This window comes from Neoluteolibacter marinus, assembly GCF_014904755.1.
Lineage (GTDB): Bacteria > Verrucomicrobiota > Verrucomicrobiia > Verrucomicrobiales > Akkermansiaceae > Haloferula > Haloferula marina.
In genome coordinates this window covers 1-57671 of the sequence record NZ_JACZFQ010000048.1, presented here as the reverse complement: position 1 = coordinate 57671, position 57671 = coordinate 1, and the positions used below count along the sequence as shown (strand labels likewise).

At 65.5% G+C, this 57671-nt stretch carries 27 protein-coding genes (1 of these 27 running past the window's edge); 12 read left to right on the top strand and 15 right to left on the bottom strand.

Going from position 1 to position 57671, the window contains the following annotated elements:
- Both IG178_RS10970 and IG178_RS10965 read right to left on the bottom strand, forming a co-directional pair.
- On the bottom strand, positions 1-3778 hold the 5' portion of the coding sequence (locus IG178_RS10970; protein WP_193212591.1) for a beta strand repeat-containing protein. The gene continues 74 nt to the left of window position 1, outside the view; 3778 of the gene's 3852 nt are visible here — the first part of the coding sequence; its start codon is at positions 3776-3778; the stop codon falls past the left edge of the window.
- 210 nt (positions 3779-3988) lie between these two features.
- Complete coding sequence (locus tag IG178_RS10965) at positions 3989-7771, bottom strand: glycoside hydrolase family 32 protein (RefSeq protein WP_193212590.1); 3783 nt, start codon at positions 7769-7771, stop codon at positions 3989-3991.
- Between the two features lie 170 nt (positions 7772-7941).
- On the opposite strand from IG178_RS10965, the gene IG178_RS10960 reads away from it, so the two are divergent.
- A complete protein-coding gene (locus IG178_RS10960) occupies positions 7942-8445 on the top strand; it encodes a hypothetical protein (RefSeq protein WP_193212589.1) in 504 nt (167 codons plus the stop codon).
- On the opposite strand, the gene IG178_RS10955 is transcribed toward IG178_RS10960, so the two are convergent.
- From IG178_RS10955 to IG178_RS25495, 8 genes are all read right to left on the bottom strand, one after another.
- Entirely contained in the window at positions 8420-11161 is a 2742-nt protein-coding gene (locus IG178_RS10955) for a PQQ-dependent sugar dehydrogenase (RefSeq protein WP_193212588.1), read from the bottom strand. The genes IG178_RS10960 and IG178_RS10955 overlap by 26 nt on opposite strands.
- 4 nt (positions 11162-11165) lie before the next feature.
- Complete coding sequence (locus tag IG178_RS10950) at positions 11166-11741, bottom strand: 3-keto-disaccharide hydrolase (RefSeq protein ID WP_193212587.1); 576 nt, start codon at positions 11739-11741, stop codon at positions 11166-11168.
- A gap of 72 nt (positions 11742-11813) precedes the next feature.
- The gene (locus tag IG178_RS10945) at positions 11814-12599 is read right to left on the bottom strand and encodes a TerC family protein (RefSeq protein WP_193212586.1); all 786 of its coding nucleotides are present in this window, start codon (positions 12597-12599) and stop codon (positions 11814-11816) included.
- A 53-nt stretch (positions 12600-12652) separates the two neighbouring features.
- Positions 12653-13528, bottom strand: coding sequence for an alpha/beta fold hydrolase (locus IG178_RS10940; RefSeq protein WP_193212585.1), 876 nt, complete (start codon positions 13526-13528; stop codon positions 12653-12655).
- Positions 13529-13598: 70 nt separating this feature from the next.
- A complete protein-coding gene (locus IG178_RS10935; protein WP_193212584.1) occupies positions 13599-15215 on the bottom strand; it encodes an ABC transporter permease in 1617 nt (538 codons plus the stop codon).
- An 83-nt stretch (positions 15216-15298) separates the two neighbouring features.
- Positions 15299-18151, bottom strand: a complete 2853-nt coding sequence (locus IG178_RS10930) for a patatin-like phospholipase domain-containing protein (RefSeq protein WP_193212583.1) — start codon at positions 18149-18151, stop codon at positions 15299-15301.
- Complete coding sequence (locus tag IG178_RS10925) at positions 18148-20382, bottom strand: TIR domain-containing protein (RefSeq protein ID WP_193212582.1); 2235 nt, start codon at positions 20380-20382, stop codon at positions 18148-18150. The genes IG178_RS10930 and IG178_RS10925 overlap by 4 nt, the downstream gene beginning before the upstream one ends.
- A 50-nt stretch (positions 20383-20432) precedes the next feature.
- Positions 20433-22217, bottom strand: a complete 1785-nt coding sequence (locus IG178_RS25495) for a peptidoglycan-binding protein (RefSeq protein ID WP_226895312.1) — start codon at positions 22215-22217, stop codon at positions 20433-20435.
- Between the two features lie 242 nt (positions 22218-22459).
- On the opposite strand from IG178_RS25495, the gene IG178_RS10915 reads away from it, so the two are divergent.
- The 4 genes from IG178_RS10915 to IG178_RS10900 all read left to right on the top strand — a co-directional run bounded on the left by IG178_RS10915 (position 22460) and on the right by IG178_RS10900 (position 32089).
- Positions 22460-23425: a hypothetical protein gene (locus IG178_RS10915; RefSeq protein WP_193212581.1), complete on the top strand. Its 966-nt coding sequence runs from the start codon at positions 22460-22462 to the stop codon at positions 23423-23425.
- Positions 23422-25608: an SIR2 family NAD-dependent protein deacylase gene (locus IG178_RS10910; RefSeq protein WP_193212580.1), complete on the top strand. Its 2187-nt coding sequence runs from the start codon at positions 23422-23424 to the stop codon at positions 25606-25608. The genes IG178_RS10915 and IG178_RS10910 overlap by 4 nt, the downstream gene beginning before the upstream one ends.
- Positions 25601-28219, top strand: a complete 2619-nt coding sequence (locus tag IG178_RS10905) for an AAA family ATPase (RefSeq protein WP_193212579.1) — start codon at positions 25601-25603, stop codon at positions 28217-28219. The genes IG178_RS10910 and IG178_RS10905 overlap by 8 nt, the downstream gene beginning before the upstream one ends.
- 234 nt (positions 28220-28453) lie before the next feature.
- Entirely contained in the window at positions 28454-32089 is a 3636-nt protein-coding gene (locus IG178_RS10900) for an ELWxxDGT repeat protein (protein WP_193212578.1), read from the top strand.
- An 83-nt stretch (positions 32090-32172) separates the two neighbouring features.
- Here IG178_RS10900 and IG178_RS10895 read toward each other — a convergent pair whose 3' ends face one another.
- Complete coding sequence (locus IG178_RS10895; protein WP_193212577.1) at positions 32173-33057, bottom strand: hypothetical protein; 885 nt, start codon at positions 33055-33057, stop codon at positions 32173-32175.
- Between the two features lie 18 nt (positions 33058-33075).
- Positions 33076-34083, bottom strand: a complete 1008-nt coding sequence (locus IG178_RS10890) for a formylglycine-generating enzyme family protein (protein WP_193212576.1) — start codon at positions 34081-34083, stop codon at positions 33076-33078.
- Positions 34084-34308: 225 nt separating this feature from the next.
- Between IG178_RS10890 and IG178_RS10885 the strand changes: the two genes are divergently transcribed.
- The 5 genes from IG178_RS10885 to IG178_RS10865 all read left to right on the top strand — a co-directional run bounded on the left by IG178_RS10885 (position 34309) and on the right by IG178_RS10865 (position 44299).
- Positions 34309-35706: an MFS transporter gene (locus IG178_RS10885; RefSeq protein WP_193212575.1), complete on the top strand. Its 1398-nt coding sequence runs from the start codon at positions 34309-34311 to the stop codon at positions 35704-35706.
- Positions 35707-35713: 7 nt separating this feature from the next.
- The gene (locus tag IG178_RS10880; protein ID WP_193212574.1) at positions 35714-36982 is read left to right on the top strand and encodes a Gfo/Idh/MocA family oxidoreductase; all 1269 of its coding nucleotides are present in this window, start codon (positions 35714-35716) and stop codon (positions 36980-36982) included.
- A 127-nt stretch (positions 36983-37109) separates the two neighbouring features.
- Positions 37110-37640, top strand: a complete 531-nt coding sequence (locus tag IG178_RS10875; RefSeq protein WP_226895311.1) for a flavoprotein — start codon at positions 37110-37112, stop codon at positions 37638-37640.
- A 305-nt stretch (positions 37641-37945) separates the two neighbouring features.
- Complete coding sequence (locus IG178_RS10870) at positions 37946-42646, top strand: beta strand repeat-containing protein (protein ID WP_193212572.1); 4701 nt, start codon at positions 37946-37948, stop codon at positions 42644-42646.
- 147 nt (positions 42647-42793) lie between these two features.
- Positions 42794-44299 (top strand): FAD-dependent oxidoreductase, encoded by a 1506-nt coding sequence (locus tag IG178_RS10865; RefSeq protein ID WP_193212571.1) that lies wholly within the window; start codon positions 42794-42796, stop codon positions 44297-44299.
- Between the two features lie 110 nt (positions 44300-44409).
- Here the strand turns inward: IG178_RS10865 and IG178_RS10860 are convergent, their stop codons facing one another.
- Positions 44410-49074 carry a beta strand repeat-containing protein gene (locus IG178_RS10860; protein WP_193212570.1) on the bottom strand — a complete coding sequence of 1555 codons (4665 nt, stop codon included), beginning with the start codon at positions 49072-49074 and terminating at the stop codon, positions 44410-44412.
- Between the two features lie 480 nt (positions 49075-49554).
- A complete protein-coding gene (locus IG178_RS10855; protein WP_193212569.1) occupies positions 49555-51066 on the bottom strand; it encodes a tryptophan halogenase family protein in 1512 nt (503 codons plus the stop codon).
- Between the two features lie 184 nt (positions 51067-51250).
- Here IG178_RS10855 and IG178_RS10850 point away from each other — a divergent pair, with 184 nt between their 5' ends.
- Complete coding sequence (locus IG178_RS10850) at positions 51251-54346, top strand: autotransporter-associated beta strand repeat-containing protein (RefSeq protein ID WP_193212568.1); 3096 nt, start codon at positions 51251-51253, stop codon at positions 54344-54346.
- Positions 54347-54414: 68 nt separating this feature from the next.
- On the opposite strand, the gene IG178_RS10845 is transcribed toward IG178_RS10850, so the two are convergent.
- Entirely contained in the window at positions 54415-54981 is a 567-nt protein-coding gene (locus IG178_RS10845) for a ribonuclease H-like domain-containing protein (RefSeq protein WP_343225964.1), read from the bottom strand.
- A 225-nt stretch (positions 54982-55206) separates the two neighbouring features.
- On the opposite strand from IG178_RS10845, the gene IG178_RS10840 reads away from it, so the two are divergent.
- A partial coding sequence (locus IG178_RS10840; RefSeq protein ID WP_193212567.1) for a PQQ-dependent sugar dehydrogenase occupies positions 55207-57671 on the top strand: 2465 nt, incomplete at its 3' end.

The following is a 57671-nucleotide window of genomic DNA, read 5'->3' as shown; positions in this document are numbered from 1 at the left end:
TCACGTCATCCGGTGCGGCGAAGTCGTCGATGGTGATATCGATGCCGTCGGCGTAGGAACCGCTGAACTGCTCGACCGGAGCCGAACCCCAGTTCTCCAGGTCGCCGCCGTACTCGACGCTCAGGTCCACGCTTCCCAGCGACGCCTCGTCGCGGGTGAAGGTGAGGGTGATGCCGGTGGCGGCGTCGCCCTGTGCCTGCACCAGCGAGGCCCCGTCCTGGCCGAGCGGGTTGCCGCCGAGGATCCACTCGAGGCCGTTGGCCACGCCGTCGTTTTCCGGGTCGGCATCGAAGGCCGGGTCCTTGCCCGGGGAACCGTCGAGGCCGTTGTCGGCGGCCCAGGATTCGTAGGCGGTGGCGACGGTGGTCGAGGTCAGGGTGACGCGCGAGCCCTGGCTGTAGTCCAGCGTGAAGCTGTTGAGCCCGGCATTGACCGTGGCGCCTTGTGGCAGGCCGGCGAAGGTGCCGGTCAGGGTGGTGCCGCTGTAGTCGATCAGGGTCAGCCCGGTGCCGGCGGGAATGATGCCGGCCCCGATTTCGGTGAGCGACAGCGTCGCGCCGGAGATGTCGATCGGCCCGAAGGAGACGAAGCTGTCGGCGATGTCGTTGGTGCTGTCGATCTCGATGTCGAGGATGGCGCCGGCATTGAGCAGCGCCGATCCGCAGAAGAAGTCGCCGATCCCGCCGATGCCCGGGGCGACGGCGGCGCCGGCGGCGACGGTGAGTGCGGAGAAGTCGCTGTTGCCGAGTCCGGCAAGCGTGCCCGCGTTGACCTGGGTCGGGCCGGAGAAGCTGTTGAAGCCTCCGATCACCAGCGTGCCGTCGCCCGTTTTGATCAGCCCGGCGCTGCCGTCGAGCGAACCGTTCAGGGTCACCGTGTGGGTGTCCGTGTCGATGGTGGTGTCGCCGCCGGTTCCGGTCAGCTGCATGTTGACCAACGTGCTCCAGTCGGCCGCCGCGGCGAGGGTGCCGCCGCCGAGGTTGACGGTGTAGAGGAAGTTGGTCGACTGGATGCCGCCGGTCCCGATTGTCATCGTGCCGCCCTCGAGATTGTAGGTGCCGGTACCGAAGGCCAGGATGCTGCCGATGTCCAGCTGGCGCACGCTGATCGATCCGCCGGTTTGGTTGAGGCTGGCGGTGACCCCCGCAAGCTCGCCGCCGAGCGCGATGCCGAGCCGCATGTTGCTCATGTCGAGGATGCCGCCGGCCATGTTGTAGCTGGCGGTGGTGCCGGCGACGTTGCCGCTGGCCCCGAGGTAGGCGCTGTCGCGGTTCGACGGGTTGTAGGTCACGGTGCCGCCGTTCTGGGTGATCGTTCCCGACCCGCCGTCGCGGCCGAGCACCAGGGCGTCGGCGTAGTCGCCGGTGATGTTGATGACCGCTCCCGGCTCGATGGTCACGTCGGTGGTGCCGGCGGTGTTGCCGAGCCAGATGACCGATCCGTCGCCGGTGAAGCTGGTGGTTCCGGTGAAGCTGAAGACCCCGTCGGTGCTCGTCAGGCCGGCGAGGGTGCTGTCACCGCTGAAGGTGCGGTTGCCGAAGCCGGTGTCGAGCAGGCTGCCGTTGATCGTGTTGGTGCCGCCCAGCGCGAGGTCGCCCGATGCGCCGCCCAGCACGAGATTGCCCGATGTGGTGGAGGTCCCGTTCAGCGACAGGCTGCCGCCATTCACGGTGATCGTGCTCCCGAACGAGGCGGGGGCGGTGAAGGTGAGGGAGCCGGCTTCGTTTTTGGTCAAGCCGCCGGAAGAGGTCACCGTGCCGGTGCCGCCGATGGTGTAGTCGATCGATCCGTTGATGACCGTCATCGACGCGGTGGCCACGTCGGTGGTCACGTTGACGGCCGGGCTGTCGGAGCCGAAGTCGTCGAAGGTCACCGGGTCGCCGTCGGCGAACTGGGTGGCTGAGGCGCCGTCGTCCCAGTTGGACGCGGCGAGATCCCAGACGTTGGAGACGCTATCACCGTTCCAGGTCAGCTCGCGGCGGCTGGTGCCGAAGACCACGTCCGACCAGGACTCGCCGAGGCGGATCTCGTCGTGCTTCACGGTGCGCGTTCCGACGAAGGCGGCGACCGAAAGGCCGTTGAAGGACATGTCCGACGCGGCCAGCTTGGCGAGGGTCGGGACGCCGGGTTCCGTCGCGGAAACGGGGTTCTGATAGACATAGACATCGTCGTCGCCGGCCTTGAAGTCGATGCGCACGACGTAGAAGTTCACGCCGGTGCTGCCGGGGCCGATGTAGGTGGTCGCGCCGCCGGTCCGCAGGCCGACGGTCGGGTTGTTGGTGTCGTTGCCGATGCCGCCGATGCGGCCCGGGTCGCCGAGGCTGCCGCGGTGGAACTCGAACTCGTAGAACAGGCTGGTGCCGTCGGGCTGCTGCAGGAAGCTGATGTAAATCGTCTTGCCGTCGGCGCCGATGTTGCCGTTGCCGTCGATGTAGCCCGCCGTCCCGAAGCGTCCGCCGGGGCTGGTGTCGAGCAGCCGGCCGTCGCGCTTGGCGTTGGGGATGAAAGAGCTGTTGGCCATCGACTCGGTGTCATAGCCATTCGGGGCATTGGTCCCGGCGGTCAGGTTGCCGGCCTGGACGTTGCCGCCGCCGTTGTCGACGGCGGTCCATGCGGCACCCCAACCGAGCCCTCCGGACTTCCCGTTCATGTTGGAAGTCCCGGCGTCGTAGTCGAAGCCCTCGTAAGCCAGCAGTCCGGCGGGCGTGGCCGCGACGACCACGGTGGCGTCCGCGCTCTGGTCGCTGCCCTGCGAGTTGGTGGCCACCAGGTGGTAGGCCCCGGCGTCACCGGCCTGCAGGCCGGTGAGGGTGAGCGTGGAAGAGGTTTGTCCGGGGAGCGGATCACTGCCCTTGTACCACTGGTAGCTGGGCTCCGGGTAGCCGTTGGCGACTGCGGTCAGGCCGATGGTGCCGCCGGTGAAACCGGTGACGGCGGCCTGCGGCTGGCTGGCGAAGACGGGAGCCGCGAGGACCGGCAGCGTGACATCGGACCAGGACTGGCCGAAGCGCACCTCGTCGTGGGCGACCGTGCGGCCGTTGTTGAAGGCCCCGAAGGAGATGCCGTTGAACGACATGTCCGCGGCTCCGGGCTTGGCCAGGGTGGCCGCGCCGAGACCCGGGTCGGTGGCGGAGGTGGGGTTGCGGTAGACGTAGACGTCGTCGTTGCCCGGTTTGAAATCGATCCGCACCACGTAGAAGTTCACCGTGGTGTTGCCCGCCCCGATGAAGGTGTGGGTGCCGTTGGGGGCGCGGAGGTTGACATTGTCGCCGCCCTGGTCGTTGCCGATGCCGCCGATGCGGCCGCCGTCACCGAGGTTGTTGCGGTGGAACTCGAACTCATAGTAGGCGCTGGTGCCGTTCGCCTGCTGCATGAAGCTGAGATAGAGCGTGGTCCCGTCCGCGCCGATGTGGCCGTTGCCGTTGCGGTAGCCGCGGGCGCCGAAGGGGCCGTTGCTGGAGGTGTCGAGGAAGCGCCCGACCCGCCGTTGGTTGGGAAGCAGGCAGCTGTTGCCGGTGGAGAGCGCGCCGTATCCGGCCGGCGAGGCGGCACCGGCCGCCAGGCTCGAGAGGATGACGTCGGCGCTGCCGTTGTTGACGGTCTGCCAGCCGCCGCTCCAGCCCGACCCGCCGTCCATGGAGGTCAGGTTCGAGGCGCCGTCGGGGTAGTCGAAACCCTCGTAGGCAAGTTGTGCGGCATGGGAGCCGAGAGGGACCAGGACCAGTCCTGCGAAAAGGGCGGCCCGGTTCGCGACGGGGATCCAAGATGGATATCTCATGGGTTTGCGTGGTGGGGTTGGGTCGTGATTTCGCGGCAAGGGGCGAAACTCCAAGGCGGACGGAAACGACGCCGCTCTCTGGATGATCCCGAGGATTGTCAGACCTTTCGCCGCAACAACGGCAAAGCCGGCAGGCCGGAAGGATCCTGTCATGGCAGGTTCGCCACCCGGCCTTACAGGTTGTCACCGCGCCCGGCGCGGGCCGGCGGCTCAGGGCACGACCGCCCGCAGGCGGGCGAACAGGCGGCCGTTGGCCGAATTCGCGGCCGGAATGCGGACGCTGACCCGGTCGGGGGAGGCTGCTTCGTCGACGCTGACCACGACGCCGCCCGGATGGCTGCCACCGTTGCGGTCGACCGGCACGTCGTGCCAGTCGCCGTCGAGGCCGTCATTCCATTGGGCAAACAAGGATGCGGCGGCGAGCGACGCCTCGTCGCGGTTGAAGGTCAGCGTCAGGCCATCGCTTTCATCGATGGCGATGAGCGCCGGGGCGTCCTGGGCCAGCGGGTTGCCGCCGAGGATCCACTCCAGTCCATTGGAGATCGAGTCGCCATCGGCGTCAGCCTCGAAGGCGGGTTCCTTGCCGGGTGATCCGTCGAGGCCCGCCGAGGTCGCCCAGGCGGTGAAGGGGTCGATGCCCAGTGCCTCGGCCCAGGTCCTGCCGAAGCGGACCTCGTCGTGGGCCACCGTGCGGCCGTTGACGAAGGCTCCGAAGGAGATGCCATTGAAGGCCATGTCCCCGGCCGCCGGCTTGAAGAGCGAAGGCGCGGCGGGTTCGGTCGACGAGGCCGGGTTGCGGTAAACGGTGATGTCGTCGGCGCCCGGCTTGAAGTCGATACGAATGACGTAGTAGTTCACCGCGGTGCTGCCGGGGCCGATCGGCGTCTGGCTGCCGTCGGGCGACCGCAGGTTCACGTTGTCGCCGGCCTGGTCGTTGCCGATGCCGGCAATGCGTCCCGCGTCGCCGAGGTTGTCGCGGTGGAACTCGAACTCGTAGAACAAGCTCGTCCCGTCCGGCTGCTGCATGAAGCTGACATAGAGCGTGGTCCCGTCGGCGCCGATGCGGCCGTTGCCGTCGAGGTAGCCGTGGGTTCCGAAATTTCCGGCGGGCGAGGTGTCCAGCAGACGCCCGACGCGGCGGCCGTTCGGAAGATGGACGCGGTTGCCCGCGGCGCGGTCATCGACCCCGGCGGGAGCGTTGGCACCTGCGACCAGCGAGCCGGCGGGCACGTCGGCGCTGCCGTTGTTGATCGTCTGCCAGGCGCCGGCCCAGCCGGTTCCGCCATCCCTGCCGCTGAGGTTGGCGGATCCGCCGGGGTAGTCGAAGGACTCGCGGGCCAGCGGTCCGGCCGGGAGCGGGACGAGATCGGATTCGAGCGTGAGCTGGTCGGCGAGGAAGTGCTGCTCGCTGCCGGGATCCACCGCATCGGCGGAGAGGAGCTGGAGGTGGATCACGGCGAAGACTTCGCTGCCGACGTCCTCGATCGAAGGGGTGAAGGTGGCCGTCACGCGTTGGGGCGCGACATTGGAGAGGGACGGCAGGTCGTCGCCGCTGGCACTCACGATCCGGGATCCCGCGGTGCCGAGCAGCGTGCCCCGGTCTCCCCGGACGCCGCCGGTGAGGCCTTTCCGGAAGGACACGCTGACCTCGCCCGAGTAACTCGCCCCGGCGATGACCCGCGCGCCAAGGTCGGCGCCGAGGGTGAAGGTCTTGCCGAGGTCGTCGAGCGCGACGTGGCCGAGCGACTGGAACAGCCCGGCCCGGTCCTCGCCGGAACCGTGGCGGGTCTTCATCGCCGCCGCGCCGTTGCCGGTGAATCCGGGGAACCCGTCGCCTACACCAAGGGCGTCGCCGCTGTCGTCCCAGGCGCCCGCGGCGTCGCTCCAGTCGCCGAAGGTCGTCCAGCCGGGAACGCCGGTCCGGAACGTGGTGCCGGACGGAAGGCCGTCCTCGAAGCCGGGATTGGCGAGGCTGGTCGAGAGCGGGATTTCGGGCAGCCACGCGGAGGCCAGCGATTTGACCTCGAGCGAATGCACCCACGCCTCGCCGCCGACCGCGTGCAGCGACGGCACCGCCGCCCCGTTCGCCGGATTGAGGTAGTGGGAGCCGAAGCGCTCGCCGTCGAAGGCGTAGGCCTCGAGGCTGAGCCGGTCCAGCAGCAGCCGCAGCTTCACCCGGCCGTCGCGCGGCATCAGCGGGCCGTCGACTGCGGTCGCGGGATTGCCGTCGGTGCCGGTGAAGGTGAGCGCGCCGGTCGCGGTCTCGTAGTTCACGGTGGTGCGCGGGAGCTCGATGACCACCCGGGTGGCGGTGCCGGGATCGAACTCGAGCGACAGGTCGACCAGATCGAGCGCGCCGATGCCGTCGAGGAGGTTGCCGCCCGGTGCGAGGGCCTGTTCCGTCACCGTGTGGGTCGCGGTGACCAGCGACGAGATTTCGGGAACCGGCCAGGCGCAGAGGCGGACGCCGTCGGGAGTGGTGCGCAGCGACAGGTCGCAGGGGAACGACATCTGCTGGTTGAAGGGCAGGCCGTAGGCGTCCGCGGAGTTGGGGCCGCCGTTCATCCAGCCGACCTGCACGGTGCGGCCGTCCGGTGCCTGGTTGAACGACTGGGCCGCATAGAAGTTCCCGCGGCTGGCGTCGAAGGGTCCCGCCTCGGTGGTGAAGGTGGTGCCGTCGAAACTACCGATCTCGTAGTCGAAGCTCGCGTCGTAGATGACCCACTTGGTCTGCGCCGGGTCGCCGTCGACCGCGGCCGGGAACAGGTCCATGCACTCGAAGGCCCAGTCGCGCAGCAGGTCGGAGGCGAAGGTCCAGTCGGTCAGGTTGGTGGAGGTGAAGAAGCGGATGCGGCCGGGGTTACTCTGCACCCAGAGCAGCATCACCCACTTCTGCGACGGCTCGTGCCAGAAGACCTTGGGGTCGCGCTCGCCGCTGTCGAAGCCCTGGTTGGGCACCACCGCGCGGCCCTGGTTGTGATATTGCCAGGTCACCCCGCCGTCGGTGCTGTAGGCCATCGCCTGGTAGAAGGGTTCGCTGGCGTAGGTGAAGAAGGCGACCAGCGTCTTGCGGGAGCTCACCTGCACCCCGAGGCTGTTGTTGTGGTCGACGACGGCGGTGCCGGAGAAGATCGTGCCGTTGCGGCCGTCGACCTGGTAGGGCAGCAGCGCGTGGTCGAGCTGGCGCCAGTGGAGCATGTCGGGGCTCACGGCGTGGCCCCAGGTCATGTTGCCCCAGCCGGTGCCCAGCGGGTTGTGCTGGAAGAAGAGATGGTAGTTCTCGCCGTCGAAGACCATGCCGTTCGGGTCGTTGAGCCAGTTGCGGCGCGAGCTGAAGTGGAACTGCGGGCGCAGCGGCTGGTCGTAGCCGGTGGCGGGAAGGGCGGCGGCCGGGATCCCCGGGGTGAGGCGGAAGCCGCCGTCGCCGGCCAGGGCGGGTTCGTCGCTGGCTTCGAAATCGTCGGCGTTGATGTGGCCCCAGCCGCCGCTGGCCTGGTCGAAGATGACGACCTGCGCGGTCTTTCCGACCAGCGCTTCGGCGTCGAAGGTTGCGGGAATCATCGACTCGGTGTTGAAACCGGTGCCCATCGGGTACTCGGTGCCCTCGCAGAGCAGCTTCACCCCGGTCTGGCCGGGCAGGCTGCCGCCGCCGATCCGGAAGGTGATGTAGCGCCGGGTGATGGTGAATTCCTGCGAGGTCAGGGTCCCGGTGGGTCCGTCGCCGCGGGTGTCGCCGGGACTCCCCGAGGTGCCGTCGTAGTTCTCGAAAGTGCCGATCCAGTAGTCGCCGTCATGGCGGCTGGCGACGTTGCCGCGGGCGGTGGTGTTGTCGCCGAAGGTCGGCTGGCGGGGGCTGAAGGCGCTGCCGGAGGCGGTCCAGTTTGCAAGGGTGCCCGCTTCGAATCCGGAGTTCGGGAACAAGGGCTCCGCGGCGCCGGCCGGGAGGGCGGCCAGCGCGGCGAGCAGGAAAACGAGGTGCAACCGGTCCTTCATCCGTTGAGAAAGGTGTCCCATCCTGCCATGAAGCAAACCGCAATTCGAGGCCGGGGCACTCACCTGTCATGACAGCTTGCGCGGATCGGTCGCGGCTTCTCCACCGATCCTTCGCGCCTTCTTCACGGTTGAAACCTCGACGCTGCATGGCGGAGCGGGAGAATCAACCGATGACTCCCTTGAAGCAAATCCGCCTGGCGGTTGGCATCGTGATCGCCGGCCTGGTGATTAGCGGGGTGACAGCCTTCCCGCTGCTGCATGAGATCCGTTGGCTTTCACTCCTGCTCGTGGGTGAAAGCAGGTATCAGCCTGAACTGCACACCGGCTTGGCCCATTGGATCCTCACCGTCCGCGAGGGACTGGAAGAAACCCATGCGCAGTATCCCTTCCTCGCTTACGGCACCGACTGGCTGGCCTTTGCTCACCTGATGATCGCTCTGTTCTTCATCCTGCCGTGGCGGGAGCCGGTGCGATATGCGGGCGTGCTGAAGGTCGGGATCGCGGCGTCCTTGCTGGTCATTCCGCTGGCGCTCGTCTGCGGGCCGATCCGCGGGATCCCGTTCGGCTGGCAGTTGATCGATTGCTCTTTCGGGATCCTCTGCCTGCCGCCCTTGTGCTTCGCCTTGCGGAAGATCAAGTCGTTCGAGACTAGCGGTCCGCCGGCAGCTCCTTGATCCAGCGCTCGAGGATTTCCAGCGCCGCGGTGTCCGGGAGATGACGGGTGACGGGCGGCATCTGAGCGGCGGGATCGGTCGAAGCCATGCGGTAATGCAGCATCGACTTCGCCGGATCCCCCGGGACGAGCAGGCGGGCGCCGTCGATGCCGAAGCTGTTGCGCAGCTCGCCGTTGACGATGCCTTGGCTGGCAAAGGGCGTATCAAAACGCGCGTCCCAACCTGCGCCGGTGCCGCCGGGGCGGTGGCAATGGGAGCAGTTGCCGTCGAGGTACGAGCGAACCCGTAGTTCCAGCGGGGAGTCCGAGTCGTCGATCCGGCAGGTCCTGGAAAGCCCGGGGATCGCGGACTCCCCGATGTCCTGGCCGAACATCCCGAGGTAGTTCCAGGTCCGCAGCTGGTTGTCGCGGTGGCCGCCCGGGTAGTTGAAGTCGCCGTTGAGCTGGCGGGCCTTCGGTCCGAGGACGAAGCCGGCATTCGGCGTGTGGCAAAGAAAGCAGAGGCCGCGCGCCGGGTAGCTCCAGCGTTGGTCGCGGCTTGTGCCCGAGACGTCGGTGATTTTGATCACCTCGTCCTGGCCGGTTTCCCCGACCAGGTCGGCATCCGACTGGTCGGGCCGCCAGCGGTAGCTCGCGCCGTAACCGGAGGTGCCCTTGGCATCGAGCACCAGCACGCGGGTTTCGATGCGGCGGCTGGCGATCTCGAAGTGTTGGACGAAGACCGTGCCGCCCGGCCATTGGAACTCGCCGGTCGGGGCGAAGCCGGCCTTCGCGTCACCCGGCAGGGCGACCCAGCGCCGGACCTCCGCGCCGTCCGCCCAGATCGTGCTGTTCAGTCCGTAGGGCACGACACCGGGACGCGGGGTGAGCTGGCGGTCGATGAAGATCCCGGTGGCGGAAAGGACGGCCGGAATGCCCCCGTCGGCGGTGGCGGGCAGCTTCAGGCCGACAACCGGTGGACGGACGTCGAGGCCGTAAGGCGTGTCGCCCGAGATCCGGAATGCCACCTGGGTCTCCGCGCTGCCCGCGGAAGAAATGGTCCGAACCGTGGTGTCGGCGGCCACCCGGAAGGGCTCCTTGTAGATTGCCGAGTCGGGACCCGGCGCCGATCCGTCGACCGTGTAGCGCAAGGTCGCGCCCGGTGTGGCGCAGGACAGGCGAACCCAAACCGGGCCGCTGAAGCTCCCTCCGGCGGGAGTCACCACGGCCGGGGCGGTGCCGGGTTCGATGTCGAACGCGTCGCTGACGACTTCCCCCGCCGCGCCGCGGGCGCGCAGGGTGTAGCCGCGGCCGGGCTTGTCGATCGCCAGCGCGGAGAAGGTGGCGACGCCATCGACCGCTGCGACGGTGGTGGTTCCGGTGAGGCGGGCGCCGGACGGATTGGCATCGAGGGAAACCGTGATCTGGTCCGTAGCGCTGCCGACCGTCTTCCCGCCGGAGTCCTGGAGCACGAACGTCACCTCGCCGAGAGGCGTTGCGACATGGGAGCCCTGCGGCTGCGTTGTCACCGCCAGCCTGGCGGCTTGGCCACCGCCGCTCCACCGCACCCGCCACAGCGCGCCGTCCTTGCTGGCGGTGTTGGCTTCGTCGGAACCGCCGGGAATGCCGGCCCGCTCGATGTACCAAAGCGAGCCGTCGGGCGCCGTGGCGACATCGATCGGGCGATTGATCGCGGTGGCGAAATCATGGGCATTCCCCGCATCGGCGGGATCGATGTAGCGGATCCAGCCGCCGTAGTCGGAGAAGAAGAACTTCCCGCTGTAGCTGGCGGGAAAGGTGCCGGGACCGGGTCGGGACGGTTGATAGAAGTCGCCGCCACAAAGCGCGGTGCCCTTGCCCTTGCCATGGTCGTAGGCGTGCGCCGGGGCGCGGTAACCGGGCGGCAGGTCCTGGTCGCGGGGCGGGCCGTCGATCCCGGGCCAGCCGAAGTTCACGGCCAGCGGCTTGCCGGCGGAGTCGTAGGAGTTGATCTGCTCGTAGTTCGCGCCGACCTCGCTGAGAAAGAGCAGGCCGCTGCCCGGCTGCACCGCGATGGCATAGGGGTTGCGCAGGCCGAGCGCGACGATTGCCCGGTTGCGGCCCTTGAAATCCCGGTAGTGCGGGTTGTCGCGAGGGATGCTGCCGTCCTTGTCGATCCGCAGCAGCTTGCCGAGGAGGTTGCCGGTCTTCTGGGCGTTCGGGCCCTCGGCATTCTCGCCGGTGCTGACGTAGAGCTTGCCGTCCTTGCCGAAGGCCAGCCCGCCGCCGTTGTGCCAGCCGGTCTTCGAGAGGTTGTCGAGTTCCAGCAGCACCTTCTCGCTGCCCGGCAGCGCGATATTGCCCTTCAGGGTGAAGCGGCTGACGCGGTTGTTGCTGGAGCGGTGGCTGCCGTCGCGCGGGTCGCGGTTGTGGGTGTAGTAGACGTAGATCCAGCCGTTGCGCGGGAACTCGGGATCAAAGCAGACGCTCAGCAGGCCGCGTTCGTTCCAGCTGTCGATGGCGGCGGTGAGGTCGAGGCAAGGCTCGTCGAGCAGCGCTTCGCCGTCGATCACGCGCAGCAGCCCCTGCTTCTCGCACAGGAACAAGCGCCCGTCCGGAGCGAAGCTCATCGTGGTCGGGTTCAGGCCGCCGGCGATCTTGCTCTCGGTGAAGCCCGCGGGAAGCTCCGCGGCGCTGGCGGCACCGAACATCAGGCATCCGGCGAGCGCGCCGGAGCGGGAAAACTTCCGCAACTGCATGCGTTCAGCCTTTGAGCTCTTCCAGCTTCAGGTCGCGGAACTCGATCTTCATTTGCAGGCCAGGATGCACCTGCAGGCCGACCGGGCCCTTTTCGCCGGCGGTGTCGGATTCGTATTCCAGCACCTTCTTGCCGTTGAGTTCGACGGTGTAGACCTTGCCCTTCGCGGTGATCTTCATGGTGTTCCACTCGCCTTCCTTGAGCAGCTCCGCCACGCCCTCCGCTTCCTTCGGATACTTGCCTTTGGAGGCGATGTACGGCGATCCGGTCATGTCGCGCTTCAGCGACCCGGAGATGCCGATCTGGATCTGGTCGTTCGGCCCGCGCAGGAAGAAGCCGGAGTCGACATGTCCCTCGAAGCGGAACCCGGCTTCGATGGTGAAGTCGGTGTATTCCTTCTCCGTCCACAGGATGGAGTTCTGCTTCTTCTCATCGCTTTCGCCGGTCAGCACGCCGTCCTTCGCGGTCCAGTAATTGCCGCCTTCGATCTTCCATCCGGACAAGTCCTTGCCGGTGAAGATCGGTTCCGGCGCGGCGTGGAGCGCGCCGAGGGCAAGCAGGGAAATCAGCAGGGTTTTCATGCGTGGTTCTTTGGAGTTCCTCGCAGGCAAGATGCCCGTCCGCCCGCCGTCAAGGCAAGGAGCGCCTGAGACTCAATCGGGTAGGGCGCGGCCTTTGATGCGGTGGACCAGCACCGGCACGATGAAGATCAACAGCGTGAGCACCGAGGTGCCGAGGTCGAACCACTTGCTTGCGAGGAGGTCGTGGACCGCATTTCCCGGCGGGAGGAAATGGCGCGGCACGCTGAGCATCAGCTTCACCCCGAGGATGGCGATGACCACGAAGGCGCAGGTCTCGAGGAAGGGGTAGCGGTGCATCAGCTTCACGAAGCCCTGGGCGGCGAAGCGCATCGCCAGGATGCCGAGAAAGACGCCGGTGCAGACGAGGACCAGCTTCGACGGCATCGGGAAGTTCTTCACGTAGGCGACCGCGGCCAGCACGTTGTCGAGTGAGAAGGCCAGGTCCATCACCTCGACCGCCGCGACCGTCGCCCAGAAGGGCCCGAGGCGGCCGAAGGTCATCCGGTAGAGCCAGTTGCCCTCGGTGGCGACGGCGTCTGCGCCCTCCTCCTCGACCGACCGGTGCTTTGAAAAATGCTGCCACGCCAGGTGGAGCAGGTAGAGGCCGCCGATCGGCTCCAGCCACCAGACGGTGATCAGCCAGGCGGCCAGCGCGAGACAGACGCCGCGGAAGGCGTAGGCACCGATGATGCCGTATTTCAAGGCCTTGCCGCGCTGGTCTTCCGGCAGCCGCATCACCATCGTTGCCAGCACCGCGGCATTGTCGACCGACAGCACGCCCTCGATCAGGATCAGGATGAAGACGACCATGATCCCCGCGGCGGGATCGGGTCCGAGGAGATTGTAAGTCCAGTCCATGGGCGGCGGCGGTGACGCTCACGCCGTGGCCGCGTGGAAACAAGCGCGATCCTTCAACTTGCCGCTGCCAGCCAGTCGAGGACCGGCGCGCGGTAGTGCAGCGGCAGCGAGTAGTGGCCTTCTCCCTCGATCCAATGGCCCTCCGCTCCCGGTACCCGTGCGGCGAGTTTCCTGGCGACGTCACAAGGCAGGTTCTTGTCGGCCAGGCCGTGCCAGAAAGCGGTCGGCACGCGGATGTCCGCGGGGGAGAAGTCCCAGGGCTCGAGGTAGAGCTCGCCCTCGTCGAGGACCCGGCCGGAGCCGTGGCGGACCGCCTCGAGGTAGCTGCGGGTGACGCTTTCCCAGCAGCCGGCGTCGCGGATGGCCTCACGGTCGGCCGCCGGAACGCTGCGCATCATCCACGACATCGGCGCGCGGTCGGCGCCGCGACCGATCATCCAGCGGCTGGCCTTGATGACGGCGGGCGTGGTGGTGCGGCGCAGGCCCTTGAGCCGGGACATCGTGCGGTAGGCCCAGTGCATGTTCACCCGGTCGGCGGGGTCGCCGAAGGGCGGGGCACCGCAGACGACCGCCGCGGCGATGACCCGCTCCGGCAGCGCGGCCGCGGTGGCGAGCGTGTAGGGCCCGCCGCCGGAAATGCCGTAGACCCGGAAGCGGTCGAGGTGAAGCGCATCGGCCAGCGCGGCGACATCCCCGGGCCAGGCGCCGAAGGTGCGGGCCGGGAGGGGATCGGAAAGGCCGACGCCGGGCCGGTCGGGCGCGATGATCCGCAGCCCGCGGCCGGCGGCTAGCTCATGGACCAGCTTCCCCTGGTAGCGGCTGCTCGGCCAGCCGTGGAAAAAGAACACCGGGGCCCCGCCGGGGTCGCCGTATTCCGCGTAGCCGAGCTTGCGGCCGTCGGGGAGCCGCACCGATTCTTCTTCCTTCATCGCCCGCAGCCTAACGGATGTGGCGGCGGACGCACATCGAAGTTCGTGACGACATCATCGACGCAACCGCTCACAGGTTGCGCAGCGACTTCGCCGCGTCGCTGCGGGCCGCGAAGAAGGCCGGCACGAAGGCGGCAACGGAGCAAAGGATGAAGGCGCAGACCGCGATGACGGTGATTTCGACCGGGTTCCACGCCACCGGCAGCTCCTCGAAGCCGAGGAAGGATTTCGGGAAAGGGTCGAAGCGCATCCCTCGCAGCACCGCCTGCAGGCTGCCGCGGAAAACCAGGACGAGGATGCCGAGGCCGGTTCCCAGCAGCGCCCCGAGGAAGCCGAGGATCATCCCCTGGTGGACGAAGACCCGCACGATCTGGCCCGGTGCCGCGCCGAGTGCCTTCATCACGCCGATCTCGCGGCGCTTCTGGATGGTGACGGTGAACATCACGGCCATCATCGAGAACGCGGACACCAGGATGATGAACGACAGCGCGAAGTACATCATGATGCGCTGCTGGTTGATCAGCCGCGAGAAGTCGCCGAACTCGGTGATCCAGGTCACCGCCTGCCAGTCGGGCGGCAGCTTGGCGGTGAATTCCCGGGCGTAGCGCTCGGCCTGATAGGGGTCGTCGAGCCGCACCGCGATCCCTTGCACCGCGCCCTGCAAGCCGGCGAGCTCCTGGGCGAGCGGCAACGGCATGAACACGTCGGGTGTCAGCGCCATGTTCGATGCCAGGTAGACGCCGGTCACCTTGGCTTCCTTCGGCAGCACGATCTCCTTGATGGTTTTGAGGATATCAGAGTCCATCTTCTCGATATCGGTGGCGTCGAGTTCGGTGAGCTTGGCGGCGGCCTGGTCGGGGAAGCCGGCAGCGAAATAGGTTCCGTCCTCCTGTTGGTCCCCCTCATCGAGCATCCCGAGGAACTCGCCGACAATATCGTGCTCGGGACCGCGGATCTCCTGGTTGTAGATGTCGAAGAGCGGCTCGTAGAGCTCGTTGTAGCGGTCGTTGTCGAGGAACAATCGGCCTTCGCGGGCCACGAAGGAGGACTTGAGCCTCGACTTCGCCTCATCGAGCTGTGCGGCGAATTCCTCGCGCACCGGCGGCCGGCGGGTGATTCGGTCGATGCGTTCGATCTCCTCGAGATTCTGGGCGGACAGGAATTTCACCGTGTCACCGACCTGCAGCCCGAACTGGCGGGCGATGGTGGACGAAACGACGATCTTGTCGTCGAGGCCCATGTCCGCGGAGCTGTCCGGGTGATCGGTGCGGTCCAGGAGCTTGTCGATGCCGGCGACCTGCGACGCATCCGCGGTGTCCACGCCGCGGAAAAACACCGGCCGTTTGCGAGACGCCATGTCGACCATCAGCACGTACTCCTGGACGAAGGCGGTGGCGGATTCCACGCCCGGTTCCTTGGCCACCGCGCCGGCGATTTCCTGCCAGTCGCTGATCGGTTCGCGGAAGCCGGCGAACGGCGTGAATTCGAGCCTGACATGGGGCGAGAAGCCGAGCAGGCGGCCCTTCACCTCCTTTTCGAGCCCGGAGTAGACCGCCATGACCACCACCAGCACCAGCACCCCCAGCAGCACCCCCGTCACCGAGATCAAGGTCACGGCGGAAAGCATCGCCCGGCGCGGGTTGAGGTAGCGCCAGGCAAGCATGAAGCTGAAGGATCGTCGGGCCATGCGCCTTGCCTAGCCGCGAAGCGCCCCGCGGGCAAGGAGGGTATGCGGGTGTGGAGCCACCCCCCTGGTCCGCCGCACGGCGATCACTGTCCGGGCTTGAGCGGCCGGTCGTCGAGTTCGGGCAGCAGGAGATTGGCGGCGAGCCGGCGGAACCAGTCCTTGATCGAAATCGGCGTGAACTTGGCGTCGCGGTCGTCGGGGCAGTCCGGATCGCTTTGGTCGCCGGTGCCGCAGCCGCCCTGACCGGCGTCGTCTTCGGGCATCGCGGGAAGGCGCATCAGGCAGCGCGAGAAAAGGCCTTCGGCGGCGTGGACCCCGAGTTGGCGGTAGGCTTCGAATTGTTCCTCGTCGAAGAACTGGTCGAGGGTGGTCTGGTGGGGGAAGGCCGGGTTGTTGATGCGGTAGCGGCGAATCAGCTCGGACTCGTTGCCGGTGACCGACAGCTTGATGTAGAGAAGCAGGCCGGTTGCCTCCGGCCGGTCTTTCCCCGCTTGGGGGTAATGGATCCGGCAGAGGTGGTAGTGGGTCCGGCTGTAGCCGGTGGCGCTGCCGGGGCGCAGGTCGTCGAGCTGGGGATCGATCCGGATGCCGAGGTCGATCTGGGCGTGGCGGATGAGGGTCATCAGCCCGTGGAAGGTGAAGCCGGGATCCGACTCGCCATCGACGCAGATGATGAACTTGCAGCGGCGGCGCAGCAATTCGTAGGTCGCCAGGTTCTCGATGTGGCCGCCGTCGGAAAGGTTGATCCATGCCTTCTGCTCGTCCATCCAGAGACCGGTCATCTCGCGGAGGAGGCAGACGAAGGACGGATGGGTGCCCTCGATCTTGCCGAAGGGGAAAGGCTTCCCGGGTTGGCGGATCCAGAAGCCAAGGCGGATGTTGAGCACGGTCAGCAGGGCGCGGAGGGGCGGCAGCGAGCCGAGGCCCATGTTCGACGAGAACGCCGCGCCGGAGGTGGCCATGGCGGTGGCGAGGTCGGCGGCCCGTCCGTTCATTTTCCAGCTTCCGGTCGGGTGATAGCCGAGGACCGGACTTCCCATCCAGTGCTTGGAAAACAGGAAGAAGTCGGCACGGCGTTCGCGCAGGCCGGGGGATGTGCTCGATGGCAGGTTGGCGGCGGCGTTGATCAGCTGGTAGGGAACCCGGCGGCTTCTTTCCGGCGGCTCGGTTTGCTGGTCCGGGCCGACTCCGTTCAGGGGAACTTCCGGTTCCTCGTCGTCGCGCTTGCCGATGAAGGTCTTGCTCAAGCCGCGGCGGTAGAGCCGGTGGGGGCCGGTCAGGTTGATGTTGAGGATGACGGCGGCAATCAGCAGTGAGGCCAAGAAGATCCAGAGCAGCAGCGCGGTTCCGCCGCCGATGAGCGTGTAGGATGCGGGCAGATTGATTTGCTCCACCCGGGAGATGCCGCAGAGCAGCAAGAAGAGGATGAAGCCGATGAGCGGGAGGATGAAGCCGGCGAGGCCGATGGTGATCTTGGTGACGAGGAGCCGGGTTTCCGGCTTCCGGATGATGGGAAGGTAGCGCAAGGCGATGGTGAACACCGAAGCAAGGGCTCCGAGGCTCAAGGTTCCGCCAAGGCCGGTCTTCACCCAGACCCGGGACGCGAGGAGGGTCGACCACAACTTCTCCATGTTCGCCCAATTGCCGGACTGGTTCAGGCGGCTGGGGTCGTGGAGGAACAGGATGCCGTAGAGCCAGTCCGCCAGCCAGCCGAGGAACAGGGCCGCGGTGAGGACTGTTAGCGTCGCGAACAGCCAGCCGGCGCGGCGTGCGGCCGTGGGTTTGCCGAGCCGGAGCGCGCCGAAGAACAAGAGGCCGCTGACCAGCACCAGCCCGCCTCCGCTGCCGCACAACCAGGACCAGCAGTCATTCTCGAAGTCCGGGAACAGGTGGCCGAAAAGGATCGCCAGGGGAATGACGATGACCAGCGGTGCCAGCCAATGCAGCAGCATCCCCATCACCGTGGAGGTGACCATGCCGACGGCATCCCAGAGGTCAGTGGCCATCAGGTACTTGGCGCGGTTGCGGAGGTAGCGGATCGGCTCGGGGTCGGGACCGTGCGGTCCGGCGAGGGCGGACAGATCGGTGGCTTTCCTCGCGTCAGGCGGAGCGGTGATGGCGACTTGCGGATCCTCTTCGAGCTGGCGGGCGATGAAGCAGGCCGCGTAGCCGCCACCGGAGACCGATGAGAGGAAGTCGACGTCGGGAAGCAGCTTCTTGGCCGCCAGCACCTGGGTGACCCCGAGGCAGAAGGTGGCCGAGCGGATGCCGCCGCCGGAAAAGGCCATGCCGATGGCATCCTTGCCGTCGTTCCCGAGGTCCTTCTGGCGGTTGTCTTTCCAGAAAGCCCGCCGCCGTTCAACCTCCTGGTTTTCCGCGGTGTTGATTTCCGCGACCCCGATGCCGCCGGATTTGTGGACCTCGATCTGGTCGTTCGCAGGGATGCCATAGGCAATCTCGGTCCCGATCAATGCATCCAGCTGGCGGCGGGTCAGCGGGTGATCGACCCGCTTGATTTCGCCGGCCGAGTCGCCATGAGCCATCCGCTGGATCTCCCCGGCGAAAGCGAGAAGCTTCTCCTGGACGTCGGCGAAATCGACCCGGAAGGCGTCCCCGCCGTCGCGCGACTCCAGTGCGCCGTCCTCGTTGGGCCGGTCCCACTTCGAGGTGACCGGCCGGAGCGTGCAGTTGAGCATGTCGAAGGCCCTGGCGGCGAATTTCAGGCAACCCGGGTTGTCGCGTATGATCGCGCGGGTGACATCGAACACCGCGTAGAGGCTTTCCAGCGCCTTCCGTTCGATGCCGAACTGATAGGGCAGGGGTTGGATGACGATGCGGGTGACCAGCTCGGACAGGAGCGCCTCGGCGGCGTCCTTGTCGGCTTGGGAGTATTCCGGGAGGTCGCCGGCGTCGGGGTCGGAATCCGGAGCGGTCATGGGGAGAGCGATTGCGGGGTGGACGTTGCGAGTGCCTCGAGCCCCTGCCGGATCAGCTCGGCGATCCTGCGGAAGTCCGTCGCCTCCAGCAGCTCGCGGTTGGAAGCCGGGTCGAGCCCGTTGCGGAGGGTGGCGGTGAGATTGTCGGGATCGCTTCTCTCCAAATGCCCCCAGAGTTCGTCGAGCGCCCTTCGCGGCAACAAGATGGAAGGATCCGACTGGGCCGCTTGCTCGAGGTGCCCGACCGCGGCGGGGCAGCGGCATTGCCTGAGTTGATGGTCGGGGCTCAGTTCGTCGGGACGCTCGCGCGGGTGGGCGAGCAACCAGCCCGCGAGCTTGCCGGCGGCTCCCTGTGTCGCGCCGACGATGAAGCAGGGCCGCTCCTGATCGAGAGCGTGGAGGACTTCCTCCCAGATTCCGGGCATGATGCCGCTGTAGCCGGTCAACTTGCCGCCGATGAAGAGGTGGGCGAGGGGTGTGAAGGAAAATTCGGGGTCCTCGGGAATGTCGCACGAGATTTTCCCGCAGGCCCTCCGCCGCATGGCGGTGAGGCAGCGCGCCATGTTCGCCTGGGTGGCGGTGCTGTCATCGCCGTTGAAGTCGGGCTCCGGGAGGCGGTCCGCAACCGGGATGCCGGCCGCCTCCTGATCCACACGGAGGAAGGAGCAGGTGTTGATCCAGCGCGCCTCGTCCTCGATGCTGAATCCCAGGGAGTCCGGCCAGGCGCTGAGGTTGAAAAGGCGGGAGGCGTGGCGGGGGACGGCCGATGACGGGTTGGATTCGGTCTTGTCGCGTTCGGCCAGCAGCAGGTTGAGGAAGGTCTCCGTGAAGTTGACCGGAGACTGCCATGCCGGCTTGGAGTTCCAGTCCGGAAGGCTGCCGCCGTAAAGGAGCGACAGGTCTTCCTTGAAAAGGGGATGAAGGATCTTGGTGAGCAGTTCGACCGTGTGCTCGTCGCTCAGTCCCGCGTCGACACCGTCGGTGGCATTGCCGGCGGAGATGGCGAGGACCTTGGCCGCGAACAACCCGACCTCCGGGGTGGCCGCCGTTTCCTCCTTGAGCGCCCCGAAGGCGTGGAAGCGGATCGTGGGATAGATGAGCTGTAGCCCCTTGAGTTCCACTCCCGACAGCCCGTGTCCGGGGTGGTGGATGGTCACCCCCGCCTCTGAAGTCCGATCAACCTTTGCGAGCCGCAGGAGGTGCTCGATCATCACCGGGTCGGGCGGCCGGTTCACAAGGAGGCGGGTTCCGTTGGGCTGACCCGCGGGCCCTTCGTTCACCACCTTCCGGGCGAGCAAGCGGTAGAAGCTGGAGAAAAGGATTTCGCGGAGCAAGGTGACCACCGCCGCGCGGGCGGTTCCCGGCTTCCATTGCACCGATGGTGTGTGACCGAGTTCAGGAATCGTCCGGGCCACCTTGATGCCGTCGAAATTGGTCACCACCACCGCCGGCATCACCGAGAACATGGGAGGCGAGCCGGTCGCATGGGCCTGGATCTGGACCGGCAGCAGGAAGTCGCGGATCTCCTTCCGGCACCAGGGCCGGTCGGCATAGTGGTCGCCTTGCACGACCAGCAGGCCCGCCGACTCGCTCTCCAGGGCGCTCCGGATCACCTCGGCGAAGTCATGGCCGTAGGCGATGTCATTCTCGTCGAAGAAGGTGTGGCATTGGGTTTCGGTCTGGATGAAGCTCTTCAGCTTCTTCGGTATGTCCGTGCCGTCGGCCTTGGCATGGCTGAGGAAGATCTTGATCGGATTGATCTCGGAGGGATTGGCGAGGCGCCGGAGCAGCAGGCAGAGTGCCTCGGTGAGGCGGGTCATCAGCGCTTCCTTGGCATCCGCGCCCGGCGCGTCGAGCTGACGGATGAAGTTCAGCTTCCGCACCGAACTCGGCATCTGGTAGGCGGTGTCGTGCAGGGCAACCGGCAGCAGATGCCAACGGGTGGAGTCGCTCTCGGCTTCGATCCCGTTGAGCTTCTCGGCCAACCGGCGCCAAGGCATCGATGCCACCATGTGGGGATCGATCAGCGGGATGATGATATTGTGATCGCAATTCCGGGGGATGATCGGGAATGAATCCGCTTCCGGATTGGCGGCACAGCGGAAGTAGACCGGGATGCCGTCGCCCCCGGGCAGCCGGAACCAATGGTAGATGCGACGGGCGAGTTCCGGGCCCTCCTTGCACTGCGGGTGCCAGAGGACATAGATGCGGACCGGAGTTTGGAATGGCATGGGAGAAGAATGGCCGTTGGCAGGCGGGCGGCTGGAGCGCGGATTCGAGCTCACTCGAACCGGATGAAATCATAGTTGCTGCCCGACAAGCTGCGGGTCCGGGCGCAAGCCTCGAACCCTTCGCGGCTGCCTACGTCGTTGGTGTTCCCTTCGATGGTCTCGAAGAGGTCGCCGTCGCCACCGAGGCTGAACCCGGTGTGGGTCCAGTCCGTCGAGGTCCGGCGGCGCAGGAAGACCCCGCAGTCTCCGAAGTCACGCCACTTGAACTTGCCCGACGAGAGGGATGATTCCGGGACGAACAAACCCGCGGCCTTCGCCTGGTTGGCGAGCGAATCGCAGGATTCCGAACCTTCCAGCGGTGGCTGGTGGCCGCGATAGAAACAGGCCTGCTTCATGATCAAGGTCACGAAGCCGGCGCACCAGGCCCAGTTCCTGCCGTCGTTGCCGCGGCAATAGAGCCGGACCCAGGGACCCCGGTTGTCCCCGCCAATCTCGACCGGGTGCTCCTTGAGATGTTGCCGGGCAACTTCGCGGATCGTTGCCGCGAGCGACTTGCCCTTCACTCCCTTCGGTTCGCCCATCGCCCTCCGCAATGGAGCGACCAGCGTCTCCCAGGTCCTGGAATCGACCGAGCCGGTCGCCTTGATCCGGTGTTTCTTCTGGAAATTCTCCACGCATCTCCGGGTGGCCGGGCCAAAATCCTCGTCGATGCTGGTGCGGAAGCCGTGGTGCCACAACCACTCCTGCACCCGGCGCACCCGCACGCCCTTGTCGCCGCCGGAGATTTCCTTGTCCGGCATGTCGACCTCGCGCCGGATGTAGGCGGGCACGTTGTCCAGATCGATGGATGTCGGTGGACCCTCGGTGATCACCGGCGAGACGGTGGCTGGCTCCAGGAATCTCGAGTGGGCGTAGCCCCGGAGCGGCCCGCTTTCCATCGCCGCTTCGATCTCCGACCAGCTGCCGGATTCGGAAATGCGCTGGACCAGCTGGCCCGGCGGCATCCGGACGATCTCGTCATGCTGCGTGCCGGGGCCGGTGCGCAAGCTGAGGAAGGAGTTCACGGCGACCCGGCAGAGCTGGAGGGTGATGCCGATCGGCACCGGGATCACCGTGGTGGATATCGCGGGTTCGGGCGTATCGACCGCGGGGGCAGGGTTCGGGATCGATTGCGCGATCTTGAGGAACTCGGCGATGTTCTCCCCGTAGTACTTGCCGTTGGATTTGTAGCCCTGCTTGAGTCCCTTCGCCGGGTCGGCCTTGCCCTTGTTGTAGGCGATCGCCACCAGGGCCTTCTCGAAGTCGGTGAGTTCGGTCTTGGAGTTCCATTTCATCCGCCCCTGGGCGGCGAGGAGTTCCTTCACGCAGAGGAACACGCAGATGTCGAAGACGTGCCATTTCTTCTGCAGGAAGTAATCGGGGTCCTCCTTGAAGAACTGGAGGTCGTACTGGAAGATCCCGAACCCGTGGCAAAACTTGTCCGGGTTTTTCTTCGCGAGGTTGCCGAGGGTCTTGTCGTAATTGCCCACGTGTTCGAGGGCACTGCGGGCGATCCTGAACATCGCCTTGCCGTTGTCAGCCTGCTCAAGGTCACGGCGGGTCTTGGGAAAGGCCGACCGCTTCGGTTGGTCGAGCGTGTCGCCGGTGCAGATCGCGAGGATTTCCGGAACCGTCAGGTTCTTGATCTGCGGGCCCCACAGGTAGCCGGTTTCCTGATAGGCGATGGCGGCGAGAAGGTCGATGCAGTAGGGGGTTCCGCGGACGGCGGCTTCCAGTTCATGGCGGAACGTTGACTTGAACCAGGCGATCCGGTCTTTCGAGATATGGGGGGGCATATCGGTGTGATTTTGAATTCATTCGGAGATAAGGGGTAGAACAGGGGCGGTGAAAAGGCATTTCTTTAAAAAATCCAGAGATCATGGCGGTTGCGGTGTTAACTGATTGATTTGGCTTGATTCTAGGGATGGCTTTTTATTCGGGGGTATTGAGTAACTTGAATGGGAGACATGCGTTGTTTGTGCTGGATGCTCCTGACAGAAATCGCTCGGATGAGTGAGCGTCAATTCAGAGGTTTATCGTGAAAGATGATAACAAAATCCTGAAGATTCGTGCCGCCCGGGCTGCAATGAGGGTTTGGCCGGCATTCTGTGGTCTTGAAGCGGTCAGTAATTCGCATGAACAGATCAGGGAGTGCTTGAGAGCAGCTTTTCTCCTGCCTTGGTCCTCGCTGTTTCACTCGGAGCTATTTGATGAAACGCAGGCGAGACGATTGGTTCACGAGCTGGCTGCTATTTCTGGTTCTGAGGCCGCATCCGCCAGATCCGCGGCCGTCGCTGCAGCCAATGCCTATGAATCCTCGATGAACAATCGGTTTGCATCCCGTGCTGCCGCCGCCGCGGATGCGGCCGCCGCAACAGCCGCTCAATTAGCCGCGAACCTTGCGGCTTCCGATGCCACTGAGGCTGAGGCCGCGACTCGTGCGGCTGCTGCGGCGGACGCTGCATCATCCAGAGTCGAATCAGTCCACGCATCGACTTACATTCGTCGCTATCTGTGGGATGGGGCGGCAGCAAGGAAACTTGAGCGGTCCTGGCGTCCGGTCGTCCTGCGTTGGGAAAAACTCATGCGATCCCTCGATTTGGGAGTTTGGATCGATCACTATCAGCAAGCTTGTGATGGCAGACTCACGGAGGAAGACATTCGCGGTTGGTTCGCGGAAGAGGGCTCTGAAGGACCTGCAACGGTCCAGGACCCGGCCGTTGCCGCCGAGTGGCTCTACCACGCCGCGTTCGATCCCTCGACACCCTGGTCGTTGGCTGGGGATCTGGATCCGGAGGCAATCCGTGGAGCGCTGGGAAGGATCGGGTCGCACGGACTTTCGATCGAAGCCCATCTGGCGGAGATGAAGGGGAGCATGCACAGGCCGCCGCCGGATCCGCTCTGGCTCGCTTGGTTCGCTGAGGTCAAGTGGGATGAGGTGCGGCCGCTGTTCGTGGCGGGAGGAGGCAAGGGTGACCGCAGTCCCGTCCGGAAAAAGAAATGAAGGCGAGGGGATACGAGGCATTGCAGGCGAGCATTCGCGCGGGCCAGGCGGTGTTTTTCTTCGGTGCGGGGATGTCGATCGACGGCGAGGGAAATACGGCGGCGCGGCTGATCCGGCGGTTGCTGATCCGCTTCCGGGCGATGACCCGTCTCTGCATCGAAGAGAGGATTGATCCCGAAATCGCGTTGGAACTACGTCGTGATTTTTACGAGACCTTCCTGTTGCCCAGGATCCGGCGCGGAAAGATCCGTCTCGCCCTACGGGAAGGATCGACGGTCCATCAAGCGCTTGAGCGCTACCTCGACGGCAAGGTGATGGACGTGCTCTGCGAGCGCTACTACGATTTCAACGAGTGGATCTGCCTGGCCTATCAGCGCTTGATGCCGTCGCTGGAAGGGGAGGCGCCGGAGGAAACCGCCCGGCGGATCGCGGCGATCGCGCGGCGGGAGGCGGCGTGGATGAAGCGCTGGGGCAAGGGGGACGCCGTGGCCCTGCAGGAGATCGACCCGGTCCTGATTGAAGCAGCCGGGAAGGAGCAGGTGTCAGGCAAGGTCGGGGCGGGCAAAGCCTTGTTCCTGGACACGATGGGTTTCCGTGAGCAGCCGCGGATCATGGGTGGCGCGCCGCTGGTGGACGATCTCGAAGCGGTGGAACTAAGCTACCGCCACAAGCTCCAGGAGCGACATTGGGTCGTGGCCCGCTTCGCGCGCGAGGGCTGGTGCCCGCTGTTGGTCACGACGAACTTCGACCGCTTGTTGGAAGGGGCGCTGCGCTTGTCGGGATTCCATCGGCCGGGAGAGACGAACGGCAGGTTGCCGCCACTGCCGGTACCGGCATGGGTGACGGTGGCGTCACCGACCTCGTTCTTCACCGCAGGGGGCCGGGGCAGGACCGCAACCCTGCTGAAGCTGCACGGCTGCGGCATGGAATACGAGAAACGTCGTGGCGAGGCCAACTGGTCCAGCTATTTGCCGCGGATGGTATTCACCTTCCGCGAGATCCAGAACTGGCGGGAGGACGCGTGGTCACGGGACTTCCTGCGGACGCTTTTGCGCAGCCGGGTGATGGTGTTCTGCGGTTACAGCATGCGGGATCCCGTCATCCATGACACCCTGAGGTCGGTGTATGAAGAGATGGGGCGCGAGTGGCTCAAGGATCCGGCCAAGGCTTGCAACGCGGACCACTGCGCGCCGGCCTATGTGCTGGCGGCTGGCGGCAACAACCACGATTTCCACGGGCTGGAAGTGTTGCGAGCCGCCACCACGGCCGCTGCCGGAAAGACCTGCACCCGGGATGCCAAGCATCCGAATTACCTGAGGCATCGCTTCCGTGGCAAGCGTCTCGGCCTGGGTCCATTGCCCGACACGGACGATGTGTTCCTGTGGACCTATCACCGGGCGTACCGCGAGGCCCAGGCCGAATGGCTGGAGCAGGAAATTCACGCGGTCCTGACAAAGTCGCTCAACCGCAGGCCGGATGGCTTGCTGGTGCAGCGGGTGCTGGACCGCTTCGCGGACAAGCTCAAGGCGGAAGCGGTCGACGGGGAAGCCTTGATGGCGGGGCCAACCGACCAGTTCCAGCTGTACCGGATCATCCGGTGGAGCTACCGTTTTCATCCGAACCTCCTGCGTGAATTCGCCTGCCTGGAGGCGGGTCAGCGCGGCGCGGAGTACCGCGGCTGGCTACGGGAGATGCGATCGACCGAGCACTATTACTTTCCGGCATCCGCCCGGCCGGCGTGGACCGTGACCGGGGTGCTGCTGGAGCTCGCGATGGATCGGATCGCGGCGGCCGCCGGCTGCGAGGTTTTTCCGGGCCTTTCAAACCGCCCGGCCTTGCTGTTCCAGAACAGAGGCGGATCCAAATGGGCGAGCACCCGTCTGCCAAGTGAGCTGATCATCCAACAGGCCAGCCTTCCTGGCGATGGGGCGCCGCTCCGGTCGCGTGGTGCGAGAATGGTCCAGACGGTGTGGGAACTTGGTCCCTCCTCTTGTCCGTGGCCGGTTGGCGCCAAGGAAGCGGGCGAGCCGGAAAAGTTCCGGCGGCCCTTTCACCGGGCGAAGGGCAAGGCTCCGGGCATGGAGCAGCTCTGGGAATGGGCTTCGGCCGATTCGCCGGCGGGTGGGCTGGAACGCGCGTTGCGGTGGGTCGGACTCAACCAAGGAAACCAAGATCATGGGTAAAAGCGGATACACGCGGAAGGAGTGTGGCCAGCGATTGGCGGCGAGCCTGGAGGAGCAACTCGGCTTGTACCGCGAGGACCCGGCAAGGTCGGAATTGAAGATCCGTGAATGGCCGGAGCGCGAGGCATGGGAGAAGGACAAGGCGCCTGGAGAGATGAACCGTCCGGCCCTGGTCACCGCGGAGGGAGGCAAGTCTCTCGATCTGGTGGTGGCGGATGCGGCGAGATTCCCTGCGGATGCCTTGATCCTGGACCGCGAGCTCCGGACCTTGGGACTCATCCACTACCTCGACGGCGACGATGCCGGGAAAGTAGAACTCATTCTCGAGCAAGCGGCCTATCTCCGTCATCTGCTCGACGAGCAGGCCGAAGCCAATGAGCCCAAGATCATGGTGGAGGTGGTGCTGGTGGTCCTTCGCTGGGACAAGCAGGCCGAAGCCGTGGCAAAGGCCCTGCGGGAGATCAGCTCGTCCACCTCGATCCTGCACTCGATCGGGGTCAGCCTGTTGAAGGCGGAGCATCACGGGGATGGGGCGGCCTTGCGCCGGGCGTTTTCATGGATGCTTGGTTCGACGCGGAAATGGATGGCAGGTCTTCCCGGATCCGCTGGCGGGGTGAACGCGAAGCCCCGGTTGACGGAGCTGGTGTTGGAACATTTCCGGGTCTCCGGCGAGCGGCGCTGGTTGCTGGAGCCCCGCGACGGGAGGTTGGCCGAAAGGGTCGTGGTGGTGCATGGGCCCAACGGCAGCGGTAAATCGAGCCTGGTCGAATCGCTCGAGCTGCTGGTGACCGGAAAGATCGCCCGGATCGAACGCGAGCGGGAAAGGCGGGGGCAGCCGGGCGAGCAGGGGATCTCCTACCGCAACGTGCTGACCCACGGCGGCCCCGGCTCCGGGCGGACGCTGAGGATCGAGGCGAGGTTTTCGGACGGGCCGGCGGCACGGCGCTTCACGGTGGAGGAGAACGGTTGCATTGATCCGTTGGGGCAGGGGTTTCGTGCGGCGGGCTTCCGGTTGGACCAGCGGATGTCGAACGACCTGATCTTCGGCACCCCGGGGCAGCGGGCGGCGATCCTGCTCGATGCCTTTTTCCCCGAGGAGCGGGAGAAGATCCGGCGTTTCCGCCGGGCCGAGGAGCAGTACCGGGAGGTACTTGCCGCCATCCCGCCGGCTTTGATCGAGGAACATGGTGGGGAGGATGCTTTGCCCGAAGGTTGGAGTGATATCGCGCCCATGGCGATGCCGGCGGCCTACGTGCCCTTGGTGGCGGATGCCCTTCATCTCATCGAGGACTGGATGGATCGCCTCACCGGGGAGGGCGCCCGGGAGGAACAATGGCGGAGTTTCCTGCACTGGGTCGATCTGACCACCCGCCATGCGGAGGTGGCGGGAGAAGCGCTCGAGCGGCTTTCCCGCTCCAAGATTATCAGAGCGCGGATGGGACGGAGCCGTACCCGCGGTGGCTTTGAAACGCTTCACAACGAATGGCTCCGCTCCTTGGCTAAAATCGATCTACTACGGCGAGAGCTGGTCGTCACCCGGACGCTGGTGCGGGCGCGGAAACTGGGATGGAAGAGCGAGCCGAAATTGTTCGCGGGCATTCGCGAACGGACCGGGAGCCGGCAGACGGAGTTGGAGAACCAGATCGCAAGCCTGGAGAGCCGCATCGATGAACTGGCGACGGAGCTTGCGGATATCCAGCGAGGTGAGACCGGACACGACCCTGAGGCCGCGAGTTTGTCGGCCGAGGAGGTGGAAGCCCTGGACGGAGTGGGCCGCTACCTGGACTTGACCTTGCCCGGAACCACCGGCTTCGGGCAATTGCTGAAGTCATGGATCGACGGGCATCCGGTTCACGAACCGGAGACCGGCGGGAAATGGGACTTCCGTGATCTGATTCGGGATGCGCGCAGGCCGGCTCAGGCACTTGTCCGCTCGATGCGCAGTGTGGCGAGGCGGCGCGAGGCGTTGGAGGCGGCCCCTCCTGCGATCGTCGCGGCGATCGAGAAGCTGAAGCAAGTCCGTGGCGACCTCCATGAACATGATGCGGGGATCATCGAATCCCTGCAGGAGCGGGTGAAAGGGGGCTTGAGTCCGGTCCTGAATGAACTGATGGCGATCATGACACCTGCCCGCTGGGCCTACGAGGATGTTAGCATGGCGACCAACGGCGACGAACTTTCCCTCGACTCGGGCGGCCTCGACGTCGCGGTGAAATTGAACACCGCCGAGCTGAACACACTCAGTCTGGCGATGTTCCTGGCACTGGCAATGGGACGGAAGGACAACCCGCTGCAGATGGTCGTTCTCGACGACCCGTTCGAGAACATGGACGAACTGACCACGATCACCGTGGCCCGCGCGATCTGCCGTTTGAACCGCCTGTGGGGCCGCTTTCCCTACTACCGGGACTGGCGTCTGGTGTTGATGCTCCACGGTGCCGAAAACGTCGAGCGGATCCGTGAGGAAGTCCCGTGCGAGGTCTACTTCCTGCCATGGCTGGTGCCCGGTGACGCGATTGGAAATCCCCCGGGCGAAACCGAGATCGACAGGGAATCGACGATGCTGGAGATGCGCGAAAGCAAGCTGCCGCTCATCGAGCAGGGACCTTGAGAGCGGACCGGTCCACCGCGGTCCCGGGATCCCGGCCGGCATTCCGGTGGTCAGGTGCTCCGGGCAACGACACCATGTCCGGCGTGGTTCTTGTCCGCTGCAATACATTGACAGAGGGCAAGGGATCGACGAATCACCAAGGCGGGAGCCGTCAGCGCACGGTTTTTCCGTGGCAGCGGTACAGCAGTGACAACGACTCCCGAGGAATTCCCCGTTTGATTGACTCCATTCCCGATGATTCTCCGGCTCTTCAAACGGGTTGAGCCGGGCATCGCCAACCTTCTGATCCACCGAATGTCCCCCCGTTCTTGTGTCCTGATGTTGCTGGCGTTCTGTTCAGGATGCCTTGTCGCCACGGCAGCTGTGCCTCATCTCGTGAAGGATATCAATCCCTCCACGGGGACCGTCGGAAGCGATCCTACGGAGATCTTCGTGGACGGGAATGATGTCTATCTGAGCGTGAAAGACCCCATCAACGGGTATCATCTCAAGACAAGCGACGGAACTGCCGAGGGGACGTCCCTGTTCAAAACATTTCCCAAATATTTCGTGGTCAAGTGGGCGCCCAGGGAATTCGCCCGGATGGGCGCCAACATCTACTTTTCGTCGGAACTCGAGCCGGGGAAGACCCTGTGGAAGTGCGATGGCACGGAGAAGGGGACCGTGCCCCTGGAAACGGGGGCCGCGTCCAGCGCCAGTCTCCTAACTCCAGCCGGCAACCTCCTGTTTTTCGTGGCCGGGCTCCAGGGCAATGGCAGCGAGCTCTGGGTCAGCGATGGTACCGATGCTGGTACCCACATGGTCAAGGACATCAATCCAGGGCCATCGTCTTCCCGTCCGCACGATCTGAGGGTGTTGGGAGGAATGCTCTACTTCTTTGCAGACGACGGGGTGAATGGAACGGAGCTTTGGTCGAGCGATGGCACTGAGGCCGGAACGCAAATGGTGAAGGCGGTGGTTCCTCCCGTCGGCGTCGACGACGGCTATCCGAATCAACTGCTTGTGTTGGGGGACCAGCTGGTTTTCCGCGCCGACGACGGCATTCATGGGCCGCAAGTTTGGTTCAGCGACGGCACCGAAGCGGGAACGCGAATGATCGAGGTCACCGGGCGAAAGTCGTCGGGTTTGATCGATGATGATCTGGCGGTCATGGATGATTGCGTTTATTACCACTCGAACGATGGGATCCATGGTCCTGAGCTCTGGAAGAGCGACGGAACGGCGGACGGGACGATGATGGTGAAGGATCTCTCGCCGGATCCGAGCAATCCGCGCTGCCTGGGAGCGGTGGGCTCCCGGTTGTTTTTCACGGTGGAAACCTCCGCGTATGGGCGGGAAATGTGGGTCACGGACGGAACCGACGAAGGTTCGTTGCCGTTGCCGGAATTCCGGTCCGGCAGGGACGGAATCAGAATCACCAACCGTGAAATAGAGCATGTGGCTTCCGGCGGCTTGTTTTACTATGTTGTCACCGACGGGATCGGCGACTCGGAACTTTGGCGAAGTGACGGGACGGGTGCGGGTACATTCTTCCTGACGACCGTCCAGTCCCGGGAGAACCGGAACACTCCTGCATTGCTGCGGCCTTTCAAGGGAGGGATCGTCTTCGCCGCCAATGACGGGATCCATGGAACCGAGGTGTGGCTCTCCGACGGCAGCGTCGCAGGGACCCGCATGCTGGCGGATCTGGATCCGTCACCGGGAAGTGCCTTGTGGTCGAGTCTTTCCAGCAATAGTGCTGCTGTTGGTGAGACCATCTACTTTTCAGCGAGCGATGCAGAGCATGGACTCGAACTTTGGGTGAGTAATGGCACCGAGGATGGCACGAGGATGGTGGCCGACATTTGGGAGGGGCAGAGAGGGTCGGATCCGAGTGCCATCACCGCCGTCGGTGACCTCGTTTTCTTCATTGCGAATCACCCGCAATACGGCAGGGAGCTTTGGAAAAGCGATGGCACTGCCGGGGGAACCGAGCTGGTGATCGAGATGTATCCGGGTACCCGAAGCTCTCAATTGACCAACCTCTGCGCCCACGACGGCAGGCTCTACTTCCTGTTTTCCGCGTTTTCCCTCTGGTGTGTCGACACTCGCAGGGAAGGCACGCTGGAAGCGACGAACATCACCCCCGACTCCGTATTTGCAGTCTCGGGTCCGCTGATAGCATGGCGTGATCACATCTACTTTTCCGCCTCCACTCCGGAGTCTGGAAAGGAGCTGTGGCGGAGCGACGGTACGAAGGAAGGCACCCGGTTGCTGGTCGATATCGTGCCAGGGGCCCTGTCATCGGACCCTTGGTCCTGGGGGCCTGCAGGGGAATTTTTCTACTTCCAAGCGGGCAACGGTGTCAACGGGGACGAGCTTTGGCGCAGCGACGGATCGGCCGATGGAACCAGTATTGTTCAGGATGTGGCGCCTGGATACGCCTCAAGCATCTACCCCGTCTTACCCCGCACGGCGGTGGGTTCGAAAATGTACTTTGTTGCGGACGACGGCGTGTCAGGACGGCAGATATGGGTGACCGACTCGAACGGGATCGGCGCCACCCGGCTCACGGCCTTTGAACACAGGGCCCCTTTCCCATCCGGTCCGTCGCTGCTAGGTGGCCATGAAGGAAAGCTCTACTTCACCGAGGAGGACGAGTCTGGGATTTACGATCTTTGGAGTAGCGACGGGACCGCGGGCGGAACATTGAAGGTGAGGGCGTCCGTTGACGGCGGACCGAGAACGCCACGCGACATCACGAGTGCTGGCGATCGGGCCTATTTTACCGCAATTTCTCCTGTCGAACGCAAACAATTGCTCTGGCGTTGCGATGGAACCGCGGAATCCACGGTTCCCATTGCGGGGCAGTTCGACACCTCAACCGGCTTTGTGATCAACGCGATGATCGCGACGGAAAATAGACTGTTTCTGGATGTCGAAACCGTGGAGTCGGGAAGGGAACTCTGGACGCTGGCGCTGGAGCCCGGGATGTCCGTCGAGCAGGCCACCGGGGACAGTCTGGCTCCGGTCGGGGAAGAGGTTGTCTGGGATCTGAGCAATCCGGACGACATCGAGCGGAACTTCGTTGTTCGCAATACCGGGGAGTATGATCTTGAGGATCTCAAGGTGGAGCTTGTTCCTCCGGACACCGGCGCCTATCGGCTCGACCTCGATTCGCTGGCGGGTTCGCTGCTCCCGGACGGCAGCACAGCTTTCGCCGTCAGCCGAACGGGTATGGCAGGATCCGGGAAGGTGAAGCTCGTTGTGTCCAGTTCCACCGGGGAGATCGCTCAGGTTGAAGTTGCCTTCACCGAGTATCTTCCTCTTCCCGATCTGTCATGGGATGCTTCCGAACTTCACCTCAATCGCCAGACGGGCCTCTTCGAGCTGACGCTTGTCCTGACCAATTCTCATCCGGTTGCGGTCGGCGGCTTTGAGATCAATGTCAGCAATCTCCCCGATGGAGTGACATTTTATGGGGCCGACGCGGACGGCAGCCTGCAATATCCGGGAACCATCGCCGCTGGTAGCAGCGTGAGTATGGTCCTGGAGTTTCATGCGACGTCCAGGAATCCGGGCACCTTCGAACCATCGATTGTCGTGCGAGCCTCTGCACCGGAGTTGACGGACGGCACGGGCGACTTGTCGCCCATCGAGCGCATCGCCTTCCGGGACGACGGCGTTTTCATCGATTTCCACGCCATTCCCTCCAGGTCTTACCGACTTGAGTACAGTGAGGACGGCCGGACGTGGACCAGGTCTTCGGTGGCGATGGTCGCAGGCGCGGAACATGTCCAGGTGGTTGACCGTGGTCCGCCACTCACGGAATCACCCCCCGATCAGGCGCCCTGCCGCTTCTACCGGATCCGGGAAGAAGGGAATCGCTAGTTCGAGGGGACCACGCTCGCGCTGTTGGCGAAGGATCGCCCTTGGAGATGCGGAGCTGTGGGAAGCCCGGAATTCCGCTTCACTCAGGGCGACTTGCGGTAGGTGACCAAGGGCGGTCGCGCGCCTTCGGACACGACGTGGAGGGCGGTTGCGTCGCGGTCGAAGGCGATGGCTTCCGCCTGGCTCAGGTTGTGGCCGGGAAGGAGGACCGGGTCCCTTGAGAAGGCCGTGTCCCACGACTCGCCGGGTTTGCGGGGAAAAAGGAATGCCCCGCAGTAGGTGACCACGGCGGCGAGGGAGCCGTCGGGGCTGATGTCGAAACCGGTGGGCTGGCGGCCGAAGGGATTCAGCGAGCGTCCTTTCGGCAGGGGGCGGGCGATGGTGCCGATCTTCCGGGCGATCTGGACGTCGGAGCTCGGCGGACGGAGCGGGAGCTCGTAAAGGACGGGCGGGCGGGTGCGCTTGCTGATCAGGATGACCTTGGCGGCCTTTTCGTCGACAGCGACCGACTCGCAGTCGCGGGGGCCGTCCTCGTAGCGGAAACGGAGTGTCCATGCGGGAGCCACGCTTAGCGCGCCAGGGGACGGCTCGGGCACGACGTAGAGCGTGGCATCGGGCCGCTTGTTGGTGTTGTCGCCGGTGTCGGCGATGAGCAGGTAGGGTTTGCCACCGAGTTTGAAAGAGGCGAGGTCTTCCCAGTCGAGGTTCCGGGCTCCTTGGATCAGCGTCTTGCCGCGGGACGTGCCGTCGCTGCCGGCGGCGTGGATTTCGGCGGTGCCACCGCTGTCATTGATGAACCAGAGCATGTCCTTCCGGGACACCGACGCCGCGACGCCGCTGGCTTCGGCGATGAACGGCGACTGCAGGCGCACCTTGGCGGCATCGCGGACGAAACCCGCTTCAGGGTCGGCGGCGTGGCCGTTGATACTGGCGATCGCAATCAGGGCGATGAATCGGCAAGCGGGCATGGAGAAGGTTCGGGAAGATCAGCGTGAATGCCAACATTGCTGCATTTCCTCCAGCGAGGGAATGGCGAGTGGCCGCACGATGCGGAAGCCGATGGCCGGCGAGGGCCGCGACGACGAGGTGCGGGCGGCGGAGCGCAGGTCATGCGGTCCCTGGCTCTGGAAGCTCCCGCCGCGAATCACGTGCGGCATCTTGCCGTCGCCCGGGAGCCACGGATCCACAGCGCCGCTGGGCCAGCTGGCGTAGGTGGCGGGGTGGTAGGCGTCGAGGCACCACTCGGCGACGTTGCCGTGCATGTCGTGGATGCCCGCAGGGTTCGCGCGTTGGGTGCCGGTGCGGTGGACGGTGCCGCCTGCGTTCGCCGGGGTCCAGGCGTGGTCGTCGAGGTCGGACGGGTTGTCACCGAAGGCGTAGGCGGTCGTCGTGCCGGCGCGGCATGCGAATTCCCATTCGGCCTCGGTGGGCAGGCGATAGAAATGCCCGGTGCGCGAGGTGAGCCATTCGCAGAATGCGGACGCCTCGTCCTGTGACATCCCGGTGGCGGGCATCCGCGGGTCGGCGGCCGCCGCTTCCGTGGTGAAGATCCGGTAGTCGCCGGTGGTGATCTCGAATTGGCTGATCCAGAACGGCCCGAGCGCGATTTCGGGCCGGGGACCCTCGTCGCGGTCGCGGCGGGCTTCGCTGTCCGGGGAGCCGGGGCTGAAGGGTCCGCCGGCCAGCGGGACCATGGCGATGGCGCCGCGTTTGGTGCCGGGAACGTGTTCCTCGTAGACCATCATCGAAACGGCATCCGGCGGGCTGTCGTCCCTTGCGACGACCATGCGGCGGGTCCTTTCCAAGGCCGCCAGGTCGACGGCCGGCGCGGGCGAATCGACGACGACGGGTGGAGGCGGCGGCGGTTCGACGACAAGGGCCACCGGTGTGGCGGCGGGCATCAGGAGCTGCTTGCCCTGCGCGTCCGGCGGGTAGGGCCGGTCCTCCTTGCAGCCCGCGAGCAGGACGACGGCAAGCAGGGGAAGCCGCTTCATGGTTTCGTGTTAGGCGATGGAGCGGGAGCCGTCCAGCCGGCTTCGGAAAAACGGCGGAGGAGGTGGTCGTGAAGACAGGTGGTCCCGATGGGCTCAGCGGTTTTCTCCTTCTTCTCGCGCATTGGATCGAAAAATCATTTTCAAGGTTAGAACAAGATCTTGGCGGTCGTATCGGCCTGACTTCCCGCTTGCGCTTCCAGAGTCCGTTCTCCGAGTCTCCCGTCCATGGATAAAGCTCCGCCGTCCGCCGTGCTCACCCGTTTGTCGGTGATGATGTTCCTGCAGTTCTTCGCCTGGGGTTCGTGGTTCGCCACCTTGTCGCTGGCGATGGGTGCCAACAACCTCGGGGATTTCATCGGCGGGGCCTATGAGAGCGCGCCGATCGCGGCGATCTTCGCCCCGCTGTTCCTCGGGCTGGTCGCCGACCGCTTGTTCTCCTCGGAGCGGGTGATGGGCGTGCTGATGCTGGCCGGCGGGGTGATCATGGGGGCCATCGCGATGCTCGCACCGCAGGGAGCGGAGAAAGGCGGGCTCATCGTGTGGCTGATGATCGCCTACATGCTCTGCTACATGCCGACCCTGGGGCTGGGGAACACGATCACCTTCACCCACCTGAAGCAGGAGGAATTTCCCAAGGCCCGCGTCTGGGGCACCATCGGCTGGATCGTCGCCGGCCTCGCGCTGGGGGCGGTGGGCTGGTCCGCGTCGCTCAACATTTTCTGGCTGGGCGCGATCTCCAGCGGATTGCTGGGTGTTTACAGTTTCACGCTGCCGCACACCCCGCCGCCGGCGAAGGACAAGCCGCTGGATCCCGGCTCGCTGCTGATGGTCGACGCCTTGAAATTGTTCAAGGATCCCTCCTTCGCAGTCTTCGCCTTGTGCTCGATGCTGATCTGCATCCCGCTGGCCTACTACTACGGCCAGACTTCCGCCTTCCTCGGTGCCGCCAGCTTCAAGGAACCGGCCTCCACCATGACGCTCGGCCAGATGTCGGAGATCGTCTTCATGCTGCTGATCCCGTTCTTCTTCCGGAAGCTCGGGGTCAAGTGGATGCTGTTGATCGGCATGCTGTGCTGGGTCGCCCGCTACGTGCTGTTCGCGTTCGGCGCGCCGGACCAGGTGGCGTGGATGCTGTTGCTCGGGGTGGCGCTCCACGGCATCTGCTACGATTTCTTCTTCGTCACCGGCTTCATCTACACCGACAAGAAGGCGCCGGCGGAAATCCGCGGCCAGGCGCAATCGCTGCTGGTGTTCCTGACCCAGGGGCTCGGGATGTTCTTCGGCTTCCGCATGGCCTTTGGCGGGAACTTCCCGTTCACCACGGCCGCCTTGCCGAACACCTGGGGCGCCTATGGCGCGGCCCCGGCGGGCCAGGGACCGTTGATGGAGCAGGTCAAGGAACTCGGGGCCGGCCAGGCGGCGCCGTCGTTCTTCGACAGCCTCACCGGGATGTTCGGCATGGGCTATCCCGCGGGCACCGACGCCGGGCTCATCGCCACCGCGATGGCGGATTGGAAGCACTACTGGATGTTCCCCGCCGGCATGGCCGCGGTGATTGCCGTGATTTTCTTCGCCGCGTTCTGGGACAAGTCCGCGGACCCCGGCGAAAACCCGAACGATTGACAAACCCATGAACCTGACCCGACGCCAAGCCATCAAGTCGCTCGCCGCCCTGGCGACCATCCAGATCGTCCCCAGTCGCGTGCTGGGCCTCAACGGCCAGACCCCGCCGTCGGGCGAGATCACCAAGGCGATCCTCGGCTGCGGCGGGATTTCCCAGTCGCATCTCGGCATGCCGGGCAAGCTGCTCGCGCTGTGCGATGTCGATGCCGGGCATCTGGCGCAGCGGATGAGCCAGGCGAAAGCGGAGCAAAACGGGATCAAGGGCTACCACGATTTCCGCGAGGTCCTGGAGCGCGACGACATCGACGTCGTCCACGTCGCGACCCCGCCGCACTGGCACGCCTTGATGGCGATCGCCGCGGCGAAGTCGGGCAAGGACGTCTGGTGCGAGAAGCCGATGAGCCGGACGATCGGCGAAGGCGTGGCGATGAAGGAGGCGGTGGAGAAATACGAGCGCGTGTTCCGCCTCAACACCTGGTTCCGGTTCAAGGACGGCTTCTACGGGATGGGCGTGCCGGTGAAGCAGCTGAAGAAAGCGGCGATGCACGACCTGCTCGGCTGGCCGCTCAAGATCACCGTCTCGGGCGTCACCGGCTTCGATTGGAAGCTCGGCATCTGGACCGGCAAGACCAACCTGCCGGTCCAGCCGGTGCCGGAGGGCTTCGACTACGACTTCTGGCTCGGGCCGGCGCCGAAGAAGCCGTATAGCCGGCACCGCACCCACGCCTCGTTCCGAGGCTACTGGGACTACGACGGCGGCGGCCTCGGCGACATGGGCCAGCATTACCTCGATCCGGCCCAGTACATCCTCGGCAAGGACGACACCGCGCCCATTTCGGTGGAGATCGACGCCGACCCGCAGGATGCCGATGCGATCGGCACTTGGCGGCGGATCGAGTTCACCTACGCCGATGGCTGCAAGATCATCCTCGACGGCGAGAACAAGGACAAGGACGCCGCCTACATGGAGGGTCCGAAGGGCAAGATCATGCGCGGCTTCAAGTCGGACATTCCCGACCTTGAGAAGAAGCTCGCCGGGCTGCCCGACCCCGAACCGCAGATCACCGACTTCCACGAAAGCGTGCGCACCCGGAAGAAGTTCGCCCTCAACGAGCAGAACGGTTTCTGGTCCTGCACCATGGTCAACATGGGCGTGACGGCGCACCGTCTGAACAAGAGCCTCAAGTTCGACCCCGAGACCCTGAAATTCGACGACCCGGCGGCCAACGCGCTGATCCATCAGCCGATGCGCGCGCCGTGGAAGATCGAGGTCTGACGCCGGGAGCGCGGAATTCGTTCCGGCCCGCGCTCGGCTTCCCCACCTTCCAAGCGGAATGTACTCCGCGCTCCCGGGGGAGACATTCGATGTTGGACGCCCGTCCATTGGCGTTCATCGTCGGGTCATGAACATCGTCCTCGGCATCACCGGTTCCATCGCCGCCTACAAGGCCGCCGACCTGGCGTCGCAGCTGGTGAAGGACGGCCATGAGGTCCACGCGGTGATGACCCGGGCGGCGACCGAGTTCATCACGCCGCTGACCTTGCAGGTGCTGACCCGCCAGCCGGTGCTGGTGACCCTGGAGGATGAAAAGCAGAGCTGGAAGCCGGGCCACATCGAGCTCGCCGACCACGCCGACCTGTTCCTGGTCGCGCCGGCCAGCGCGGACGTGATCGGGAATTTCGCCAACGGTCTCGCGCCGGATCCGCTGGCCTCCATTTATCTCGCCCTGCCACGTTCGACCCCCGTGCTGATCGCCCCGGCGATGAACGGGAAAATGTGGCAGCACCCGGCCGTGCAGCGAAATGTCGCCCGGCTGGCGGAAGACGGCTGCAAGTTCATCGGTCCAGCAGAGGGTGACCTCGCCTGCGGCTATCAGGGGATCGGGCGGATGGCTCCGGTCGAGGAGATCCTGGCGGCAATCGGGTCGATCTAGTCGCTCCCGCGAAGTCGACTTGAGGGCCGAATGGGCCCCCGTGTCCCCAATTTGAGGGACCCCGGATTCACGGGGCCCCTGATTCACTCCCGCTGGCTCTTGGGGGATTTGCCTACGTGTTTATGCGTAGAAATCTCCATAAGAAACCATGCTTTAAACGCGGGGGATCGGGAGCGGACCCTGATAGCGCAGAAAACACTAAACCTGCATACAATTTGGGCGTAGCTTCTCTGCCTCCAAACGCGTTTTGCGGCTAAAACCCAAACGGATTTGGAGGAACCCAACCCAAGATCCAAAAATACCCCATGAATAACCCAAGATTGGGCACGACGCGTGCCTCCCTATCCGCGACGGCAGCTGCCTGCCCCCGAATCTTCTCCTCAGGCGTTTCCAGCGGTGCCGCTCTCAGCGCGTCGCTCCTCGGGGCCCTGGCCCTCGGTTCGGCTTCCCACGCAGCTGTCAACACCTGGACGGGCGCCACGGACCAGAACTGGAACGATGGCACCAACTGGAGTGCCGGCCATGTCCCGCAAGTGGCGATCTTCGACGAAGATGCGGTGATCAATTCCACCTCCGGATTCCCGATCATCACGAGCAGCATCGACTACGTTCCCCGCGACATCCTCGTCGGTGAGGCCGGCGGCCAGGGTCGTTTGGACCACATTGCCGGCTCGACCATCACCGGTGGCGGCAACTACGCCATCGTCGGTCGCGGCGGCGGTTCGGTCGGCGTTTATAACCTTGCGGACACCAATGTTCCCGGTGGTGGTCTCACCGGGTACGGGCTCGGTTCCGGCAGCCTTTATTCTCACCAGCAGATCCGGGTCGGTGCCGCCGACGGGGTCGGCACCCTGAACATCAATACCACCGGCGTGGTGAAGGCCTCTTCCGAATTCAACATGGGTGAAGGCGGCGCGGATGGCACGGTGAACCTGGAAGCCGGGACGATCATTTCCAACAACTGGTTCCGCATCGGTTGGGGCGGCGGCGGCGTCAACAATTTCAACATGTCGGGCGGCAGCCTGATCCAGCGTCAGAACAACGCCATTCTCGGCGATGGCGGACCGAGCAACGGGACGCTCACCCAGACCGGTGGCACGGTCATGATGAACAACGACCTGTGGATCGGCCAGAACGGCGGCACGGGCACGATCGAGGCCAGCGGAGGCTCCCTCAGCGTGCGCCGCGGTGCCTTGATGGTTGCCCGTGATGGCGCGACCGGCCTGCTCCACACCTCCGGCACGGCCCATGTCGAAGCCCAGCGCGACTTCTGGGTTGGCCAGGGAACCAACGGTGGCGGGCCCTCGAACGGCACCCTCGACATCGATGGCGGCACCGTCACCTCCGGCAGCTGGATGGTGGTCGGCCGGGGTGGCGGCACCGGCGCGGTGGACATGTCGGGAGGCACCTTCATCAAGTTCCACGATTTCGATCACACGATCATCGGCAGCAGCGGTCCCGGCACCTGGGACCATCACGGTGGCCTCGTCGACATCCAGGGCGGCAGCACCTGGGTCGGGGAAGGCGGCGATGCATCCGTCTCGACGCTGACCATCCGCGACACCGCGGAGTGGCGCTCGGAAGTCTTCGCGGTCGGTCAGAACTGCCCCAACGGCCTTCTCAACCTGGATGGTGGCACCGTCCGGGCCCACCGCTTCATCGGATCGCGCAATGACGACGACACCGGTGACGCGGGCGGCACGGGTACCATCAACTTCAACGGTACCCAGATCATCGCGAGCCAGAGCGACAGCAAGTTCATCTCGTTCACGGTCGACAATGCGATCATCAAAAGCGGCGGTCTGCTGGTTGATTCGAACGGCTACGACCTTTCGGGCGACGCGAATCTCAGCGGCACCGGAAACGTCGTGAAGAGCGGTGCCGGTTCGCTTTCGCTGCTCGGCGTCAACACTTATGCGGGCACCAACCAGGTCGATGCGGGCTCGCTTGTCCTCAGCGCGGATATCACCGGCTTCCCCTCGTCGACCAACCCGGTGGTGGTTGCCAGCAACGCTTCCTTCGGCGCCAAGGCACTCTTTGCCGGCGACCAATTGGTTTCCACGAGCATTTCATTCGGTGCCTCGGGTTCGTCGGTCAGCTTCGATGTGGGTGACGTCGCGGGTTTCAACCCGACGAACTCCCTGATCGACGTGACCGGCGCGGTCGACCTCGCCGGCGACGTGACGGTGAATGTCGACGGCAGCGCGATCCAATCGGGCGCGGACCTCTTGCTTCTCAGCTACGGTTCCAAGACCGGGGTCGGGAGCTTCGTTTTGGGCAGCCTGCCGGCAGGGGTGACCTCAGCGACCCTGATGGATTCCGGCGGCTCGTTGTACCTCACCGGCATCACCTACGAGAGCTTCCTGTGGAACGGCAATATCGACAACGGCTGGAGCACGGCCTCCAACTGGACGAATCCCACGCCCGCCGCAGCCAGCTATGTGGACAAGAGCGTGGTGTTGTTCAACGACAATGCCGCCGGAAGCGGAACGGTGGAGGTCAGCTCCAACGTCGAGCCGGGATCGGTCGAGATTTCCAACGGCAACCTCAACTACACGCTGACCTCGACGGGTGGCGTGATCACCGGCCCCACCGGCCTCTTCGCCCGTGGGACCAATCCGGTGACCATCACCGGGATGGCCAACACTTACACCGGGGTGACCCGGATCGAGGAAGGCGTCCTCTCGGTTGACAGCCTCGCCGACGGCGGGGTGGCCAGCTCGATCGGCATGTCGACGAGCGCGCCCTCGAACCTCGTCCTGGCGAACGGCGGCACGCTGCAGTACACCGGCGCGGCGACGACCATCGACCGCGGCATGACCCTCGACGGCGAGGTCACGCTCGATACCGCCAATGACCTCGGCCTTGGCGGAAACATCGACCGCACCCTCAAGGTCTACGGTGTCCTGATCAAGCAAGGAGCCGGAACCCTGACCTTCTCGGGCGCCCAGAACCGACTGGGCACCTACCGGAACTACGGGGGCAACACGGTCTTCGACGGTTCCGCGGGTCCCCAGCTGACCTCGACCTCGGCGTTGCAGATCAACAATGGCGGCAAGGTGACCTTCACCAACGACACCACCATCACGACCGGCGACGTCAACGTCGGTGAAAACACCGGCATCACCAACGAGCTGCTCCTGACGGGCAACGCGAAGCTCACCACCCCGCGCCGGATCATCCTCGGCGACGGCGGCTCGACCGGAACCATGACGCTCGAGGGCACCAGCCAGGTCATCATCCGCGACGGCTGGTTCTCCGCAGGTCAAGGCGGGAGCGGTACCGGCACCCTCAACGTGAGGGATGACGCGACGTTCACCAAGGTCACCGGAGACTTCAATGTCGCCGACAACGGCGGCACCACCGGATTCTTCAATTTGGAGGACAACGGCACCGTGGATGTCAACACCGCCTTCTTCGGCCGGAACGGCGCCCTGGCGACGATCAACGTCTCCGGCGGGACCTTCAACGCCTGGGGAACCGTGTTCGTGGGAGACAACGAGAACACGACCACGAATGTGACCCAGTCGGGCGGCACCATGAACATGAATGGCGATGATTTCTACATCGGCCAACGGGGCAATGTCATCTGGAACCAGACCGGCGGCGAACTCAATGCCGACGGCTGGGTGGTCATCGGCCGTCTCGCCGACGCCGGCGCGGCGGTGCCATGGACCGCCGACGCGGAGGTCAATGTCTCCGGCGGTGTCTTCAACTCGATCCGCTTCGGCCGCAACATCGTCGTGGCTGAAGATGGCAACGGCGCCCTCAACGTGAGTGGCACCGGTGTCGTCAACTGCCTCGGTGGTTCGGTCGACATCGCCACCCGTGACAATGACACCGGCACGGTGTCGGTGACCGGCGGCGGCTTGCTCGTCGCCCGCGGGGTGGTCTGCGACCCCCACGCCGGCGCGACCAGCTCGCTGACCGTGGACGACGGGACCATCAAGGCGGCTCCGTTCGCCTTCGGGGAATTCGTGCGCGGCATCCAGACCGCGACGATCGGCGCCGGGGGCATGACCCTCGACGACAGCGGCCAGCGCCTGCTGGTCACCCAAGGCTTCGATGGTACCGGTGACCTGACCAAGGTCGGTCCGGGGGCCATTGCCCTGGATGGTTTCAACGGCTTCACCGGAACCACCACGGTGGCTGAAGGCACCCTCGGCGGCACGGGTTATCTGACCGGTGACCTGGTCGTGAACTCGGGCACCAGCCTGGCCCCCGGACACTCGGCGGGAACGTTCTCAACGGTCAACACCACGCTCAGTGCCGGTAGCACCTACGAATACGAAATCGACGGGGCCTTCAGCGACTTGTTGGTGGCGGAAGGCGATCTCGTGATCACGGGATCGACGCTGGAAATCACCGAGCTGAGCCCGGCACTGGGAAGCAGCTTCGTGGTGGCGACTTACCTGGGGTCTCTCACCGGGACCTTCTCGTCGGTCACCTTCAACGGCGGGGCATTGCCGGCCGGCTGGTCGATCGATTACGGAACCGGCGCGAACTCCGAGATCACGATCACCAACTCGGATCCGTACTGGCCGTGGATCGAAGGCTTCTATCCGGTGTCGACCGACCCGCAGGTCATCGGCAAGGACGGGGATCCGGATGGTGACGGCGCGCCAAACTCGCTCGAGTTCGCCCTCAACGGCGATGCGGACGATCCGTCGAACAACGGCCTGACCGCGGTCATCGCCCAGGACACCACCGCGCCGGCCGGCGACGAGTTGACCCTGGTGGCCGCTGTCCGTGACGGAGCCACCTTCGGGGCAGGCGCGAACGGCACGCAGACCGCGACCCAGGATGGCCTCACCTACACCATCGAAGGTTCCCTGGATCTGGTCTTCCCGGCCGCCGCCGTGAGCTCGGTTTCGGTTTCCGACACCGCGCCCGCCGCGACAGGTCTCCCCGACCTGACCGGCACCGATTGGGAATACCACACCTTCCGCCTGGATGCTTCCGAAGGCCTGCCTTCGAAGGGCTTCCTCCGCGTGAAGGTCGACTGAGTGCCCTGAGGCACCCGGTTCGAGATGAACTCCAAAGCCCCGGTCGCCCTGTGCGGCCGGGGCTTTTTCCCGTCAACCGCACACGATTCCTAGCCGGACGGCACTCTGGTGGTTAGAGTGCCGGCTCGTCTCCAAAACCCCAATTTCATGATTCAAGACGTCCTTGTCCTCGGGTCCGGCAGTGCCGGGCTCATCGCCGCCGTTTCCCTCAAGATCAAGATCCCGCGCTTGAACGTGCGGATCGTCCGCGACCCGGCCCTCGGGGTGATCGGGGTCGGCGAGGGAACCACGCCCAACTTCGTCGGCCACCTCTTCGACTACCTCCGGATCAGCCGGCGGCATTTCTACGAACTGGCCGAGCCGACCTGGAAGCTGGGCATCCGCTTCGAGTGGGGGCCGCGCGGGCGCTTCGATTACACCTTCTCGCCGCAGATGGATCTGCAGTGGGGCGACTTGCCGCGGCCGAACGGCTACTTCTGCGACGATGAGTTTTCCAACGTCGACCTGCCGGCGGCGCTGATGCGCGAGGGCAAGGCCTTCGCCCGCCAGGCCAACGGCGCGCCGGACATCCAGCCGTGGCATGCCTTCCACATGGAGAACGAGAAGCTCGTCTCCACCCTCGAGAAGGTGGCGATGGAGGCCGGCGTTGAGATCGTCGACGGCAAGGTGACCGGTGCCGAGCGGGCGGAGGCGGGAATCGCCGCCGTGATGCTCGAGGACGGGCGGCGCCTGGAGGCCGACTTTTTCGTGGATGCCAGCGGCTTCCGCAGCGAGCTGTTAGGCAAGGCGCTGGAAGAGCCCTTCGACAGCTTCGGCAAGACCTTGTTCTGCGACCGCGCGGTCGTCGGCGGCTGGGAGCGGGGTGAGGAACCGATCCTGCCCTACACCACGGCGCAGACCATGGATGCCGGCTGGTGCTGGCAGATCGAACACGAGCGTCACATCAACCGGGGCTACGTCTATTGTTCGGAGCTGACCTCCGATGACGAGGCGGTGGAAGAGTTCCGCCGCAAGAACCCCAAGGTGCCGGAGTCCCCGCGGGTGGTGAAGTTCCGCAGCGGCTGCTACCGGCGGATGTGGGTGGACAACGTGGTGGCGATCGGCAATTCGGGCGGCTTCGTGGAGCCCCTGGAGGCCACCGCCCTCATGGTCGTCTGCGGCCACACGCGGACCATGGTGGACTTCCTGTTGCAGACGGAACTCGAGCCGACCCCGTCGATGATCGCGCTCTACAACGAGCAGGCGTCGAAGAATTGGCATGAGATCCGCGACTTCCTCGGGCTCCACTACCAGCTCAACACCGTCGAGCAGACGCCGTTCTGGAAGCGCTGCCGCGAGGAGACGGACCTCTCGGGGATCCAGGACCTGCTGGAGTTTTACCGCGAGAACGGCCCGACCGGATTCTGCCGCTACCGGATGCCTTCGAACCTGAGTGACTTCGGGGTCGAGGGCTACCTGGTGATGCTCGTCGGCAACAAGGCCCCGCACAACAAACCGCACCGGGTGACGCCGGAGGAGAAGGCCATCTGGGAGCGCCACCGGACCGCGAACATCGCGAAGGCCAAGCAGGGGATCGATGTGAAGGAGTCCCTCTACTACGTCCGCCATCCCGGCTGGCAGTGGAACGACGAGATCCAGGCCAAGCGCGGGTGATCTGCCCGGACACCTGATGCGGCTGGCCGGTGGGATTTCCTCCGGCCAGCCCGCGGGCAAAAAAAATCCGCGCCTCCCGTGAAGGAGGCGCGGACCGGTGAGAACCCGGATTATTCGGCGAGCGTCGCGTTCATCCGGACGAACAGGCTGCCGTTGGGATCGGCGACCGTGTCGGGGATGGTCACCTCGATCTTGTCGATACCCGGTCCGTAGAAGTCGACGAACGGAGCACTGACCGTTCCGACATCGGTGGCGGGGTTGAAGACGCCAAGGCCGGTGCTGTATTCATAGACGATGGTCAGACCGGGCTGGGTGGCCGAGATCTGCGAACGGCGGAAGGAGAACACGTGGTTGCCGCCGCTGGCCTCAACCGTGGCGGCAAGACCACCGAGGTTGTTGGAGCCCGGGTTGGCGGGGTTCGGTTCGCCGCCGAGGATGAACTCGAGCAGGTTTTCCAGCTTGTCGTTGTCAGGATCGGCCCCCGGCAGCGCGGCGGCACCCGCCAGGCCCTTGGTGGTGGTCGCCCAGTCCTCGAACGGGGTCGAGGTACCGTCGTTGGCGACCACCAGGGCGCCGGTGCCGGTGATCAGCGTGCTGCCGATCTGGCCGCCGGTCTCGGTGCCGGATGCGACATAGGTGCCGGCCGCGAGCGGCACGTCATCCACGTAGAAGCGGTAGACCGCTTCCATTCCCGCGTGATCCAGGTTCAGGAGCGCGCCGGAGTCCATCCGCAGCGAGGACAGGTCGTCCAAGGCGATCGCCGACTGCAGCGAGAGCGTGCCCTGGTCGATGACGGTGTCGCCGGTGTAGGTGTTGTCGGCGGTCAGGACCAGTGTGCCCGCACCCAGCTTGGTGAGGCCGCCGTCGACCGCGGCGTCGCCATCGACGTCGGAGTGTTCCAGGGCCTGGGTGATCGTCACGTCGAAGCCGGCGGTGTCGATCATCGCGCCGCCGTCACGCACGTTGGCGCGGGTCAGGGCGGTGACGAAGGTCGCCGAGCTGCCGGTCGGGACCAGCAGGCCACCGTTGAAGTTGAGCACGCCGCTGCCGGAGCCGCCGGTGCTTTCGCGGGTGACCCCGGGGACGGTCAAGGTGCCGCCGTTGAGGTTGTAGGTGCAGTTCGCCGTCGAGGTGCCCGCGCCGAGGATCAGCATCCGGTTGCCCCCGAGGGTCGTGCCACCATCGGTGTAGTAGGTCACCGTGCCGCCGTCCTGGTTGAAGGTGTTGGTGCCCGAGTTGGCCTGGGCGCCGAGGACGACGAAGGCGTTGTTCTGCAGGTTCACCGCCGAGGATCCGCTCATCGTGAAGGTGCCGGACACCGCGCCGAAGGTCCCGATTTCGAACGACTGGCCCTCGGGGGCCGCCACCGTCTTCACGTCGAGGGTGCCGCCGGTCATCACGCCGTTGGCGGTGCCGGTGCCGTCGGAGCCGATGATGAACCAGGCCTTGGTGCTGACCAGGCCGTCGCTTTGGAACCAGTTGCCGTTCTGCGGCACGTTGTTCGGGGCGATCACCAGGGTATCGGCGAAGATCGAGCCGCCGTTCTGGACGGTGCAGGAAGTCTGTTCCCCGCCGCCGTTGCCACCGACGCCGACCGCGGCACCGGAGGTGATGCTGCCGCCGTCGACGACGAGGTTGCCGCGGATCACGTTGGTCGCCCCGTTGTAGGTGTTGGTGGCTTTCAACACGACCGTGCCGGTGCCGGCCAGGCCGCTGACATCGAGGAGGGCCCCGGTGCCATTCTGGATCACGCCTTCGACATTCAGGATGCCGCCGTCCTGGGCGCCGATCCGGACCGCGGCGGCGTCGACGCTGCCGAGGATGATGTCGCCGGCCCAGGTGGCCTCGCTGAAGGCGGCGGCCTGGATGGCGCCGCCGAGGTTGCCGCCGTTGCCGTTGATCGTGGCGAACTCGTCGGTGATGGTCACGGCACCGCCGAGGGCGATCCGTCCACCGGTGACGCGCGCCCCGTTGAGGGTGTCGCCAAGGGCGTTGTCGTTGTAGAGCAGCAGCTCGCCGCCGGTGACCAGGGTTTCACCGGTGTAGGTGTTGGCCGCGGAGAGCGACATCACCGCGCCGCCGCTCTTGGTCAGGCCGGAGGCGTCGGTTTCGGAGATCACGCCGCTGAGGTCGAGGGCACCGCCGGTAACGTTGAACTCGGCCGTCGCATCGAGGCTGATGTCGCCGGTCAGGAAGTTGTTGCCGCTGGTGCTCTGGACCGCGATCAGCCCGTAGGTGCCGGCGACGGTGCGGTTGATGGACAGCGGTTCCGCGACGGTGATGCCGGGGTTGATGACCTGGCCGGATCCGCCGAGGGCGAGGGTGCCGTTGGGGCCGATATTGGTGCCGGTGGCCGAAGATCCCAGAGAATCGGCGTTGGTGATCTCGAGGCGACCGTAGGTGATGTTGGTCGCGCCGCCGTAGGTGTTGGCACCGGTCAGCGAGAGCGATCCCCATTCCTGGGCGCTGATGCCGTTGAGGGTGTTGTCGAGGGTCAGGCTGCCGTTGCTGATGACCCCGCTGAGGGTCATTTCCGGGAAGGCGTCCCCGCCGGTGTCGGCGAGGGCGATGGTGCGGTTCTGGCCACCGAGGTTGATGTCGCCGGCGATGACCGGATTGCCGAAGGTGGTCGACTTGACGATGTGGCCGCCGGTGGCGCCGGTCAGGTTGATCGGCACGTTGGCGGTCACCGCGGTGTTGGCGAAGGCGTAGGTGCCGGTGACGTTGATGGCGTTGGCGGTGCTGGACAGCGACAGCGCCGAGGCGCCGTTGGTGCTGTTCACCACCCCGCCGGACAGGATGAGGCTGTCCTGGGTGACGGCGAAGCCGTTGAAGTCGTAGGTGCCGCCGACGCCGGTGGTCAGCGAGTTGCCGGCCGCGCCGAGGGCGTTGGCGCTGCCCACGATGAGGGTGCCGCCGCTGACGCGGGTGCCGCCGGTGTAGGTGTTGTTGCCGGTGAGGGTCAGGTTGTTGGTGCCGACCTTGGCGAAGCCGGGGTTGTTGGCGTATGCCGTGTCACCGATATTGCCGGCATAGGTGAAGTCACCCGCGCTGGTGTCGACGCCGATGAAGGAACCGGCGTTGAAGGTGACGTTGCCGAGGCTCGCGCGGAAGGCGGCGATGTCGGTGGTGGTCGGCGCCGCGAGCACCGCTCCGGCCGCCACCGTGGTGCCGGTGCCCGAGTTCGGGAGATTGGTGATGTCGTTGACCGAAATCGCCCCCGCGTTGATGGAGGTGGTACCCGTGTAGGTGTTGCTGCCGGTCAGGGTCTGGACGCCGGTGCCAATCTTCACCAGCGAACCGCCGCCGGACAGGACGCCGGCGTAGGTGTTGTTGGCGTTGTTGTTGCCGAGCGTCAGGGTGACCGCGGCGGGGGTCACGTTGGTGAGCGCCAGGTTCTGCGAGCCCTTCAGGCCGCCGAAGGTCGCGGCGGTCAGGGTGCCGAAGCTCAGGGTGCCACCCTGGTTGTTGTAGTTCAGCGCGCTGCCGCCCAAGGCGTTGGCGTTGTTGAGGGTAAGCGTACCCTCGGTGATCACCGTGTCGCCGGTGAAGGTATTCGCGCCGGCGAGAGTCAAGTCGCCGGTGCCACTCTTCGTCAATCCGCCGTCCACGGCCGCGTCACCGCCGATGTCGGAGTGAAGGAGGTTTTGGGCGATCGCGATGTTGAAGGTGTTGGAGTTGATTAGGGCTCCCTCATTTCGGACGTTCGCACGGTTGAGCCCCTGCATGAAGGTGGCATTGGCGGCCCCGGCCTTGAGGCGCCCTCCGTTGAAATTGAAGATCCCCGTGCCGGTTCCGAGCTTGTTGATGGTGGTCGCGGTCAACTCACCGCGGTTGGTGGTGTTGCCGTTGAGGTTGAAGGTGCCATTGGCGGTGCCAGCGAAGCTGAGGGTCAGCTGGCTGAAGTTCGCGACCCCCGTGCCCGAGAGGTTGTAGACGTTGCTGCCGGTGCCCTCCCCGAGCAAGGTCCGCGCGCCGTTGGTGCTGATCGTGCCGCCGGAGTGGTTGACGGTCCCTTGGCCGCTGAGACTGCCGACAATGAAGTCGCCGCCACCGGTTTTGTTGATCGCTCCCGCGGTCATGGTGAGCGAGCCGGTGCCGCTCGAGCGGCCGACCACGAACCAGCCGGCATTGTTGATGGTGCCGCCGTTCATGATCGCGGTACCGATGCTGCCGGTGCCGGTACCAATCCGGAATTCGGTATTGTTGTTGATGATGGCGTCCCCGGACATGTTGAGCGTGCCGTTGCCGGCCGCCGCGGCGCTGCTCCGGCCACCGATCGCGATCGAGTCGCCGCCGGCGTTGGTCCAGTTGCCGGTTCCACTCATGTTGACCACGCCGGTGCCACCCGGGGCTTCCCCGATGTTCTTCTGGCCGACCGTGTTCAGGGTGCCGCCGCTCAGGTTGAAGGTGCCGAACCCACCGGCGACGGTGCCCAGACGCATCCAGCCGCCGACCATCGACAGGGTGCCGCCGGACATGGTCCAGGTCCCGGTACCGGCGACCGTGCCGGCGAGGATGTCGTTGGTAGTCCGGGCGCCGGTCGTGGCATCGAACAGGATCGTGCCGCCGTTGCTGACGTTGGTGTTGATGCCGACCGGGACCGTGTCGTTGTCCCAGTTGGTGGGTTCTTCGAACTTTCCGATGCCGCCATCCCAAACTCCGGCCGCGTAGGCGGTTGAATGGGCGGTGGCGATGAGTGCGGCAATCAGGGACGTCCTTTTGAACATCCGGGTGGCCGGGTAAGAATCGATGCGGGATTGGGTTGTCTTCATCTGGGTCGTCAATGGGTCTCGGGACAACCCGTCGCTAGGAACGGATTCGCGTCAGACGCAGTTGAAAAGAAACGTTCGACAAAATGCGTTTAGCTAAACGGGTTTTTTCAAGGGTTCCGCCAATCTAGTAGGGCTTTGCACCCTGCCAAACTAATTCTCCAATGATTTATTGAAGGCCGGTGATCGCTCGTTGACATCATTTTTGCCGCCTGCAGCGGCCATGGAGAGGGTCCACGGCGGCGTGACAGCGCGGTGCTGGTGTCGGTTCCGATTTCATGGAGCCCGAAGGACGCCCGAGGTCGTGGTTTTCACCCTTGGCAGCCCGCGATCCCGGCCCTACAAGCGCCGCGCCATGAGCCACAAAGCGATCGATGTCTGCGTGAAGATCTTCCTCGTCCTGCTGATCGGTTTCTTCGCGACCGCCGTCTGGGGCGTGCTGGGAATGATCGGCGTGGTCTGAGCCGGCCGGATCGCCCGGTTTCAGCGGGTTCCCCGCAATCGCTTCCAGGTGTGCTCCTTGCGGAGTTCACCGATGGCTTCCCGCATCGGCATCCCGTCCGCGGCGATCTTGCGGAAGTGATTCCGCTTGGCCTCCCAGATCCCGATTTCCTTGGACGCCGGGTGGTGCGGCTTCTGGTGCGGCACCCCAAGTCCGCAAAGCAGCGACAGGTAGCCCTCGAGCCCGAAGGCGCTGGTGGCGCCCGCCAAGAGGCCGCGGCCGAGGCTGGATGGTCCGTTCTCCTGATAAAAGGCCACCAACTCCTCGAGCTGGCCGAGCGGGGTCTCCTCGTGGCAGCGCCGCCAGAACGGCGTGTCGATCCGGCGGTTGAACTTGTAGTGCAGGGCCAGGAAGTCGCGGATATCGTCCCAAGTCTGGCGGTGCAGGCGGTTGAAGAGGTCGCGCATGGTCGGATTCGGCGCCAACAGGCCGTCCACCAGGCCGTCGGCGAGCCAGCGGCACTGCAGGCAGATCACCATCAGGGCGGTCGCCTCGAGCGGTTCGACAAAGCCCGCGGCGTTGCCAATGGCTACCACATTGCCGACCCAGGCCCGCTGGTAACGGCCGGAGCGGAAACGGATGACCCGCGGGTCCTTCGCTTGCGGTGCCACGACGGCGAACTCGTCGGCGGCCTGCTCGTCGCTCAGGTGGTCGCTGGAGAAGACGTAGCCGCGATGAAGCCGGTCCGGGTGGTCGATCTGCCAGCACCAGCCCGACTTCATGGTCTCGGACAGGGTGTAGGGCAAAATCGGTTCCTCGCCCCGGTCCCAACCGCCGGCGATCGCACGATCGCAGAACAGGGCGTTCGAATAGTCGTCGAAGGGTTCTTCCAATTCCTTCCCCAACAGCCGGGAGCCGAAGCCCGAGGAATCGATGAAAAGATCCGCCTGGCGTGAACTGCCGTCGGCAAGCTGGATCCCGGCCACCCCTCCCGCACCATCGCGCGAGGCGGCCGTCATTTCCGTGTCCGTGAAGCGGACCCCTTGCTTGCGGCACGCCGTTTCCAGCCAACCGACAAAGCGCCGGTTTTCCAGGTGCCAAGCGAGCATCCGGCCCGGCGGCGGGACGTCGGGCAAGCCGTCGGAACGTCGCGGCAGGGCGTGGCCCGACTCCATCAACGCGGATGACAGGTCGATCGCGGAAGTGTCTTCGTCGGTGTAAAAGCCGTTGTTCCGCGGCAGGTCCGGCCAGCGCCAGTCGTACTGTTGGCCGGAGAAGGTGTAGTCGAAGTGCGGCCGCCGGCCCCAGGTGAAGCGGATGCCCAGCTTGTAGACCGGTTCGATCGCCCGGAAAACTTCGGCTTCGCTCAGCCCGAGGTAGCTGTGTAGGTGGCTGGGCACATACGGCGTGGTGCCCTCGCCGACGCCGATGATGCCCAGTTTCGACGAATGGATGACCTCCACGTCCAGGGCCGGGATTCGCCGTTTCAAGGTGAGGGCTGCCAAGAGTCCGGAGCTACCCGCACCCAGCACCACCACCGTTCTCACCTGCATGGATGGCATTGAAGCGCAGCAAATCGTTGAGTTAAAGACGATAATGCTCAGTCAATTGTGACTTTCAGGTATATTACATGACAAATGCGCAGGAAAACGCGGATTTTGTGAATAAATCAACAAAATGGCCACTTTCGGCTATCCAATGGCCCGGGGCTTGCATCGTATGACGTCTCCCAGAATCATGAAACGTTCTAAAAAAAGATCCAATAGACAAAGATTCCGTGTTTCGGCGCGGAGTCACCATGCCTCGGCATGGGCCGCCACGGCGCTGATGGTCGGGGCGCCGGGAGCGGCCTGGTCCGACGTCATCGCCTACAACTTTTCCGAGAACCCGGGAAACCAGCAGCTCGACACCACCACGCCGAAAGGGCCCACGGCGACCTCGAGGTGGAACGACTCGAACGTGCGCGACAGCGGCAGTCTCGGCTCGGGCAGCGAGGCCAATCTGGTCGATGACAGCGGCACGCCGACCTCGGCCTCGATCACCTGGAACTCGTCCGGGACCTGGTGGAATGGTTCGGGCACCGGATCCGAAGAGGCGCGGCTGGTCGTCGGCTATCTCGACGATGGCGGCAGCGGGGTCCAGGTGACGGTGGAAGACATCCCCTACGCCTCATACAACGTCTATGGGATTGTCGGCAGCGGTGCCGGCGACACTTACACCTCGTTGGATTTCAACGTCAACGGGACCTGGGCCTACGGTGGCGCATCGCCGGCCACGGCCACGGCTTTCGGCAACTGGGGGGCCTCGGGGGAAGCCTGGGTGCAGATCGAGCCCGGGGTGACGACCGGCAACTATTGGAAAATGGAAGGCCTGAGCGGCGCCAACCTGACGATCCAAGGGCAAACGAACAACGGCAGCCGCGGTTCGCTGGTGGCCATCGTCATCGAGGAGGCCGCGTTCACCGCGCCGTCGTTCGTCAACAAGCCGGGCATCAACAATCTGCCCGCCGTGGCGCTGGGCGACTCGCTGACCTCCACCTTCCGGCCGGAGCTGGATGAAATGACGGTCACCGACGTCGATGGCCTGACCCTCGGCAGCCCCGGGGACACGCACTATCTCGAGATCCTCCCGCGGCCGGGCCTGACCAGCACCACCTGCGCCTTGTTCCGCTATTCGGGGACCTTCGGCGGTGCCGGATTTGCGGGCCTCCAGCTGAACCCGATCCCCAACACCCGCTACTCGATCCAGCTGGTTGACAATGTCGCCGAGTCCTCCGTGGACCTCGTTTACGAGGGCCCGGAGCCGGTGCTTTGGACCGGCGCGACCGACAACGTCTGGGACCTGGCGACCGATAACTGGAAACTGGAAACCGCCGGCACCGCCACCGCCTACCAGGACCTCGACGTGGTGAAGTTCGGCGATCTTGCCGGCACCTCCGACGCCACCGTGGATCTCGGGGTGGCCGTGGCCCCGCTTTCGGTGGAGTTTGACAACACCGGCACGAACTTTGTGGTGTCCGGGGCCGGCGCAATCGGCGGGGAAACCACGGTGACCAAGACCGGAGCCGGCAGCGTCGCCTTGCAAACGGTGAACACCTTCTCCGGGGCGCTCAGCATCCTCGGCGGCACCCTGGTCGCCGACCAGGCAGGTTCGCTCGGCGCGAATGGCGGCGCGGTCCTGATCGACGGCGGCACCCTCGCGGCGTCCGCCTCGTTCGGAACCGGCCGGGCCCCGGTGATCGGGGCCGGCGGTGGCACCATCGATGTCGCGGCCGAAGAGACGTTTTCGTTCAATGCGAGCGGCTTCAAGGGCGGCAACACGCTGGTCAAGACCGGTGACGGCACCCTGCGCTTCGCCGGCTACGGCGGCGGGACCTTCGAAGGCTCCGTCGAGGTGGCGGCCGGAACCCTCGCCATGGCGGGCGGCGGCTTCAACCAGGCGATCGGGCTGGACCAGATCGTCGTCCAGGGCGGCGCCACCTTGCTCCAGCCGGCAGGTGCCTACCACGCGCTCGGCGGCTATTACGCGAACGTGCCAGACCTCATCCTTGAGGAGGGCTCGACCTATCAGGTCGATCAGGAGAACTACCTCGACCTGGTCGACATGACCGGCGCGACGGTCCAGGGCGCGGCCCAGACCCGGACGGACGACAATTTCTCCGTCTATGTCTACTCCTCGCCGACGGTTTCGACCTGGAACGCGTCCATCAACACGGTGCTCAAGGACGCCGGGTTCTACGTGGAAGACGGCCCTCTCGCCGTGGATGCGGTCATCGGCGGCGAGATCGTCGGGACCATGGGCCTCGTCAAGCAGGGCCCCGGCGCGCTGGAGATCAATGCCGCCAACACCTACACCGGCACGACCACGGTGGAGGAAGGAGCGTTGCTTCTCGGCGGCTTCGGCGACCTGGCCAGCCCGGCGATCAATGTTTGGGAAGGCGCCACGCTCGACGTGACTCCGATCGGCTTCCCCTGGGTGGTCATCGGCGAGCAGACCCTGCAAGGCAACGGCTCCGCGGTCGGCGACATCGAAATCGACGGCACCGTCGCACCCGGATCATCCGCCGGGGCGCTGACCTTCGAGGACTCGCTGACCTTCTATGGCGGTTCCACCTACGCCTGGGAAGTCAGCTCGTGGGACGCCGCCGCCGAGGCGGGCTACGACTACGACCTGATCGTCGCGGGCACCTTCGGCACCGCCGATACCGCCGGCAACCCGGTGGTGATCAGCATTGCCGCCAGCGAGCTGCTCGACTTCAGCGAAACCGCCCGGACCTTCACCATCGTGGAAGCCGGCGTGCTCAGCGGTTTCGATCCCGCGGACTTCACCATCGATGACAGCGCGTTCAAGACTGCGGCCGGTGCCTACGGCGACTGGAGCGTGCAGGCCAACGGCAACGACATCGAACTGGTCTACACCGCCGGTGTGGCGACCCCCTACGAAAGCTGGGCGGCCGTCCAGGGATTCGCGCCCGGCGAGGACGGGATCGACTTCGACGCCGATGGCGACGGCTTGGCCAACGGCATTGAGTTCGTGGTCGGCGGCGAGCCGACCGGCACCAACGATGCCGACAAGCTGCCGTCCGCGACCCTGACCAACGACGATCTCGTCTTCACCTTCCGCCAGACCGCGGCCGCTGCCGGCAGCGGGGTGACCGCGGAATACGGATCGTCTCTCGCCGGCTGGACCACGGCGCAGGACGGGGTGAACGGCGTGACGATCGCCGCCGGGCCGGACGACACCGACGGCACGCCGACGGTGGTGGTGACCCTGCCCCGCAGCCTCGCGCCCGACGGCAAATTCTTCGTCCGGCTCAAGCTGGACGAGTCCTGATTTCCAGGTGACTACGGGTTGACCAAGTGGAGGTCCCGGCCGGTGACACGGCCGGGGCCTTTTGGGTTTCAAGCCCAGCCAACCGCGACTTCCTGCATCTGCCCGCCGCGGTCGTGGTACTTGATGTGACCGTGCTCCACGCCGTACTCGTGGACGCACTTGGTGACCTTCACGTCGAAGGAGCAGTACTCGGCGATCCTCATCAGCGGGGCCTTGTCGCCGGTCTTCTTGTATTCCTGCCACCAGCGCAGGGCGTCCAGGCCGTCGGCCGACTTGCCGGTGCCGAGGGACGCCGACGCGGCGGCATCGAGCTTCAGCCGGAAACCGAGGTGCTCCTGCAGGTCGAGCATCATGTCGAGGTTCACCGTCTGCGCCGGCAGGTCGTAGATCGTGTAGCCCTGCAGCACCGGGTAGTCGAACTCGACGTGGTTCCAACCGACCACCAGGTCGGCGCGGACCAGCTCGTCGACCAGCTCGTTGACGTCGCTCTCGCCGTAGATCCGGTAGCCGCCGCGGGCGGTGCTGTAGGTGACGGCGACGGAAATGCCCATCTTGTCCTTGTGGGCGGAGCCTCCGACATCGCCGAAGCTGCGTTGCGTTTCGAGGTCGAAGTAGACGATGTTTTTGCCGGACACGGGCGGAGCCTAGGCGGCGGCCTTCGGGGAGGGCAACTCCGGATGGCTGCCTTGGCCGGCGATCCGCGGCGGCTGGCCGCGAGGGGCGCGGCGTGGCGGCGACAAACTTGGGATTCGCTTCGCCGGGTGTCATGGGTATTTTCCAAGCGAGTTTCGCCAGTAAAACCCATGGTCCCGATTCACGAACCGGCGTGCGCGTGCCGCCGCCTTTGGATGCGAGCGCTCGTGTCGATTTCCCTCGTCGTGCCGCTGTTCGCCCAGCCCGGCCTCGACGCGCCGGAAGCGATCGGTCCGTTCCTCAACGGGCGCTTTCCCGCGACGGCGTCCGATGCCGCCAGCGAGTGGTCGATCGAGGAGACCTACACCGGGATCAACATCAACCTGCCGATGCACCTGGTGCCTTATCCGGGCACCAACAAGCTGCTGTGCGTGGCCAAGGAGGGCCGGATCTTCCTCTTCGACGACCACCCGGCGGCCACCGCCACGACCACCTTCCTCGACTGGCGCGGCAGCACCTTCACGTCGAGCGACTGCGGCATGACCTGGCTGGAGTTCCACCCGGAGTTCGGCCAGGCCGGGTCGCCCAACCGCGGCTACGTCTACATCACCTACAAGTGGAAGCCGTCCGGCGGCAACGGCTCGGAGGCATACTGGCGGCTTTCGCGGTTCAATGTCCCCGACGGCACCCGGGCCGCGGACCCGGCCAGCGAGCTCATCCTGATCCAGCAGTACGATCGCCAGCAGTGGCACGACAGCGGCTGCATGATGTTCGGGCCCGACGGCTACCTCTACGTCGGGATCGGCGACGAAGGCGGCGCGAACGACGTCTACGAGGACGGCCAGAAAATCGACGAGCGGCTCTTTTCCGGGATCCTCCGCATCGACGTCGACAACGGGCCGGGCAGCCACCCGATCCGCCGCCAGCCGCAACAACTGGCGATGCCGGCAGGCTGGCCGGACAGCTTCACCGCGAACTACTCGATCCCCGACAACAATCCCTTCGTCGATGCCGGCGGGGCTCACCTCGAGGAGTTTTATGCGATCGGGCTGCGGAATCCGTATCGCTTCGCATACGACGCCGAAAGCGGGCGGACCTGGATCGGCGACGTCGGCCAGGACAGCCGCGAGGAGGTCGACATCCTCGTTCCCGGCGGCAACTACGGCTGGCCCTTTCGCGAAGGGGCGATCGCACGCCCGACCGGCCCGCAGCCGCCGGTGATTCCCACGGTGATCCACGGCACCCTCACCGAGCCGGTTTGGGACGTGGCGCACGGCATCGACGGCTGCGTGGTCGGCGGCTTCGTCTACCGGGGCGTCGCCAATCCGGAGCTGACCGGAAAATTCATCAGCGTCGACAATGTCAGCGGGCACATCCGCGCGCATGAGCTGGACGGCGTGACCGCGACCAACGCGATCCTCGCCGACATGCCGAGCGGCAGCGTCTACAGCGGCACCTCGACGATCGGCCGCGACCGCGACGGCGAGCCGGTTTTCATCAAGATCAACGGCACCGGCACCCGCGGCCGCTTCTTCAAGCTCGCGGCGGCCGCGCCGCCTTCGGACAACCCGGTGTGGTACCGGTTCGAGGACCAGGCGGCGGAAAACACCAGCGGCTACGTTTCCGACAACCCCGGCAACCGCACCGGCGACTCGATCCTCGGCGGCGTCGCGCTGCAGGCGTGGGACAACGAGCTCAACGAAAGCGGCAACGTGGGCTTCACCTCCGCCAACGGGATGGTGCCGGCAGGGCAGGAGGAAAACCTCGCCGGGGTCCGTTGCATCGGCAGCGGTGACGCCGATGGCCGGCCGGGGAACGTCGCCGGGGATCTCACCATGGAACACAAGTTCGGCGGGCTCGATGATTTCACGGTGGAACTGAGCTTCAAGCCGGCCGCGGACTCGCTCGGAACGGCGAGCTACCAGTGTTTCCTCGGTCTCGACGGCACCACCGGCACCGCCCCGACCAACACCGGGAACGGGGCGCCGATGCAGCCGTTCCGGCTGCTGCGGTGGGGCCGCAACAACAACCAGGAAGACACCCAGGTGACACTCCAGGACGGGGATCTCTACCTCAATGTCCGGAGCGCGGATCCGCTGACCGGGCAGTGGTCGTCGGTGGCGATCGAAGTGATGGACCGCAACGACTTCGTCGCGGACCAGTGGTATCATCTGGCGATCGTCGGCGACGCGACGGCCGGCACGGTGACCGTCTACTCCTTCGAGAACGGCAGTTACGTCCAGCTCGGCCAGGGCAGTGGCTACGCCGGCAACCTGCAACCCGGACGCTGGAGCCTCGGCAGGGGGATGTTCGACAGCAGCCCCGCCGACCGAGTGAAGGACGCGCTGTTCGACGAAGTGCGGATCGCCAACGTCGCGCTGCCGGTGACGGAATTCCTCTACGCCGGGCAGGCCTGGGACCCGGTGGTGGTGGCGGGGGATCCGCCCGGCTTGCTGTCCCAGACCGGCGCCTTCAGCGACCTCGCCACCCTGACGCCGGCGGCGGGGGTCTTCCCGTATGACGTCAACGCCCCGCTGTGGTCGGACGCGGCGGTCAAGCAGCGCTGGATCGCGCTGCCCAACGACGGCGTCCACGACAGCGCGGCGGAAAAGATCGGCTTCCGGCCGGACGACGGCTGGAGCTACCCGGCGGGGACGGTGTTCATCAAGCACTTCGCGCTGCCGGTCGACGG

Coding starts and splice junctions, on each gene's coding strand:
- IG178_RS10965 (WP_193212590.1), bottom strand. CDS start 7,771: ATGAAGGACCGGTTGCACCTCGTTTTCCTGCTCGCCGCGCTGGCCGCC.
- IG178_RS10960 (WP_193212589.1), top strand. CDS start 7,942: ATGACTCCCTTGAAGCAAATCCGCCTGGCGGTTGGCATCGTGATCGCC.
- IG178_RS10955 (WP_193212588.1), bottom strand. CDS start 11,161: ATGCAGTTGCGGAAGTTTTCCCGCTCCGGCGCGCTCGCCGGATGCCTG.
- IG178_RS10950 (WP_193212587.1), bottom strand. CDS start 11,741: ATGAAAACCCTGCTGATTTCCCTGCTTGCCCTCGGCGCGCTCCACGCC.
- IG178_RS10945 (WP_193212586.1), bottom strand. CDS start 12,599: ATGGACTGGACTTACAATCTCCTCGGACCCGATCCCGCCGCGGGGATC.
- IG178_RS10940 (WP_193212585.1), bottom strand. CDS start 13,528: ATGAAGGAAGAAGAATCGGTGCGGCTCCCCGACGGCCGCAAGCTCGGC.
- IG178_RS10935 (WP_193212584.1), bottom strand. CDS start 15,215: ATGGCCCGACGATCCTTCAGCTTCATGCTTGCCTGGCGCTACCTCAAC.
- IG178_RS10930 (WP_193212583.1), bottom strand. CDS start 18,151: ATGACCGCTCCGGATTCCGACCCCGACGCCGGCGACCTCCCGGAATAC.
- IG178_RS10925 (WP_193212582.1), bottom strand. CDS start 20,382: ATGCCATTCCAAACTCCGGTCCGCATCTATGTCCTCTGGCACCCGCAG.
- IG178_RS25495 (WP_226895312.1), bottom strand. CDS start 22,217: ATGCCCCCCCATATCTCGAAAGACCGGATCGCCTGGTTCAAGTCAACG.
- IG178_RS10910 (WP_193212580.1), top strand. CDS start 23,422: ATGAAGGCGAGGGGATACGAGGCATTGCAGGCGAGCATTCGCGCGGGC.
- IG178_RS10905 (WP_193212579.1), top strand. CDS start 25,601: ATGGGTAAAAGCGGATACACGCGGAAGGAGTGTGGCCAGCGATTGGCG.
- IG178_RS10900 (WP_193212578.1), top strand. CDS start 28,454: ATGATTCTCCGGCTCTTCAAACGGGTTGAGCCGGGCATCGCCAACCTT.
- IG178_RS10895 (WP_193212577.1), bottom strand. CDS start 33,057: ATGCCCGCTTGCCGATTCATCGCCCTGATTGCGATCGCCAGTATCAAC.
- IG178_RS10890 (WP_193212576.1), bottom strand. CDS start 34,083: ATGAAGCGGCTTCCCCTGCTTGCCGTCGTCCTGCTCGCGGGCTGCAAG.
- IG178_RS10885 (WP_193212575.1), top strand. CDS start 34,309: ATGGATAAAGCTCCGCCGTCCGCCGTGCTCACCCGTTTGTCGGTGATG.
- IG178_RS10880 (WP_193212574.1), top strand. CDS start 35,714: ATGAACCTGACCCGACGCCAAGCCATCAAGTCGCTCGCCGCCCTGGCG.
- IG178_RS10875 (WP_226895311.1), top strand. CDS start 37,110: ATGAACATCGTCCTCGGCATCACCGGTTCCATCGCCGCCTACAAGGCC.
- IG178_RS10870 (WP_193212572.1), top strand. CDS start 37,946: ATGAATAACCCAAGATTGGGCACGACGCGTGCCTCCCTATCCGCGACG.
- IG178_RS10865 (WP_193212571.1), top strand. CDS start 42,794: ATGATTCAAGACGTCCTTGTCCTCGGGTCCGGCAGTGCCGGGCTCATC.
- IG178_RS10860 (WP_193212570.1), bottom strand. CDS start 49,074: ATGAAGACAACCCAATCCCGCATCGATTCTTACCCGGCCACCCGGATG.
- IG178_RS10855 (WP_193212569.1), bottom strand. CDS start 51,066: ATGCAGGTGAGAACGGTGGTGGTGCTGGGTGCGGGTAGCTCCGGACTC.
- IG178_RS10850 (WP_193212568.1), top strand. CDS start 51,251: ATGAAACGTTCTAAAAAAAGATCCAATAGACAAAGATTCCGTGTTTCG.